Annotated in this window: 50 protein-coding genes, 1 tRNA gene and 4 pseudogenes (1 of these 55 cut by a window edge); 24 read left to right on the top strand and 31 right to left on the bottom strand. The window is 66.4% G+C overall.

Going from position 1 to position 53,780, the window contains the following annotated elements; all coding sequences use genetic code 11:
• Window positions 1-478 (top strand): metallophosphoesterase family protein (locus ACZYZ4_RS12300; RefSeq protein WP_463861215.1); only part of this gene is annotated, 478 nt, incomplete at its 5' end.
• Window positions 479-865: 387 nt separating this feature from the next.
• On the opposite strand, the pseudogene ACZYZ4_RS12295 reads toward ACZYZ4_RS12300, so the two are convergent.
• A pseudogene (locus ACZYZ4_RS12295) lies at window positions 866-1,052 on the bottom strand (ABC transporter substrate-binding protein); the annotation flags it as partial.
• Between the two features lie 7 nt (window positions 1,053-1,059).
• On the opposite strand from ACZYZ4_RS12295, the pseudogene ACZYZ4_RS12290 reads away from it, so the two are divergent.
• A pseudogene (locus ACZYZ4_RS12290) lies at window positions 1,060-1,556 on the top strand (DUF6807 family protein); the annotation flags it as partial.
• Window positions 1,557-1,656: 100 nt separating this feature from the next.
• Here the strand turns inward: ACZYZ4_RS12290 and ACZYZ4_RS12285 are convergent.
• Together ACZYZ4_RS12285 and ACZYZ4_RS12280 are read right to left on the bottom strand one after the other, a co-directional pair.
• Window positions 1,657-2,841 carry an ATP-binding protein gene (locus tag ACZYZ4_RS12285; RefSeq protein ID WP_463861213.1) on the bottom strand — a complete coding sequence of 395 codons (1,185 nt, stop codon included), beginning with the start codon at window positions 2,839-2,841 and terminating at the stop codon, window positions 1,657-1,659.
• Between the two features lie 114 nt (window positions 2,842-2,955).
• Window positions 2,956-3,229: pseudogene (locus ACZYZ4_RS12280) on the bottom strand (aldehyde dehydrogenase (NADP(+))); the annotation flags it as partial.
• A gap of 284 nt (window positions 3,230-3,513) precedes the next feature.
• On the opposite strand from ACZYZ4_RS12280, the gene ACZYZ4_RS12275 reads away from it, so the two are divergent.
• A complete protein-coding gene (locus ACZYZ4_RS12275; RefSeq protein ID WP_463861211.1) occupies window positions 3,514-4,548 on the top strand; it encodes a LacI family DNA-binding transcriptional regulator in 1,035 nt (344 codons plus the stop codon).
• A gap of 82 nt (window positions 4,549-4,630) precedes the next feature.
• On the opposite strand, the gene ACZYZ4_RS12270 is transcribed toward ACZYZ4_RS12275, so the two are convergent.
• Complete coding sequence (locus tag ACZYZ4_RS12270; RefSeq protein WP_463861210.1) at window positions 4,631-5,338, bottom strand: FadR/GntR family transcriptional regulator; 708 nt, start codon at window positions 5,336-5,338, stop codon at window positions 4,631-4,633.
• Window positions 5,339-5,434: 96 nt separating this feature from the next.
• On the opposite strand from ACZYZ4_RS12270, the gene ACZYZ4_RS12265 reads away from it, so the two are divergent.
• Window positions 5,435-6,772, top strand: a complete 1,338-nt coding sequence (locus tag ACZYZ4_RS12265; RefSeq protein ID WP_463861208.1) for an alpha-hydroxy acid oxidase — start codon at window positions 5,435-5,437, stop codon at window positions 6,770-6,772.
• Window positions 6,773-6,800: 28 nt separating this feature from the next.
• Here the strand turns inward: ACZYZ4_RS12265 and ACZYZ4_RS12260 are convergent, their stop codons facing one another.
• Together ACZYZ4_RS12260 and ACZYZ4_RS12255 are read right to left on the bottom strand one after the other, a co-directional pair.
• Window positions 6,801-7,334 carry an ArsR/SmtB family transcription factor gene (locus ACZYZ4_RS12260; protein WP_463861206.1) on the bottom strand — a complete coding sequence of 178 codons (534 nt, stop codon included), beginning with the start codon at window positions 7,332-7,334 and terminating at the stop codon, window positions 6,801-6,803.
• A gap of 79 nt (window positions 7,335-7,413) precedes the next feature.
• A complete protein-coding gene (locus tag ACZYZ4_RS12255) occupies window positions 7,414-8,625 on the bottom strand; it encodes an acetoin utilization protein AcuC (RefSeq protein WP_463861204.1) in 1,212 nt (403 codons plus the stop codon).
• 104 nt (window positions 8,626-8,729) lie between these two features.
• Here ACZYZ4_RS12255 and ACZYZ4_RS12250 point away from each other — a divergent pair, with 104 nt between their 5' ends.
• Window positions 8,730-10,163: a TrkH family potassium uptake protein gene (locus ACZYZ4_RS12250; RefSeq protein WP_463861202.1), complete on the top strand. Its 1,434-nt coding sequence runs from the start codon at window positions 8,730-8,732 to the stop codon at window positions 10,161-10,163.
• 40 nt (window positions 10,164-10,203) lie between these two features.
• Window positions 10,204-10,842, top strand: coding sequence for a potassium channel family protein (locus tag ACZYZ4_RS12245; RefSeq protein ID WP_463861224.1), 639 nt, complete (start codon window positions 10,204-10,206; stop codon window positions 10,840-10,842).
• 116 nt (window positions 10,843-10,958) lie between these two features.
• Here ACZYZ4_RS12245 and proC read toward each other — a convergent pair whose 3' ends face one another.
• The 6 genes from proC to ACZYZ4_RS12215 all read right to left on the bottom strand — a co-directional run bounded on the left by proC (window position 10,959) and on the right by ACZYZ4_RS12215 (window position 19,159).
• Complete coding sequence (proC, locus tag ACZYZ4_RS12240) at window positions 10,959-11,792, bottom strand: pyrroline-5-carboxylate reductase (protein WP_463861200.1); 834 nt, start codon at window positions 11,790-11,792, stop codon at window positions 10,959-10,961.
• A gap of 324 nt (window positions 11,793-12,116) precedes the next feature.
• Window positions 12,117-13,121 (bottom strand): Ppx/GppA phosphatase family protein, encoded by a 1,005-nt coding sequence (locus ACZYZ4_RS12235; RefSeq protein WP_463861198.1) that lies wholly within the window; start codon window positions 13,119-13,121, stop codon window positions 12,117-12,119.
• A gap of 52 nt (window positions 13,122-13,173) precedes the next feature.
• Window positions 13,174-13,626, bottom strand: a complete 453-nt coding sequence (locus ACZYZ4_RS12230; protein WP_463861196.1) for an SseB family protein — start codon at window positions 13,624-13,626, stop codon at window positions 13,174-13,176.
• 130 nt (window positions 13,627-13,756) lie between these two features.
• Window positions 13,757-16,486, bottom strand: a complete 2,730-nt coding sequence (gene topA, locus ACZYZ4_RS12225) for a type I DNA topoisomerase (RefSeq protein ID WP_463861195.1) — start codon at window positions 16,484-16,486, stop codon at window positions 13,757-13,759.
• A gap of 156 nt (window positions 16,487-16,642) precedes the next feature.
• Window positions 16,643-18,340: a DUF7059 domain-containing protein gene (locus tag ACZYZ4_RS12220; RefSeq protein WP_463861193.1), complete on the bottom strand. Its 1,698-nt coding sequence runs from the start codon at window positions 18,338-18,340 to the stop codon at window positions 16,643-16,645.
• 39 nt (window positions 18,341-18,379) lie between these two features.
• A complete protein-coding gene (locus ACZYZ4_RS12215; RefSeq protein ID WP_463861191.1) occupies window positions 18,380-19,159 on the bottom strand; it encodes a MerR family transcriptional regulator in 780 nt (259 codons plus the stop codon).
• A 137-nt stretch (window positions 19,160-19,296) separates the two neighbouring features.
• Between ACZYZ4_RS12215 and ACZYZ4_RS12210 the strand changes: the two genes are divergently transcribed.
• The 3 genes from ACZYZ4_RS12210 to ACZYZ4_RS12200 all read left to right on the top strand — a co-directional run bounded on the left by ACZYZ4_RS12210 (window position 19,297) and on the right by ACZYZ4_RS12200 (window position 21,060).
• The gene (locus ACZYZ4_RS12210) at window positions 19,297-19,734 is read left to right on the top strand and encodes a DUF6023 family protein (RefSeq protein WP_463861189.1); all 438 of its coding nucleotides are present in this window, start codon (window positions 19,297-19,299) and stop codon (window positions 19,732-19,734) included.
• Window positions 19,735-19,819: 85 nt separating this feature from the next.
• On the top strand, window positions 19,820-20,386 hold the full coding sequence (locus ACZYZ4_RS12205; RefSeq protein WP_463861187.1) for a hypothetical protein: 567 nt from the start codon (window positions 19,820-19,822) through the stop codon (window positions 20,384-20,386).
• A gap of 77 nt (window positions 20,387-20,463) precedes the next feature.
• Complete coding sequence (locus ACZYZ4_RS12200; RefSeq protein WP_463861185.1) at window positions 20,464-21,060, top strand: hypothetical protein; 597 nt, start codon at window positions 20,464-20,466, stop codon at window positions 21,058-21,060.
• Window positions 21,061-21,097: 37 nt separating this feature from the next.
• Here ACZYZ4_RS12200 and trhO read toward each other — a convergent pair whose 3' ends face one another.
• Both trhO and ACZYZ4_RS12190 read right to left on the bottom strand, forming a co-directional pair.
• The gene (trhO, locus tag ACZYZ4_RS12195) at window positions 21,098-21,991 is read right to left on the bottom strand and encodes an oxygen-dependent tRNA uridine(34) hydroxylase TrhO (protein WP_463861183.1); all 894 of its coding nucleotides are present in this window, start codon (window positions 21,989-21,991) and stop codon (window positions 21,098-21,100) included.
• 51 nt (window positions 21,992-22,042) lie between these two features.
• Window positions 22,043-22,267: a hypothetical protein gene (locus tag ACZYZ4_RS12190; protein ID WP_463861181.1), complete on the bottom strand. Its 225-nt coding sequence runs from the start codon at window positions 22,265-22,267 to the stop codon at window positions 22,043-22,045.
• 114 nt (window positions 22,268-22,381) lie between these two features.
• Between ACZYZ4_RS12190 and ACZYZ4_RS12185 the strand changes: the two genes are divergently transcribed.
• Together ACZYZ4_RS12185 and ACZYZ4_RS12180 are read left to right on the top strand one after the other, a co-directional pair.
• Window positions 22,382-23,074 carry a GNAT family N-acetyltransferase gene (locus ACZYZ4_RS12185; RefSeq protein ID WP_463861179.1) on the top strand — a complete coding sequence of 231 codons (693 nt, stop codon included), beginning with the start codon at window positions 22,382-22,384 and terminating at the stop codon, window positions 23,072-23,074.
• Between the two features lie 27 nt (window positions 23,075-23,101).
• Window positions 23,102-25,531, top strand: coding sequence for a DEAD/DEAH box helicase (locus ACZYZ4_RS12180; protein ID WP_463861177.1), 2,430 nt, complete (start codon window positions 23,102-23,104; stop codon window positions 25,529-25,531).
• On the opposite strand, the gene ACZYZ4_RS12175 is transcribed toward ACZYZ4_RS12180, so the two are convergent.
• The 8 genes from ACZYZ4_RS12175 to ACZYZ4_RS12140 form a co-directional block, all read right to left on the bottom strand.
• Entirely contained in the window at window positions 25,504-25,863 is a 360-nt protein-coding gene (locus ACZYZ4_RS12175; RefSeq protein WP_463861175.1) for an Rv3654c family TadE-like protein, read from the bottom strand. The two genes, ACZYZ4_RS12180 and ACZYZ4_RS12175, sit on opposite strands and share 28 nt — an antisense overlap.
• Window positions 25,860-26,450: a TadE family type IV pilus minor pilin gene (locus ACZYZ4_RS12170; protein ID WP_463861173.1), complete on the bottom strand. Its 591-nt coding sequence runs from the start codon at window positions 26,448-26,450 to the stop codon at window positions 25,860-25,862. Before ACZYZ4_RS12170 ends, ACZYZ4_RS12175 begins: the two co-directional genes overlap by 4 nt.
• A complete protein-coding gene (locus ACZYZ4_RS12165) occupies window positions 26,447-26,809 on the bottom strand; it encodes a DUF4244 domain-containing protein (protein WP_463861171.1) in 363 nt (120 codons plus the stop codon). Before ACZYZ4_RS12165 ends, ACZYZ4_RS12170 begins: the two co-directional genes overlap by 4 nt.
• A 139-nt stretch (window positions 26,810-26,948) precedes the next feature.
• Window positions 26,949-27,557, bottom strand: coding sequence for a type II secretion system F family protein (locus ACZYZ4_RS12160; protein WP_463861169.1), 609 nt, complete (start codon window positions 27,555-27,557; stop codon window positions 26,949-26,951).
• Complete coding sequence (locus ACZYZ4_RS12155) at window positions 27,554-28,435, bottom strand: type II secretion system F family protein (RefSeq protein WP_463861167.1); 882 nt, start codon at window positions 28,433-28,435, stop codon at window positions 27,554-27,556. Before ACZYZ4_RS12155 ends, ACZYZ4_RS12160 begins: the two co-directional genes overlap by 4 nt.
• Entirely contained in the window at window positions 28,432-29,685 is a 1,254-nt protein-coding gene (locus ACZYZ4_RS12150) for a TadA family conjugal transfer-associated ATPase (protein WP_463861165.1), read from the bottom strand. Before ACZYZ4_RS12150 ends, ACZYZ4_RS12155 begins: the two co-directional genes overlap by 4 nt.
• Entirely contained in the window at window positions 29,682-30,908 is a 1,227-nt protein-coding gene (ssd, locus tag ACZYZ4_RS12145) for a septum site-determining protein Ssd (RefSeq protein WP_463861163.1), read from the bottom strand. Before ssd ends, ACZYZ4_RS12150 begins: the two co-directional genes overlap by 4 nt.
• Window positions 30,909-31,017: 109 nt before the next feature.
• Complete coding sequence (locus tag ACZYZ4_RS12140) at window positions 31,018-31,233, bottom strand: death domain-containing protein (RefSeq protein WP_463861161.1); 216 nt, start codon at window positions 31,231-31,233, stop codon at window positions 31,018-31,020.
• A 146-nt stretch (window positions 31,234-31,379) separates the two neighbouring features.
• On the opposite strand from ACZYZ4_RS12140, the gene ACZYZ4_RS12135 reads away from it, so the two are divergent.
• On the top strand, window positions 31,380-33,092 hold the full coding sequence (locus ACZYZ4_RS12135; RefSeq protein WP_463861159.1) for a bifunctional 3'-5' exonuclease/DNA polymerase: 1,713 nt from the start codon (window positions 31,380-31,382) through the stop codon (window positions 33,090-33,092).
• A 140-nt stretch (window positions 33,093-33,232) separates the two neighbouring features.
• Entirely contained in the window at window positions 33,233-33,430 is a 198-nt protein-coding gene (locus ACZYZ4_RS12130) for a YegP family protein (RefSeq protein ID WP_463861157.1), read from the top strand.
• A 78-nt stretch (window positions 33,431-33,508) separates the two neighbouring features.
• Here ACZYZ4_RS12130 and ACZYZ4_RS12125 read toward each other — a convergent pair whose 3' ends face one another.
• From ACZYZ4_RS12125 to ACZYZ4_RS12115, 3 genes are read right to left on the bottom strand one after another with little or no spacing between them, the layout of a single operon-like run.
• Window positions 33,509-34,186: an NUDIX hydrolase gene (locus ACZYZ4_RS12125; RefSeq protein ID WP_463861156.1), complete on the bottom strand. Its 678-nt coding sequence runs from the start codon at window positions 34,184-34,186 to the stop codon at window positions 33,509-33,511.
• On the bottom strand, window positions 34,183-35,007 hold the full coding sequence (gene nth, locus ACZYZ4_RS12120; protein ID WP_463861154.1) for an endonuclease III: 825 nt from the start codon (window positions 35,005-35,007) through the stop codon (window positions 34,183-34,185). Before nth ends, ACZYZ4_RS12125 begins: the two co-directional genes overlap by 4 nt.
• Window positions 35,008-35,015: 8 nt before the next feature.
• Complete coding sequence (locus ACZYZ4_RS12115; protein ID WP_463861152.1) at window positions 35,016-36,290, bottom strand: hypothetical protein; 1,275 nt, start codon at window positions 36,288-36,290, stop codon at window positions 35,016-35,018.
• Between the two features lie 407 nt (window positions 36,291-36,697).
• Between ACZYZ4_RS12115 and acs the strand changes: the two genes are divergently transcribed.
• Both acs and ACZYZ4_RS12105 read left to right on the top strand, forming a co-directional pair.
• Window positions 36,698-38,707 (top strand): acetate--CoA ligase, encoded by a 2,010-nt coding sequence (acs, locus tag ACZYZ4_RS12110; protein ID WP_463861151.1) that lies wholly within the window; start codon window positions 36,698-36,700, stop codon window positions 38,705-38,707.
• A gap of 101 nt (window positions 38,708-38,808) precedes the next feature.
• Entirely contained in the window at window positions 38,809-39,594 is a 786-nt protein-coding gene (locus ACZYZ4_RS12105) for a DeoR/GlpR family DNA-binding transcription regulator (protein ID WP_463861148.1), read from the top strand.
• Here the strand turns inward: ACZYZ4_RS12105 and ACZYZ4_RS12100 are convergent.
• Entirely contained in the window at window positions 39,518-39,745 is a 228-nt protein-coding gene (locus tag ACZYZ4_RS12100) for a hypothetical protein (protein ID WP_463861147.1), read from the bottom strand. The genes ACZYZ4_RS12105 and ACZYZ4_RS12100 overlap by 77 nt on opposite strands.
• A 70-nt stretch (window positions 39,746-39,815) precedes the next feature.
• Between ACZYZ4_RS12100 and ACZYZ4_RS12095 the strand changes: the two are divergent.
• Together ACZYZ4_RS12095 and aroQ are read left to right on the top strand one after the other, a co-directional pair.
• Window positions 39,816-40,037, top strand: a pseudogene (locus tag ACZYZ4_RS12095) (alpha-galactosidase); the annotation flags it as partial.
• A 210-nt stretch (window positions 40,038-40,247) separates the two neighbouring features.
• On the top strand, window positions 40,248-40,727 hold the full coding sequence (aroQ, locus tag ACZYZ4_RS12090; protein ID WP_463861145.1) for a type II 3-dehydroquinate dehydratase: 480 nt from the start codon (window positions 40,248-40,250) through the stop codon (window positions 40,725-40,727).
• Window positions 40,728-40,755: 28 nt separating this feature from the next.
• Here the strand turns inward: aroQ and ACZYZ4_RS12085 are convergent, their stop codons facing one another.
• Window positions 40,756-41,940, bottom strand: a complete 1,185-nt coding sequence (locus ACZYZ4_RS12085; RefSeq protein WP_463861143.1) for a MarP family serine protease — start codon at window positions 41,938-41,940, stop codon at window positions 40,756-40,758.
• A gap of 264 nt (window positions 41,941-42,204) precedes the next feature.
• Here ACZYZ4_RS12085 and ACZYZ4_RS12080 point away from each other — a divergent pair, with 264 nt between their 5' ends.
• Window positions 42,205-42,882, top strand: coding sequence for a Crp/Fnr family transcriptional regulator (locus ACZYZ4_RS12080; protein WP_011693220.1), 678 nt, complete (start codon window positions 42,205-42,207; stop codon window positions 42,880-42,882).
• Between the two features lie 311 nt (window positions 42,883-43,193).
• Here the strand turns inward: ACZYZ4_RS12080 and ACZYZ4_RS12075 are convergent, their stop codons facing one another.
• Genes ACZYZ4_RS12075 through sp36 form a run of 3 tightly spaced genes read right to left on the bottom strand, consistent with a single transcriptional unit; the run spans window position 43,194 to window position 44,838 of the window.
• A complete protein-coding gene (locus ACZYZ4_RS12075) occupies window positions 43,194-44,105 on the bottom strand; it encodes an NUDIX hydrolase (protein WP_463861140.1) in 912 nt (303 codons plus the stop codon).
• A 17-nt stretch (window positions 44,106-44,122) separates the two neighbouring features.
• Entirely contained in the window at window positions 44,123-44,680 is a 558-nt protein-coding gene (locus tag ACZYZ4_RS12070; RefSeq protein ID WP_463861138.1) for a RidA family protein, read from the bottom strand.
• Between the two features lie 2 nt (window positions 44,681-44,682).
• Window positions 44,683-44,838 (bottom strand): Sp36 family protein, encoded by a 156-nt coding sequence (gene sp36, locus ACZYZ4_RS12065; protein WP_099093395.1) that lies wholly within the window; start codon window positions 44,836-44,838, stop codon window positions 44,683-44,685.
• A 37-nt stretch (window positions 44,839-44,875) separates the two neighbouring features.
• Between sp36 and ACZYZ4_RS12060 the strand changes: the two genes are divergently transcribed.
• The 5 genes from ACZYZ4_RS12060 to ACZYZ4_RS12040 all read left to right on the top strand — a co-directional run bounded on the left by ACZYZ4_RS12060 (window position 44,876) and on the right by ACZYZ4_RS12040 (window position 52,093).
• The gene (locus ACZYZ4_RS12060) at window positions 44,876-47,146 is read left to right on the top strand and encodes a transglycosylase domain-containing protein (protein ID WP_463861136.1); all 2,271 of its coding nucleotides are present in this window, start codon (window positions 44,876-44,878) and stop codon (window positions 47,144-47,146) included.
• A 5-nt stretch (window positions 47,147-47,151) separates the two neighbouring features.
• On the top strand, window positions 47,152-48,099 hold the full coding sequence (locus ACZYZ4_RS12055; RefSeq protein WP_463861134.1) for a metallophosphoesterase: 948 nt from the start codon (window positions 47,152-47,154) through the stop codon (window positions 48,097-48,099).
• A gap of 81 nt (window positions 48,100-48,180) precedes the next feature.
• Complete coding sequence (locus ACZYZ4_RS12050; protein ID WP_463861132.1) at window positions 48,181-50,001, top strand: ABC transporter ATP-binding protein; 1,821 nt, start codon at window positions 48,181-48,183, stop codon at window positions 49,999-50,001.
• Window positions 49,998-51,911: an ABC transporter ATP-binding protein gene (locus ACZYZ4_RS12045; protein WP_463861130.1), complete on the top strand. Its 1,914-nt coding sequence runs from the start codon at window positions 49,998-50,000 to the stop codon at window positions 51,909-51,911. Before ACZYZ4_RS12050 ends, ACZYZ4_RS12045 begins: the two co-directional genes overlap by 4 nt.
• 105 nt (window positions 51,912-52,016) lie before the next feature.
• Window positions 52,017-52,093, top strand: a tRNA-Pro gene (locus ACZYZ4_RS12040).
• A 149-nt stretch (window positions 52,094-52,242) separates the two neighbouring features.
• On the opposite strand, the gene ACZYZ4_RS12035 is transcribed toward ACZYZ4_RS12040, so the two are convergent.
• Entirely contained in the window at window positions 52,243-52,452 is a 210-nt protein-coding gene (locus tag ACZYZ4_RS12035; protein ID WP_463861129.1) for a hypothetical protein, read from the bottom strand.
• A 132-nt stretch (window positions 52,453-52,584) separates the two neighbouring features.
• Between ACZYZ4_RS12035 and ACZYZ4_RS12030 the strand changes: the two genes are divergently transcribed.
• Window positions 52,585-53,780, top strand: the 5' portion of a protein-coding gene (locus ACZYZ4_RS12030; RefSeq protein WP_463861127.1) for a helix-turn-helix domain-containing protein. The gene runs 79 nt beyond the window's last position; 1,196 of the gene's 1,275 nt are visible here — the first part of the coding sequence; its start codon is at window positions 52,585-52,587; the stop codon falls past the right edge of the window.

Here is a 53,780-nt window from a genome sequence, read left to right as displayed (position 1 = left end):
GTACAACCCCCGGGAGGCCCGGGCGTTGACGACGTGGCTGGACAACGACCTCGCTGCTGCTAAGGCGGCGGGTAAGCACCTGGCCGTCGTGTACCACGAACCGTACTTCACGTCGAACACGGAAGAACATGAGCGGGCCGCTGACCACAAGCCGTGGATCGACGTGATGTGGAAGCACCGGGTCCGTCTGACCCTGTCGGCGTCCCAACACAACTACGAAAGGTCATGTCCGGTGAACAACGCTGACCAGTGCGTCAGTGACGGGATGACAGCATTCCAGGTTTCCACGGGAGGCATCGGTCTCCGCCCCTTCACTAGCAGTCCGTCGTACATCGTGAAGCGGTTCAGCGACACCCACGGGTTCCTTCGGATGACACTCCGAGACAACGGGTCTTTCGACTGGAACTTCGTTCCAACAGCGGGGACGAGCACGGACGCAGGTACGCGTTCCGCACCGTCAGTCCGGAGTAACCGTTGATCGGCAGCCTGGCCTCCACGCCACTCTGCATGCCCAGCGGGATGGTGATCACCTGGAGCTGTGCGCCGGAGGCCTGGGCAGATGCCGTGCGCTGTCCATCGGCACTGCTCGGCGTGGCACCCTGAATACCTTCATGATTCCCCCAATGATCGGACGTGATCCCAGTGCACCACGCGAACTGGAGCCGGTCTACCCATGCCGGCCCCACAAGGACGCTCGCTAGCGCCCGCCGTCAACGTCCCGCCCTCAACGCCCGTCTTAACACCGCCGTCCCGGCCGGAACCCAAGGTTCCAACCGGGCCGGTAGCTGCCACCCGCCGTCGTGCGCTTCCTGCTGAAGCTTCCTACAGAATCTGCGTCCGGAAGAGTCCGACGGCGGTACGGGACTTAGCTGATCGCGGACTTCATCTCGTCCACGGCCTTTTTGCCGGCCTCGTCAGTGGACAGGCGGTTGAAAAAGGACCTCGGAGGTGTAGCGCTTGACGATTTCCTGGATGGCGCCGGCGCCCTTCGGCGGCGGGGCCGGAGCTTCGCCGAGTTCGCCCTTGATCAGGTCAATGAACTTGACCACCTTCGGGTAGATCTCCCCTGCCGGCAACCAGCCGGTGAGCCTGGGCAGCCCGGGTTCCAACGGCCGTGTTGGGGGCGGTTACGGCGGGTTCTTCTGGCGCCTTCCCGAATGTTCCGGGTCGCGCGTCTGGACCCCTCGGGGGCGGATGAGTCCTCCGTGCACGGGAGCGTCACGCCGTGGCTCGCCTGGTCGGGCGGGTTCACGGCGGGAACGTTCGACGGCGGGACTGACCACAGCAGCGCCGTGGGCGTTGGCGCCGTTCCCGACGACGGGGAGGCAGACGGCGCGGCCACGCTCGTGTTCGTGGCCTCGGCGGCGTCAACGGACCCGTGGTTCGTCCGCGTGGACGGATACGAGGGAGTTGGCCAGTCGCTGGCTTGGGATACGCCGGTCATTGCCGAGCCCGGCGCCCCGGTTCGCCGCAGCGTGACCGTGTTCATCGCCGACGGGATTTTGGGTACCGAAGACATCGAGGCATTGATCGAGACACAGGGGAACAACTCATGAGCCAGCCCACCACCGTCGATGACCGCTGGCCCTCTGCTACCGTGAACGGCCTCAAGCTCCCGATCACGCTGCAGCTGTAGGCTCTGCCGTTCACTCCGTCCTAGTGTCCGCGCCTGGTGATGTAGTCGGCCATTCCTGGGACCGTGAAGGCTAGATACCCACGACGGGGCGTATAGACCACGCCGGTCTGAATGAGCTGCTGGCGGGGCGTCGAGATGGCCGTTTGAACCCTGCCAAGACGTGCAGCAATTTCGCTGACTTGGGAAGGCTCATCGCGATCGTCGGCCATGGCCTTCATGAACTCGCGCTGGGCGGGAGTGGCACGCTCCCAGCGCGAGCGGTAGAGACCGGCATCGACTTCATCCCGGGCCCGGCCAACACCGATCCTGGCGTCCTCGGCATCAATCGTCCTGGAGGCCGCCACATCCCAGACGTGCTTCCCGCAGGCCTGAACAAAGTACGGGTAACCGCCCGCTGCCTCCAAGACAATTGTCAACGCGACATCCGTCCAGACCACACGCTCCCGCCTGGCCGGAGTAACCAGCGCGTCCTTGGTGTCTTCCTCCCCAAGCAAATCAAGTGTCCGGTAGAGGTACATGCGCTCGGCGTAGGTCGAGGCCCTGGAGAGGACCGCCGGCAACGATGGCAGCCCGGCCCCCAGGAAGACGAGTGGCACCGGCCGCGGATCCTGGCCCAGCTGGTGCAGGGCAACATTGAGCGCTTCCAGATCCGTTGTACTGGCTTCCTGCAGCTCATCAACGGCGAGCAGAACACCGATACCGGCAGCGCGGGCCGCCGCACCCAGAGCCTCCAGCATTTCAGCCAGGTCCGTCGAGAGCTGACCGCTGTCAGCCTTGCCCGCGGCCGCCTGGACGTCGAACCCAAATCCGTAGGTTCCGTTGGGGTCTACCTTGATCTGGAATGACCGAAATACCGCGAAAGCGTCGCGGAACGAACGCCTGACCTTCTCCGAAATAGTTGCCGTCTTACGGAGGGCGACGTAGATCTCCTTGGCCAGCTGAACTGCAAGCGGCTGGCTGCCCGTGGCCTCCAGCTTCACCACCACCCACCCAGCATCAACCGCGTTCCGGGCACACTGGTTCAACAGCACAGTCTTACCGACACCACGCAGACCCGAGATGATCCACGGCCGATCCCCCTCACCATCTGCAGCGACAGAGTTGAGCATCTCCGTGAACTCGGCAAGCACAGACGAGCGGCCGGCCAGCTCAGGCGGCACGCGACCGGCGCCGGGCCGAAACGGATTAGGGGCATTTAAGATCATAATCCAACCCTATCCATTATTATCCAATCAACAAGATAAACATGGATGATTTGCTAGATTCTTCCTTTCGCAGTCGCCCTTTGGGAACCGGCGGGCAGCCTGAGCGGCTGGCGGTTAAGGAAGCACCAGCTCGCCGTCCACGCGGGCGCGGGATGCCGAGCGGGTTACTTTCGCGCAGTACCGGGCGCAGGACCGATTCGGGAGCGTCCTGGTACGCGACGGGGCGCTGGAAGCGGCGGACCGCCGTCGCGCCGACCGGGGTGAACAGGGACATGGTGGCCGGGTACGGGCCGCCGTGCTGCTGCGCCCAGTTCACTGCGACGCCGGTGGGCCAACCGTCGAACAGGACCCGGCCGGCAAGGCCGGACAGCTGCTCCACGAGGTCCCCGATGTCCGCCCGGGTGGTGCACTGGACCGTGGCCCAGAAGTAGCTGTTCGACAACACGAGAAGGCGTTTTCTCAGTACCGCTACATGATTTCTATCAATAGACGAGCGCTCCCGTCAACCCTTACCCCCTCTAACAGAAAGCGTTTTCTGCCGGAAAGGCCCTATCGGTGGCATACGCCTCCACCGGACTCGCCGAAGGAATGGAAACCGGTTTCCCAGAGCGTTGTATGCTGTCCCACGGGCGCCGGTACTTACGGGGACCGGGACTAACGAAAGGCAGGGCCATGGCCAGGAAATCGGCAACCGGCAGGATCGGCATTGCGGACGTTGCCGTGAAGGCAGGGGTATCGCACGCCACTGTTTCGCGCGTAATGAACGGCAACTTCACAGTGGACCCAGACATAGCGGCACGGGTGCGGGCGGCCGCCGTCGAGCTCAAATACCAACCCAATCCCGTGGGTCGCAGCCTCGCGCTGGGGAAGACGGACACCATCGGCATTGTGGTGCCGGACCTCGCCAACCCCACCTTCCAGGCGATCCTGCGCGGATTGAGCCGGGCTGCGGCCGAAGATGGCTACCGCGTCCTGATTGCCGATTCCTTCGAAGTCTCCAGCGAGGAAGCCATCCTGGCCGGCGAGGCCCGCCGGCGCTGCGACGGCCTCGTGCTCTGCGCCCCGCGCATGAGCGACGCCGAGCTCGAGGAAATCGCGCCGTCGCTGCACCCGCTGGTCCTGATCAACCGGACGACGGCGGCTGCCGGAATTCCCAGCCTCGTGGTGGACTACGGCCAGGGAGTCCAGGACCTCGCCGAGTACCTGGTGGGCCTCGGCCATACGCGTCTGGCCTTCCTGGCCGGCCCGGCAGGCAGTGCCTCCAACGGCCTCCGACTCGAGGGCCTGGAAGCGTTCAAGGCCAGGCACCCGCAGGTGGATGTCACCATGCTCGACGGTGGCTCGGACTTCGATACCGGCCACGGGGCAGTGGACTCGGTCCTGGCCAGCGGCGCCACAGGCATCCTGGCCTTCAACGACCTCGTGGCCATGGGCCTGATGAGCGGACTGCACGAACGCGGCGTGGACGTTCCGGGCGACATTTCGGTCACCGGCTTCGACGACATCCCCTTCGCCCGCTACACCACGCCCACACTGACCACCGCGGCGGTCCCCATTGCCGAACTCGGCGGCCAGGCCTGGCACGAACTGCGGGCACTCATCCGCAAGGAAGACCACAACGCCCCGGGCGGCCGGTACCAGCCTCGCCTGGAAATCCGGGCCAGCAGCGGCCCCGCCAAGGCGCCACGCTCTGCGGCCCACGGCTGACCCGCCCCGATCCCCCGCGACATGACATTTCGCGGCAGTGTTATTCGCGAACACTGCCGCGAAATGCCATGTCGAATCGCTGTCAGTCCGCCGCCGGGCGCCCAACCCCGGCCTCGCGGTAGTACCCCTCGATGTGGGCAGCCACCAGCGTGGCCGCCCGCGCGCCGTCATCGTTCCTGATGGCGGCCAGAATGTCACGGTGCTCTGCCTGAAGGCGCGCCGCCGTGGCATCCCAGTCCGGGAGATTGGCTGTAAACCGGGCGGTGTACCCCTGGATGGATTCCCGCAGCGAGCCCATCATGGCACTGACCACGGCATTGCCGGCGGCGTCCGCGAGGGCCAGATGGAACCGGATGTCCAACGCCAGGAAGTCATCCGCTGTCCGGGCTACGCGTTCGACGGCGTCCATCTCACCCAGGAGCGTGGTCGCCTGTTCCAGCTCCGGCGCGTCGGGCTTTGCCCGCGCAGCCGCCCAGGTCTCCAGCAGGATGCGCGTTTCCACGATGTCGGACACGGGCAGATGCTGAGTGGCAACGTGGAGCCGAAGGGCCGAGCCGAGCGCCGCCGTCGGATCTGAAATCACCACCGTCCCTGCTTCCGGGCCGGAACCAACCCCGGCCCGGACCACCCCCATGGCCTCCAGGATGCGGATCGCCTCGCGCACCGAGGTTCTCGAAACCGCAAGCTGCTCAGCGAGTGTCCGTTCGGCGGGCAGCCGTCCGCCCACGCTCAGCTGGCCGTCGGAGAGCTGCTTTTCGATCCACGTCAGGACAAGCTGGTGCGTACGCATATGGCCATCATAGTTAATGTGGTTGGACCACATGGCCTAGAGTGTGGTTAGACCACAGCCGGACCCCCTGCGCCAGGCTCACCAACGGAGGAAGCCATGACCCCCACCATCCAGCCGAACAATCCCGAGGTCACGCCGGCCCCGGATGCCACGGGGACCCCGGTCTCCACGGCCACCGCGCCGAAGCCGGCCGCCGCCGGAGTCCCGGCCGCGTTGAAGCGCCGCATCCCCAAGTACGCGGACCTGGCCCCGCTGATGCAGTTCAAGAAGCCCGCATTCAGCAAGGAGGCCCGGCTGGAGCGGGCCAGCACTATCTGGGACCTGCGGGACATGGCCAAGCGCCGTACCCCGCAGGCACCCTTCGACTACACCGACGGCGCCGCCGAAGCGGAAATCACCCTGCGCCGCGCCCGCGAAGCCTTCCTGGACATCGAGTTCCGGCCCGGCATCCTGCGCAACGTCTCCAGCATCGACCTCAGCACTAACATCCTGGGCAAGTCTTCCCGGCTGCCCGTGGGCATCGCCCCCACCGGCTTCACCCGCATGATGCAGTCCGAGGGCGAGTACGCCGGCTCGCAGGCAGCCGAAGCCGCCGGCATTCCGTACACCCTTTCGACCATGGGCACCGCCTCCGTCGAGGACGTGGCCGCCGGCGCCCCGAACGGCCGCAACTGGTTCCAGTTGTACCTGTGGACGGACCGCGACCGGTCGCTGGAACTGATCGAGCGCGCGGCCAGGGCCGGCAACGATACCCTCATGGTCACCGTGGACACGGCAGTCGCCGGCGCCCGCCTGCGCGACGTCCGCAACGGCATGACCATCCCGCCGGCACTGACCATCAAGACCGTCCTGGATGCGTCATACCGACCGGCCTGGTGGTTCAACTTCCTCACGCACGAGCCGCTGACCTTCGCCTCGCTATCGCGCTACACCGGAACGGTGGCCGACCTCATCAACTCGATGTTCGACCCCACGCTGACGTTTGGGGACCTGGACTGGCTGCGCGAAACCTGGAAGGGCAAGCTCGTGGTCAAGGGCATCCAGACCGTTGAGGACGCCCGCAAGGTGGTGGACCATGGCGCCGACGGCGTGGTGCTCTCCAACCATGGCGGCCGCCAGCTGGACCGCGCGCCGATCCCGTTCCACCTGCTGCCGGGAGTCAAGGAAGCCTTCGGCAAGGACAACTCGGACGCGGCCATCATGCTGGACACCGGCATCATGAGCGGCGCGGACATCATCGCAGCCCTGGCCCTGGGCGCCGACTTCACGCTCATCGGCCGCGCATACCTGTACGGCCTGATGGCCGGCGGCCGGGCGGGCGTGGACCGCACCCTGCAGATCCTCGAGCAGGACATGGCCCGCACCATGGCGCTGCTCGGCGTCAGCAAGATCTCCGAACTGACCCCGGACCACGTGCGCCTGCTGAACAAATAAGTCGCGCTTCCGCCCCGAGTTTTGTGGGCTACTTTTTGCGGCCGAACTTGGGGAGGTTCGCCAGCAGGTCCGCGGCCTTCGTGGCGGCGCGGCCCACAGTACGGCCGATCTGCTGCGGCACGGTGTCGTCGCTGAGCGGGGCTGAGGTTCCGCCCGGAATCACGACGGCGGGGCTCAGTTCGGCGCCCGGGCGCTTGAGGACCGCAGCGGTGGCTTCGTTGTCCGGCAGCGTCGTAGCCACGGCTTGCTCGGTGCCGGCTTCCGCCGCAGCACGGGGTGACTTGGCGGCGGCGGCCGCCGGGCCGACGTCGAACGTCTCCAGCCAGCTGACGATCCCCTCAAGCGGTTTGGGATTAAGCGCGTAATAGCGCTTCTGGCCCTGGGCCCGCATGCTGACCAGCTGCGCCTCGCGGAGGACTTTCAGGTGCTTGGAAATGGTGGGCTGGCTTGCGGAGAGTTCTTCCACCAGCTCGCCCACTGCCTTGTCCCCGGCGCGCAGGGATACCAAAATGTCGCGCCGGGTTGCTTCCGCAATGACGGCAAATACATCGTCTGTCACCATGCCTCCCACCCTAGCGACATATACGCCGCCAGGCATCAACTATTTCGCCCGTGACCGGACGCCGCGGGTTGAAGAAGGATCAGTCGAACCAGGGATCAAGGCCGTGCAGCGGGAAAACGGCCTTGCGGGTGGCCATGACGGTGCGGTCCACGGCGTCGTTGGGGTCAAAACCCACTTCCCAGGACCGCCACCAGAGCTCCACGTCGTCGCCCATCAGGCCCGGGGTGTCCATGCCGAACTTGTCCTTAACATATGTGCGCCAATCCTCGGGCACCGAGGTCCGGAGCGGAACGGGGCGCCCGGCGGCGATGGCGATCATGTGGCTCCAGGAGCGGGGCACAACGTCGGTGACGCTGTAGCCGCCGCCGCCCGTGGCGATCCAGCGGCCCTCGCAGTGCCTGGCAGCGAGGTTCCCGACGGCGGTGGCCGCCTCGCGCTGGCCGTCTACACTGATGTTCAGATGGGCCAGCGGGTCAAAGCGGTGCGAGTCGCAGCCGTGCTGGCTGACGATGACTTCCGGCTGGAAAGCGCCCACGAGCTGCGGGACCACGGCGTGGAAAGCACGCAGCCAGCCGGCATCGCCGGTGCCCGACGGCAGGGCAACGTTGACGGCGCTGCCCTCGGCCTGCGGACCGCCGATCTCGTTCGCGAAGCCGGTCCCGGGGAAAAGCGTAAGTCCGCTTTCATGCAGGGAAATAGTCAGGACCCGGGGGTCGTCCCAGAAGATGCTTTCCGTCCCGTCGCCGTGGTGCGCATCGACGTCGATGTACACCACGCGGCGGATGCCGCCGTCGAGCAGCCTCTGGACGGCCAGCGCCGAGTCGTTGTAGATGCAGAATCCGCTGGCGCGGTCACGGGCCGCGTGGTGCAGGCCCCCGCCGAAGTTCACGGCGTGGAGCGCGGATCCGTCCAGGATGGCGGACGCGGCGAGCAGCGATCCGCCCGCCAGCCTCGCGGCAGCCTCGTGCATGCCCGCGAAAGCCGGATCGTCGTCGGTGCCCAGTCCGCGGGCCTCATCCGGCGAGGTCGGGTCGTCGCTGACCCGGCGGACCGCTGCCACAAACTCGGGCGAGTGCACGGTTTCCAGTTCGGCATCGGAGGCAACCTCCGGGGCCGCCACGGACACATGCGCGAGATCCAGCAGGCCCAGGCTAGTGGCCAGGCGCGCCGTCAGGTCCAGCCGTGCGGGAGCCATCGGGTGGCCCGGGCCAAAATTGTAGGCCGTCATGGCCGAATTCCACACCACCATCGTCGGCGGCGCGGGCTGGCTGAGACCGGGCAGGAATGTCATCAATGACAGGCTACCGGAGGACACCACTGCCCCAGCCCGGCCATTACGCGGGCATTAGTGGTTTACTACTGGAGGAAACAGTTTCAACCGAGGAAAAGCCCCCTATGACGCAACGCCAGTCGAGGCCCCGGAACCCGGCCAGCTGGCACCCTGCCGCACCGGAGCGCGAAGGCCTCTGGATCTTCACCCGCGTACGCGACTTCGTTGACGATATTGCCAATACGTCGCCCGCCCGGCTTGCCCTGAGCGCTTTCGCGGCGGTCTGTCTGGTCTTCACTTTCCTGCTCTCGCTGCCCATCTCCTCCGCCACCGGTACGGCCACTCCGATACACCAGGCACTGTTCACGGCGGTGTCCGCTGTCTGTGTGACCGGCCTGACGGTTGTTTCGACGGCGGTGCACTGGTCCTTCTTCGGCCAGTTGGTCATCCTGATCGGCATCTTTGTGGGCGGTTTGGGAACGCTGACGCTCGCGTCGCTGCTGGCCCTCATGGTGAGCAAGAAGCTTGGCGTCCGCGGCAAGCTCATCGCGCAGGAGGCCATGAACAACGCCGGCCGGCTCGGTGAAGTGGGTACGCTGCTGCGAATCGTCATTGTCACCTCCGTGGTGATCGAGGGCGTTCTGGCATTGGCCCTGATCCCCCGGTTTATGACGTTGGGCGAGCCCTTCTGGCAGTCGGTGTGGCATGGAGTCTTCTACTCAATTTCCTCGTTCAACAACGCCGGCTTCACGCCTCATTCCGACGGAATTGTTCCCTACGAGACCGACCTGTGGATCCTCATCCCGCTGATGCTCGGTGTGTTCCTCGGCAGCCTGGGCTTTCCCGTTGTTATGGTCCTACAGCAGAACGGGCTCAACTGGAAGAACTGGAATCTCCATACGAAGCTGACCATCCACGTGTCCTTCATCCTGCTGTCCGCGGGCACGGTCCTATGGGGGCTGATGGAATGGGACAACGCCCGGACCATCGGGCACATGGACTTCGGGGACAAGATCACGCACTCGCTCTTCGCGTCCGTCATGACGAGGTCCGGCGGTTTCAACCTGGTGGACCAGAACCAGATGGAATCCACCACCATGCTGCTCACTGACGCCCTGATGTTCGCCGGCGGCGGTTCGGCCTCGACGGCGGGCGGCATCAAGGTGACCACCATCGCCGTTATGTTCCTCGCCATCGTTGCGGAGGCCCGCGGCGACTTCGACGTGAAGGTGTACGGCCGGACCATCCCGCAGGGGACCATGCGGGTGGCCATCTCCGTGATCGTGGCCGGCGCCACACTGGTCTCCGTCTCAGCGTTCCTGCTGCTGCAGATCAGCGGCGCATCCCTGGACCGGGTGCTGTTCGAAACCATCTCCGCCTTCGCCACCGTGGGGCTGAGCACCAACCTCAGCGCCGAGCTGCCGCCGTCGGGCGTTTATGTCCTCACCGCCCTGATGTTCGCGGGCCGCGTCGGCACCGTCACCCTCGCCGCTGCGCTGGCACTGCGCCAACGCAGCCAGCTGTACCACTACCCGGAAGAGAGGCCCATCATTGGCTAATTCCTCAGGAGCGCCCAACCGCCCCGCCCACAACGCACCCGTGCTGGTGATCGGCCTGGGCCGCTTCGGCTCGTCCACCGCCGAGCAACTCGTGAAACAGGGACGCGAGGTGCTGGCGATCGAGCGCGACCGGGCCCTGGTCCAGCAGTGGGCGCCGCTCCTCACCCATGTGGTGGAGGCCGACGCCACCAACATCGATGCGCTGCGCCAGCTCGGCGCACAGGAATTCAGCTCCGCCGTGGTGGGCGTGGGAACGTCCATCGAGTCCTCCGTGCTGATCACGGTGAACCTGGTGGACCTGGGCATCGAGCACCTCTGGGTCAAGGCCATCACGCCGTCGCACGGCAAGATCCTCACCCGGATCGGTGCGAACCACGTGATCTACCCCGAGGCCGACGCCGGCGTCCGCGCCGCGCACCTGGTCTCCGGCCGCATGCTGGACTTCATCGAGTTCGACGACGACTTCGCCATTGTGAAAATGTACCCACCACGCGAGACGGTGGGCTTCACACTGGATGAGTCCAAGGTGCGCTCCAAATACGGCGTGACGATTGTGGGCGTGAAGTCGCCCGGCGAGGACTTCACCTACGCCCGCCCTGAAACCAAGGTGTCCGCCCGCGACATGCTGATCGTGTCCGGTCACGTGGACCTGCTGGAACGGTTCGCCGCCCGGCCGTAGTCCCCACCCGCACCCTAACCTCGCAAGTCCCCACCGGCTCCCAGCCTGCGCAAGCTCAGGCAGGGTCCCTCGCCGGCGTGGTCCCAGGCCAGGGAACCCTGCGGTCGTGCCCCCAGTCAGCCGAGCTGCTTGGTGATCTCTGCGGAGCGGTCCGCTGCGGCGCGGGCGCCGGCGGCGATGATGGCCGGAATGCCCCGGTCGTCGAAGGTGGCGATGGCCCGTTCGGTGGTGCCGTTGGGGCTGGTCACTCCCTTGCGCAGGGCCGAGGGGTCGGCGCCCGGCTCGGCCAGCATAAAGCCTGCGCCTGCGACTGTCTCCCGGGCCAGGAGCAGCGACAGCTCGGGATCAAGGCCCAGCTCGACGCCCGCCGCTGCCATGGCCTCGGCCAGGTAGAACGCGTAGGCGGGACCCGAGCCGCTGATGGCAGACACCGCATCCACCTGCTCCTCGGGCACCTCCACCACGGTGCCCGCGGCACGCAGGATGTCCTTGACGGTCTTGAGCTGTTCCGGCGTGCAGTTGGTACCGGGTGAAACTGAGACGACGCCGCGGCCCAGCTTGGCAGGGGTGTTCGGCATGGTGCGGATCACCGGCTGTCCGGGAGGCAGGGCAGCTTCCAGTTGCGCCAGCGATACGGCTGCCGCAACGCTGACAACGATGGTGCTCAGGGACAGGGAGCCGCTGATCTCGCGTGCCAGATCGACGACGCCGACCGGCTTGACGCCAAGAATCACAACAGCGGATCCCTTGGCCGCCTGCTTATTGTTGTCCGGTTCCTCTTCGCCGGCGACGGCCGTAATGCCGTGGTGGCGCAACGCCAGCTCCTCGGCGCGTTCAGCACGCCTGACTGTAGCTATGACGTCGGCGGGGTCGGTTCCCGCGCCCAGGAGGCCGGAAAGGATGGCTTCGTTCATGGATCCACAGCCAAGGAAGGCGATTCGGTTACTCATGGTTCCATCATTGCAGTTCGCGTGGGCGGCTGCAGAAATGGAACGAATCGGAAAATAGCAGGAACCCGCCGAAACTGATTCACAGCGGATTCCCATGTTCGCTGCAGCTTGCACACAACTTCGCGGCCTAACGTAGTTATTACCTCATTGAGGGTGCGAGTGATGCGGCAAGCATGGGGATGTTTGCCCGAGGCGCCGGTGGTTTGCAGCAGGTTTCCCCCCATTTTCCTGTTGCGGACGCCGGCGCTTTCGCGTCAACGCTGCTTTAGGCGGGCCTCACGCTGCTTCAGGCGGGCCTCAGGCAAACGGGCCGCGGGCGGGGCCTCAGGCGGGGGACGCCTCAATCGCCTGACGTGCCGGGGCCAGCTCCCCGATATGGGGGGCCGGATCCAGCGGACCGGCGAAGACCAGCTGGTCGAGCCGGCGCAGGATCAGCCCCTCACGCAGCGCCCAGGGACAGATTCTGATCTTCTTGAACTTGAACATTTCCAAGGCGGCCTCGGCAACCAACGCCCCGGCGAGGAGCTGGTGCGCGCGGGCCTCTGACACGCCCGGCAGAAAGAGCCGGTCCTCGGACTTCATGGCAGAAATGCGCTGCGCCCACACACCCAGATCCGTGGCGTTAAGTGTGCGCTTCACGTAGGGGCCTGCGGCGCTTGGGGCTGCCCCGGCGACCCTGGCGAGCGACCGGAACGTCTTGGAGGTGCCGGCCACAACGTTGGCGCGGCCCAGGCCGTCGAACTGCCTCACCGCGGGGGCAAGCGTAGCCCGGATGTAGCGGCGCAGCTCCTTGACGCTCTTCGCCGAGGGCGGGTCCTCAGCCAGCCAGTCCCGGGTGAGGCGGCTGGCGCCCAGCGGCACCGAGGTGGCCACTTCGGGCAGTTCGTCCTGGCCAAAGGCCATCTCGAAGGAGCCGCCGCCGATGTCCAGGTTCAGGATGGGTCCGGCACCCCAGCCGTACCAGCGGCGGACGGCGAAGAATGTCATGGAGGCTTCTTCGCTGCCGGTCAGTTCCTGCAGGGTGACAGTGGTTTCGTGCTTGACCCGGGCCAGCACCGCAGGGCCGTTGGTGGCTTCCCGGATGGCCGACGTACAGAACGCCAGCAGGTCGTCCGCCTTATGCCTGGCTGCAAACTCCCAGGCTTCAAGGACGAATTCGGTCAGCTCATGCTGGCCCGCGTCCGTGATGTTACCGTCGGCATCCAGGTATTGGACCAGGGATAAGGGCCGTTTGTGCGAGGCGAAAGGCACCGGACGCGCGCCAGGGTGGGCATCCACCAGAAGAAGGTGGACAGTGTTTGACCCGATATCGAGGACGCCTAGCCGCATCCTGCCATTATTCCCCCGCCCGGGCCCTCACTCACAACCTGCACAAAAGATGTCAGTTTGCGGAGGCGTCCTCGGGTGCGCCGTCCGGAAGGTCATCGGCGCGCTTGAAGTCACGCTTGATGTTGGCGACGCCCTCCGGGTTTATCTCGAAACCGTAGGCGGCGCCGGGGTTGATCACCATGCCCAGCTCCTCGCCAATGTTGGCGATGATGGCTGCCCCCTGGGTCCCCAGGACGTTCGGGGCCGCCTCAAGGTACTGCTCGTCAACCCGGCTGGGGTGCGAGAAGACCGCAAGGACGGGCTCGCCGTCGGCGTTCGCCAATACCAGCGGCTCCACCTGGGAATCCTCCCCCTCGATCCCGTCGGTGCTGATGACGTAGACCTCGCTGTTGAGGAAGGACAGGATGACATCCACCGGGCTGCCCTCGGGCTGGCCACCCAGGGCGAGCTTCTCCTCGAGGTCGTTGAGCGGCGTGAGATCGGCTGTGCCGGGCTGTTCAGTCATGTATCTACTCGACCACGTTGTGCCCGGCACCGCAAACAGAGTCGCTGCCAGAATGCGAAAATCGCCGGAACGGTGCGGGGTCGCCGGTACGTACCGGCGAGCCTGCACCGTTCCGGCGACTTCGGCTCCGTTACTTCTTGGCCGGAGCCTTCTTCTTAGCCGGGGCCTTGCGGGCCGTTGTGGTGCGCTTGACCGGGCCCTTGGCCCGCTTCTCGGCGAGGAGTTCAACGGCCTGTTCCCGGGTCAGTTCCTCCAGGGACGTGGACCGCGGGACGGTGATGTTGGTGATGCCGTCGGTGATGTACGGGCCGAAACGGCCTTCCTTCACCACGATGTTCTTCTCGGAAACGGGGTCCGGTCCGAACTCGGCCAGCGGAGCCACCGCGGCACGGGCGCCACGCTGCTTGGGCTGGGAGTAGATCTCCAGCGCCTGCTCCAGCGTGATGGTGAAGATTTCCTCTTCGGTGCCGATGGAGCGGGAGTCCGTGCCCTTCTTCAGGTACGGGCCGAAGCGGCCGTTCTGCACCGTGATGAGGTTGCCTTCGGCGTCCTCGCCCAGGGCGCGGGGCAGGCTCATCAGCTGCAGCGCTTCGTCCAGGGTCACGGAATCCACGGTCATGGAGGCGAACAGCGAACCGGTGCGCGGCTTGGCCCTGACAGGCTTCTTCGGCGGCTTCGGCTTGCCGTTCTTGTAGTACTCAACGGGCTGGTTGGCCAGCTGTTCCTCGGTCATCTCCGGGATGACCTCGGTGACATAGGCGCCGTAGCGGCCGTTCTTCGCGACGACGGTGTGCCCGGTGTGCGGGTCGTCGCCCAGTACACGTTCCTCCGGCGCAGCCGTTTCCATCAGTTCGATGGCCTTCGCGGCTGTCAGCTCGTCCGGGGCCAGGTCCTCGGGGACATTGGCGCGGGAGTTCTCCACGATCTCGCCGGTTTTGGCGTCCACCGTGGGGATGGAGCTTTCCAGATAGGGCCCGAACTTGCCCACGCGGAGTGTGATGCCCTCGGTGATGGGCACGGAGTTGATCTCGCGGGCATCGATCTCGCCCAGGTTGTTCACGATGCTGAGCAGGCCCGGATCGGAGTCTTCACCGTAGTAGAAGTGCTTGAGCCAGGCGGACCCAACGGCCTGGCCGTTGGCGATCTTGTCCAGGTCGCCTTCCATGTCTGCCGTGAACTCGTAGTCCACGTAATCCGTGAAATGCTGCTCGAGCAGGCGGATCACAGAGAAGGCGATCCAGCTGGGCACCAGCGCGGAACCCTGCTTCCGGACGTAGCCGCGGTCCTGGATGGTGGAAATGGTGGAGGCGTAGGTCGACGGACGGCCGATACCCTTCTTCTCCAGCTCGGCCGTCAGCGATGCTTCGGTGAAGCGCGGCGGCGGCGAGGTCTCGTGGCCCACGGCCAGAATGTCCGACGCCGTGAGAGCATCGTCCTTGGCCACGTTCGGCAGCCGTCGGGCTTCGTCGGAGTCGTCGTCCCCGCGGCTTTCGTCCTTGCCTTCTTCATAAGCGGCCAGGAAGCCCGGGAAGGTGATGACGGTGCCGGAGGCCGAGAATTCAGCGTCCCGGCCATCGGTAGCCACGGCACCCAGGCGGATGGTCGCCGTCGAACCCTTGGCGTCACCCATCTGGGAGGCGACGGTGCGCTTCCAGATCAGCTCGTACAGGCGGAACTCGTCGCCGGAGAGCTGCTTGGCAACCTGGGCGGGGGTGCGGAAGGAGTCACCGGCGGGGCGGATGGCCTCGTGGGCTTCCTGCGCGTTCGCAGCCTTGCTCGTGTAGACGCGGGGCGACGCCGGGATGTACTCCGGACCGTACAGCTCGGAGGCCTGGCGGCGGGCGGCCGTAACGGCTTCGTCGCTCAGCGCCGAGGAGTCGGTACGCATGTAGGTGATGTAGCCGTTTTCGTACAACCGCTGGGCCACCTGCATGGTGCTCTTGGAGGAGAAGCGGAGCTTGCGGCCGGCCTCCTGCTGCAGCGTTGACGTGGTGAACGGCGCGGCCGGACGGCGGGTGTACGGCTTGGTGTCCACGGACCGGACGCGGAAATCGGCGTCCTGCAGGCCTGCGGCCAGCGACGTGGCGAGTTCCTCGTTGAGGTGCGCCGCATTGCGCGAGGTCAGTTCGCCGTTGTCGTTGAAGTCGCGGCCGCTGGCCACCTTGGCTCCATCAACCGCAGCGAGCTTCGCCTTGAACGAACCGGCGCCGGCGCCGAACTGGCCCGTGAGGTCCCAGTAGGAGGCGGCCTTGAAGGCCATGCGTTCGCGTTCACGGTCCACCACCATGCGGGTGACCACGGACTGCACGCGGCCGGCGGACAGGCCGCGGGCCACCTTGCGCCACAGCACCGGGGAAATCTCGTAGCCGTAGAGCCGGTCCAGGACGCGGCGGGTTTCCTGCGCGTCCACCAGGGCCGTATCAACATCGCGCAGGTTGTCCATGGCGCGGTGGATGGCTTCCTTGGTGATTTCGCCGAACGTCATCCGGTACACGGGAACCTTGGGCTTGAGCACTTCCAGCAGGTGCCACGCGATGGCCTCGCCCTCGCGGTCCCCATCGGTTGCGAGATAGAGGGCGTCGGCATCCTTGAGCGCGGCCTTCAGCTCGGTGACCTTTTTCCGCTTGTCCGCGGACACCACGTAATAAGGTTTGAAGTCGTTTTCGATGTCGACGGCGAACTTGCCCACCGAGGTTTTCTTCAGTTCTGCGGGGAGCTCAGACGGCTGCGGCAGGTCGCGGATGTGACCAATGGAGGCCTCTACGATGAAGCCTTCGCCGAGGTACTTGGCGATGGTCTTGCTCTTGGCCGGAGACTCCACAATCACGAGTTTCTTGCCTGTTTTGGCCTTGCTTGGCACGGTGCTCCTACAGAAAAGGGTTGCGTGGGCAGATGAGCCCATATTGGCCTAGTTCACCATATTTTGGACAATCGTGCGCATTCATGTGGAAAACCCGTTGACTCATCAGGCACGTCCGGGACCCCGATTTGGGGTGTTCCGGAGCCCGCCAAACCACTATTCAGCAGGCTCGGAAGGAACCAGGAACCCGTCGCTGACCAGGTTCGCGACGTCGGCGAGCAGCCTTGCCCGGAACGCATCGCCGTCGAACCCGTCCTCCCCGGCGAGACTCCCGCCGAGCAGCGCCGCGAGGGCACCGATGATCTGACCGACGGAGAGGTCGCCGTCGCAGGCGGAGACAAATCCGGCGAGTTCGGTGCTGAGCAGATTGGTCCGGCGCAGTCCCGCACCCTGGCGCAGCAGGATCACGCCGGGGTGCTCGGCGCCGGGGCGCTGATGGCGTTCCTCGGTGACATCGTCCGCCACGAGCAGGTGCGCGTCCGCCAGGCTGTTGACGGCCAGCCAATCGGAACGCTCGACGGCGGCGCCCAGGTGAGGCCCGATGGGCTGCTCAATGGGGTGCGTGATTTCCTCGAAACGGCTGATGGAGGTGGTCGTGGATTCCGCCGGCGGCCGGCGCAGCCAGATCATCCCGAAGCCGATCCCCGCCACGTTCCGGGACGCGAAGTCGGCCAGATAGGCGGCGTAGGCGTCCCGGTAATGCTTCCGGTCGCGGGATTCGGACGCGTCCTGCAGCCACGTTTCGGCGTACTGCTCCGGGCCCACCTGCTCGCGCTGGATGAACCAGGCATCCGCGCCCGGACCGATCCAGCTCTTGGGCCGCTCGTGCCACTCGGTCCCGGCGGGAATTTCCCAGTTGCCCAGCAGCTGCGCGGTGCCGCCGGGGGCCAGGGCACCGGGCAGCGCCACCACGAGCGAGGCCACAATGTCATCGCCGGGCAGGCCGCCGTCACGGTAGGTGAACTGACCGGACGCTTGCTCGCCCACGGTCCGCGGCGTGATGACAAACGGCGGGTTCGACACCACCAGCTCGAATTCCTCCCCGGCGACGGGCTCCAGGAGCGACCCTAGCCGAAGGCTGACCCGGTCCTCCAACCTGTCCGGGTCCAGGTGCAAGGCCTCGGCATTGAGGAGAAGGTTAAACCGGGTGAAGGCCAGCGCCCGCTCCGAGATGTCCGTTGCCGTCACATGCTCGGCATGGTGCAGGAGGTGGAAGGACTGGATGCCGCAGCCCGTGCCCAGGTCCAGGGCCCTGGCGACGTGGCGGCGGACGGTGGTCTGCACCAGCGTGGTGGACGCCTGCCCGATCCCGAGCACGTGGTCGTGCCGCAGCATGCCAGCCTGCTGATGCGCCGCGAGATCGCTGGCCACCCAGAGTTCGGCGCCGCCGCTGCCGACAACGACTTCCCCTTCGGTCCCTTCCCAGCCGTACGGCCGCAGATCCGCTTTTGCCTGCAGCAGGTCCTGCGCCGACTGATCAGCGCCGGGCACGGGCTCGAGCAGCCCCAGCTCCACCAGGCCGCCGGCCCGGATCCCGGGCAGGGCGGCGTCGAGCGTTGCGCGTTTCTGCGGTTCCGCCAGCAGCCAGAGACGTACGACGGCGGCGAGCGCCGCCGTCGTACTCTCAACGTTCGCAGGCTCACCCTCTGTGGCGCTTTCGGTGGCGAGCAGCGCCGGGATGATCTGGTCCCGGTTCAGCGCGCGGTATGCTGACTCGCCCAGGAGCCCGGCGACGCCGTCGAGCGTGTAATCCACCCGGCGCAGGTCCGCGGCAAGCGCCGTCAGCAGCCCGGGGAGGTCGCTGCGCGGGGCATCGGGGGTGTTGCCGGCCAGGAAAAGCGTGGAATCAGTCACCGCCCAAGTCTATTGGCGGGCCGACCTCCAACTGACGGGCTACAGGTTCTCCGCCGCGTAGATCTTCAGGGCATCCCGGACGAAGCCGGCACCCTCCACGCCGCCGTAGTTCTTGGCGAAACGGGGGTCCGCAACGTACATTTCACCGAGCCCGGTGACGTATGCCCTAACTTCGATCTTGCCTGCATCACCCATGCCGCGGGCGTCCGACGCCGGGGTGCCCGGGATGCCGGTCAGCCATTCGACGTGCCGCCTGGCGATGTCCTGGGCCTCCGCGCTGTCCGGTGCGATACCCGCCGTGGCGGCGGCGATCCAGTCCTCGCCCAGCCGCTGTGAGCGCTGCTTCCACGCCGCCTTCTCGTCGGTGCTCACGCCGCGCCACCACGAATCCCCCTTCGCGTAGGCGTCGTTGCCCCAGCGTTCCTCCACTTCGTCCTTGTACTGCGTGTGGTCGAAACCGTTGAACATGTCTCCTGCCATGATTTCGCCACCTCCTTTCACTGCTTCGATGGTTTGTGTGACCGACGCGATCTGCCGCGCCAGCCTGTCCTGTTCCTTTTTGAGCCATTCGAGATGCCCGGTGAGCGCCTTGGCGGCGTCCGTTTCGTCGTCGAGCACCTGGCTGATCACCGGCAGGCCCAGGCCCAGCCCGCGCAGGAGCAGGATGCGCTGGAGCTGCACCAGCGCCGCCTGGTTGTAGTAGCGGTAACCGGTGTGGCCGGTGCGGCTGGGCGTGAGCAGGCCGATCTCGTCATAGTGCCGCAGCGTCCTGCTGGTGGTTCCTGTGATCCGGGCTATGCCCTGGATGGACCAGTCCATGTGTTCCTCCCTTTTTATGTTCGCGGGATGGTCCGGGCGTTCTGGTCCGGCTGATGGTTCAACGATAAATGTTGACGTAGCGTCAAGGTCAAGGGCCCGAATCACGGCGCGCAGATGGGGCCGGGTAAGTTGGAAGCATGGTTCCATTTCCTTCCTCCATGCCGCGCGCCCTCTCCGCCGCGGCCGCAGCAGCTGTCCTCCTGGGCGTCTCCGGCTGCGCGCAGCAGCTTTCGGTGGAGAACGCCGATGTGCCGGCCTGGAAAGCCACGGCGATGCCGTCGGCCAGCGGCATTGTCGCCGAGGATGCCGGCAAGATCCTCAACGCCCAGCCCGTTGAGCGTACGGAGAACGTGCCGGGAGGCAAGTACACGCTGACACTTGTCTGCGAAGGCGGCGGCAAGGCCTTCCTCGCAGTGCGGTCCGGCGGCAAGGAACTCGCCGACCTCGGGGCGGCCTGCTACGGCGCGCGGGAGTCCGTCAAAATCACACTGCCGGAATCCGGACGGCTGGAGTTCAGCGCCTCCAGCGTTGACGCGCCGCTGATCTACGCCTACCAGCTGGTAACCGCGGGTTAGTTGCGGCTACCAGCCGGTAGGCTCAGGGAATGGCATTTCTTGGGGAAGTTCCGTTGCTCGCCGATCCATGCCGCTGAGAGCTTCCGTGCGGACGCTTTCCGGGCGCGGCACTGCGGCGGCCGCCTGCATGCTGGTGGCAGTTTGCGGGCTGAGTGCGTGCGAGTACGCGGATGCCGAACCCCTGCCGGGCGAGATCTCCACAGCGCTGCAGTCGGTTCCTGGCGATGGACCAGCCGGCCCCAGCGCGCAGGAGCAGGTCCGCCAGCTTGAACTGATCGCCGAGGTGGAAGCGCAGCTCGGACCGGAAACGGACCGCCGGGTGGCGTCGATGCTGGGCGGCATCGGAAACACCGGCTCGAGCCTGATGGGATTGGTGCCGGACCACGGCTCCTATCTCATCCGGGCAGCCTGCAGCCCCGGCCCCGCGGCGAAGCTCACCGTTTCGCAGGGCAGCGTCCAGCTCCTTGACCTTGAGGTACCCTGCGGCGATCCCTTCGAATCCACCCTGCAGCTGACTGCCGGACGGGTGACGGCTACGCTGTCGCCCACCAGCCGCGGAGAATTCTCGGTCGCCGCCCTTCGCATCGAGACGGCTCCCGCCGAACCGCCGGCCAGTCCAACCCCCGCTGCCCCGGCAAGCAGCAGCCCCTAACCCCGTCCCCTAGCCAGTCTCCCCCTCACTTCCTCGAGGCTCTGGATTGGGGTCCGTGCCGGGCATAGAGTCGGAGTATGCCCGCAACGCAGGGGGCGCCGCCGCCCCGCAGGGCGGTACTTCGTCCGGGCGCTTGCCCGTCCCGGTCAGTCTCCGTGCGCACCCGGGTGAGGGCCGCCGTCGTAGTCTGGACGGCGGGCGCCCTGGTGGCCGGATCTGCGCTCGCCGGATGTGAATACACATACGACGAAGGGTGGCGGCCCGCCGAGAACGCCTCGGGCGCGCCGGCAGTGACCGAGCCTGGGCCACGCGCTGAACTGTGGCGGAACGATCCCGTCCGCGAGGCCGAAATGGAGGCCTGGTTGACAGAGTCCCTAGTGGGGCCCGGCTTGCAGGTGGTGCACAGGACCTTCGGCCTGTTGCGTGCGGAGGAAATCCGTACGGACGCCACGGCGCCCCTCCCCGCCGGAACCTACGTCCTGGTGCTGGTGTGCCGGAGCCAACGGCGCGTCGATTTCAAAGTCCGCAATGACGAATTCACCATGGTGGACCTCAGCCTGCGCTGCGGATCCCGGCGCGAAAGCGTGATCTACCTGTCCAAGGAAACAGTGTTGCGATTCCAGGTTGAAGCGCAGTCGCCCGCCAATTTCGCCCACCGGCTGGCCCGGCTCTGAACTTTTCTGCCTGCCGGCTCTAAACCGGCAGCACCTTTCAGGCCACGCAGCCTTCGGGACAGCGCAGCGTCTCCGGGCTGGCGGCACACTCGGCGCAGTACAGCGTCAGCGTGCGGCAACTCGGATTGGAGCAGTTCTCGAACTTGCTGGTGGGCGCGGCACAGCGGACGCACTCACCGATCGTTTTGGCATCCTCACTGAATTCCAGGTGCATGCGCTTGTCGAACACGTAGAGCGAGCCTTCCCAAAGGCCCTGGTCCTTGAACGTTTCGCCATAGCGGACGATGCCGCCGTCGAGCTGGTACACCTGCTTGAAACCGCGATTCACCATCAGGCTGGAGAGCACCTCGCAGCGGATGCCGCCGGTGCAGTACGTGACCACCGGTTTGTCTTTGAGTGCGTCGTACTTGCCGGAGTCGAGCTCCTTGATGAAATCGTGGGTAGTGGCCACGTCGGGGACGATAGCGTCCTTGAACTTGCCGATCTGGGCTTCGAAGGCGTTGCGGCCGTCGAAGAACACCACGTCCTCGCCGGCCTGCTTCGTGGACGCCACCAGTTCGTGCAGTTCTTCGGGCTTGAGGTGAGTGCCGCCGCCCACCACGCCGCGCTCATCCACCTTGAGTTCGCCGGGCGCGCCGAAGGAGACGATCTCGTCCCGGACCTTGACGCTCAGCCGCGGGAAGTCCTCCGCGCCGCCGTCGGACCACTTCACGTCGATGCCGTGGAAGCCCTTGTATTCGCGCGTGGTCTTGACGTATTGCTTGACCGCGCCGATCTCGCCGCCCACCGTGGCGTTGATGCCGTCCTTGGAAATGAGGATGCGTCCGGTCAGCCCGAGTTTTTCGCACAGGGCACGCTGCCAGAGGCGCACCGCGTCGGGATCCGCGATGGGTGTAAAGCCGTAAAAGAGCACAATTCGGTTCAAAGCCACGTATTTAAGGGTACTGGGTTGCCGGGCACCGGGCCCGCCGGCAGCCCAGGTCTAACGTTGCCCCGCCGCGATGGCGGCGTCGCGCCTGTTCAGGGCGGTTTCAGCGGCCCTGTATCCCAGGACGACTACGGCGAAGGGCACCACGGTGGCCGTAACGGCGGCCGCGAAAGTACCGGCGCCATTGTTGAGGCCGAGGGCCGCTGCGCCGTCACCGACGATCAGGGCGCCGGCCACCAGCGGGACGAGCCCGCAAGCAAGCCAGACCCAGTAACCCACACCCGCTGCCGTCTCCCAATGCCGTCAGTCTTGTCTGGTCACGATTGCATAAGCAAGTCACATCGGCGCACCCTACCCCTGTTGCTTGTGTCGGGGCTGGAATACCCTCATGACATGAGTCCGGACGCCTTGGTTGAAGACATCACACGCCTTCTTGAAGTCTGGGTAGCTGGCTGGGCCGGCTGCCGGGGCTACCAGACATCAGTTGAGGGCCGCTTCCCCGCTGCACTGCGGGCCGATACCACCGGGGAGTGGGAATACTTCGCCCATGACCCCTCCGATGACGAGTTCGCTGCCCTGGCTGCGAAGACCGCCGAGGCTCCGGCCAGGGTCCTGACCATCCTCACCAATGACGTTGCCCGCTTCACGGCGCTGGCCCAAAAACACGGACTGAACGTCACGTCCGCATCGCAGGCCATGATGATTGTGGACATGGCCACCCAGGACACGGAGGATCCGTGGCTCTCCGACGATGACCTTAACCTGGTCACGTCCGAACTCGACGGCGTCCACCACGCGGTGGTCCGCTCGGGTGACACGGTGGCGGCCAGCGGCAGGGTTTTTGTGGTGGGCGAGACAGCGGTGTTCGACAAGATTGTCGTCCAACCCGCGTTCCAGCGCCGCGGTCTGGGCAGCTTCATCATGAAGGCCCTCGCGGCGCAGGCGATCGGACCGGATGTGGAGAACGGCCTGCTGCTGGCCTCCATCGACGGCCAGAAGCTGTATTCCCATCTGGGCTGGTCCACTGTTTGCCGCGTGCTTTTGTTGTCCACATCCGATGAGGGTGCCGACCTTTCCGTGGGGTAATTTTTCCACGGGTGAAAGAATGTTGGGGTGAACCCCCATGACTCCCTGATTCCTTTGCTGGGCCGAGGCCCGGACCCGGAACAGCTGCGTCATGTCCGCACCATCCCTGCCCGGCGGGCGGTCCACGAACCGTGGCCAGCGTGGGCACACCCGGATCTCGTGGCAGCATATGGATCCCTCGGCATCCACGAGCCCTACCGGCACCAGATCCAGGCCGCCAACCTGGCCCACGGTGGCGAGCACGTGGTCATCGCCACCGGCACCGCCTCCGGCAAGTCCCTGGCCTACCAACTGCCTGCGCTTGACGCCATCCACCGCTCCGAGCTGCGCGTCCTGTCTGAACCGGGAAAGATTCACGACGACGGCGCCGTGACGCTTTATCTCTCCCCCACGAAGGCGCTCGCTGCCGACCAGCTCGCCGCCATCCGTTCCTTGAAACTGCCCACCGTGCGGGCCGAGACGTACGACGGCGATACCGACCCCGCGTCCCGCCGGTGGATCCGCGACCACGCCAATTTCATCCTCGCCAATCCCGACATGCTCCACTTCGGCATCCTTCCCAATCACGCCTCGTGGGCCAGCTTTTTCCGGCGGCTGCGGTACGTGATTGTCGATGAGGCCCACAGCTACCGTGGGGTGTTCGGCTCGCACGTGGCCAACCTGATGCGCCGGCTGCGCCGCATCTGCGCGTACTACGGTGCCGGGACCACCCACCCCGGTCCGGTGTTCATCGCCGCCTCGGCCACGGCTTCCGAGCCAGACACATCGTTCGGACGCCTGATCGGAGCGCCGGTCCGGGCCGTTGCCGAGGACTGCTCGCCGCACGGTTCCACCACCGTTGCTTTCTGGGAACCGGCACTCACCGAGCTCAAAGGCGAAAACGGGGCCAAGGAACGCCGCACAGCCGTTGCTGAAACGGCCGACCTGCTGGCGAACCTGGTTTCGTCCCGGATCCGGACCATCGCCTTCATCAAGTCCCGCCGCGGTGCGGAGACTATCGCTTCGATCACCAAGCGCCTTCTGGACGAAGTGGATCCCAGCCTTCCACAACGTGTGGCCGCCTACCGTTCCGGATACCTTCCGGAAGAACGCAGGGCCCTGGAAAAGGCCCTCCGCTCCGGCGAACTGCTGGGTGTCTCCAGCACGTCCGCCCTTGAACTGGGGATCGACATTTCCGGGCTGGATGCCGTCCTGGTTGCGGGCTGGCCAGGCACCAGGGCGTCGTTGTTCCAGCAGATCGGCCGGGCAGGGCGCGCGGGCCAGGATGCCATCGCCGCGTTTGTGGCCAGCGATGATCCGCTCGACACCTACCTGGTGAACCATCCCGAGGCGATTTTCGACGTGTCGGTGGAGGCCACCGTCTTTGATCCCTCCAATCCGTACGTGCTGGGGCCGCATCTCTGTGCCGCCGCCGCGGAGCTTCCGCTGGGCGTGGCTGAGCTGGGCTTGTTCGGCGGCACGGCAGAGAAGCTGTTGGGCCAACTCGTGGCGCAGGGCTATCTCCGCCGCCGGCCGGCGGGCTGGTTCTGGACCCACTCCCAGAGCGCTGCAGCCATGGTGAACCTTCGTTCCGACGGAGGCGGACCGGTGAGCATCGTCGACGCCGACACCGGCTCCCTTCTCGGGACCATGGACTCGCCCCAGACGCACTACCAGGCGCACACAGGGGCCATCTACGTACACCAGGGCGACAGCTATGTGGTGGAGGACCTGAACGAAGACGACCACTGTGTGGTGGTGCGACGCGCCAACCCCGACTACTACACAACGGCCCGGGACGTGACCCAGATCGAAGTGCTCGAAACACTCCGGACTGAGCTCTGGGGCGATATTGCCGTGCACTTCGGCGATGTGAAAGTGACAACGCAGGTGGTTTCCTTTCAGCGCAAGGCCTTAATATCGAATGAAATCCTGGGTGAGGAGCCGCTGGAGCTGGGCGCCCGGGATCTGTTCACGAAGGCCGTCTGGTTTGTGGTGGAGAACCGTTCGCTGACGGGCGCCGGGCTCATCGAGGCGCAGTTCCCGGGCGCCCTGCACGCCGCCGAGCACGCAGCGATCGGATTGCTGCCGCTGGTGGCCTCCAGTGACCGTTGGGACATCGGAGGGGTGTCCACCGCCGTCCACGCCGACACCGGCGTGCCCACCATCTTTGTGTATGACGGACACCCTGGCGGTGCGGGCTTTGCCGAGCGCGGCTTCGACAAGGCAAAGGTGTGGCTCTCCGCGACGCGCGACGCCATCAAGGCGTGTGAGTGCGAGTCGGGCTGCCCGTCCTGCGTCCAGTCCCCCAAGTGCGGGAACAAGAACAATCCACTGGACAAGGCTGCCGCCGTCACGCTCATCGACGTCCTCCTCAAAGACGCGCGTGAAATGCCTCCCCGCGGTGCGGAGTTCCTGGCCAGCACGGAGCCGTTCAGCACCACGGCCGCTCAGGGCGGCGGTCCGGCCCGCGCCTGAGCGGTGGCGGCGCCAACCAGTGTCCGTGCATTCAGCTCCGTTCGGACCATGACGGTCTGGCCGGCCCCTTCCGTGCAGCTCACGAGCGCTGCGGCATGGCGGGCCGCCACCTCGGCGGCCACCGTGCACGGGTCTCCGGACGTGATCCCGCGCAGGGCGTCGGCCGCGGCAAGGGCAGCGAGGTCCGCCGCTGCCGCTGCCCTGCTGGCCATCACCGCGGACTGCGCGAACAACAGCATCAGTGCCATCGCCATGATGACAACCAATGCCAGTCCCGCAGCCAGGACTGTTCCCGAACCGCGCTCCGGGTTGTCCCCGAATTGCCTGTTCACGCCGACGCCTCCGTCGGGACCCGGACGTGTGCCGCCCCTTCATCCGCAGAATGTCCCAGCCTGAATGAGTCATCGTGTATCGTGGCCGGCATTGGCGGTTCGAATGGCAGAGGATCGCCAATGGCAGCCGGCGTTTCGCTCCGCGTGGTGGCCTTGGCTGTCAGCGTCCAGGGCACTGTTGCCCCCAGCGGTCCGCCCACACCGTCAGCCACCGTGACGCTGAGCCACTCGCCCTCGGCCGCAACGGACGCCGTTGCCGACGTCCCCGCCAAGGTCCTGACGATCCCCTGCACTGCCGCCGGATCCTCGCCGCGGGCCAGCGCCCTGGCGCCGGCCCGCGCCGCCTCCTCGAGCCTTAGCTGGGTTACGCCCGCGGAGGCTCCGGCCAAAAGCAGTGCGAGGAGCAAAAGTACCGCCGGCAGCGCTACCGCGAACTCCGCCGTCACGGCGCCGTAGGCATTCCCCGGCCCACGGCGCCAGTGACGGACCCCGGCCACCGGTCCCAGCACCGCGCGGCTGTCCCCGACCTGGTCCCAGCCTTTGCAACGGTCATTGGCCCGTCGCAGCGCTGCCGGCGCCAGAATCATGGCAAGGCCAGCGCCGTGCGGATGAGGTTCAACAGGAATCCGCGTACTTCGTCACTGCGGAGAATGAAGACGAGAAGTCCTGCGAAGCCCACAGCGGCCAGGGTGGCAATTGCATATTCTGCCGTTGCCATTCCGGCCTCTGAACCTGAGAGCCTGCGGCGGCGCTTCTTCCGCTCGCTGGCACCGGGGTATAGCTCCACAACGTTGGTCCCGCGCTCCGCAGCCCGCTGGGGTTGCCCTGCCCTGCCAGCCGGTCCTGAGTTAGCGACTGCTCCCGAGCCCCCTGGCGCGGTGCCCATAGCTCCGGCGCTGACCTCCGGTGCAGGGGCGGCGGAAAGGCTGTTTTGGATGATGGTCATGGTGACGTTTCCCTTCTGTGCTCCGGCCGAGTTGCCGGCAGATTCGACTCTTCCCGGCTCCGCAGGTCTCGGTAAGGGCCAACATCCTGTAAGTGGATAAGCGCGGCTTTGAGCGGATTGTGGAGGAATGGACGGGGAATCAGGACCCGGACGGCACCAGTGCCAGCAGGACCGGGATTACGCCCAGGCAGATGAAGGCCGGGAGCGAGCACAGGCCCAGCGGAATGACCAGCTTCACGCCGAGGGAGGCCGCCCGTTTCTCCGCAGCGCGGAATCTTTCCCGGCGGAGGCTGGCGGCCTGCGCGTAAAGGATGGCCGACGACGGCGCTCCGGTCAGGGCGGCGAATCCCAGTGCGTCACGCAGTTCCAGGATTTCGGGAAGCCGGACTTCGGAACTGCGCCAGGCTGTTTCCCAGTCGGCTCCGATGGCGAGCGCAGACACCACCGGACCCAGCGCCTTGCCGTAGTCCGTGGAGGCCGAGGCCGCGACGAGCTCCAGGGACCGGCCAATGCCTGACCCTGCGTCCAGCATCGCGGCCACGAGCTCAAGCATCATGGCCGTGTCACGCAATCCGTGAAGACGGCCGTCTTCAGTGAGTGCTTTATGGTCCCCACGCGATCCGGCGCCCTCCTCCCCTCGCAGTCTGAGGAGTCGCTTTCGGACCCGGCTTGGCTGCGAAAGGGCAAGCCAAGCGGCAGCAGCCAGAACAACTGCCAAGGCAAGCCCCGGCGCAAGAATGTCCGTCATGGCACACCGGCCCCGGCGGCAGCACGGACCAGGCGGGCGGACCAGATCCTCCCTGCGATGGTGAGGCCCACTCCCGCTGCGAGCGCCGCCATTCCCAGCGGGGTCCCGATCAGGATCGCCAGGGGATCCACGCCCAACGCTATTCCCAGGCCCAGTCCCATCAGTGGGAGCCACGTCAAGAGACTGACTGTTGCCTTGGGTCCGGCGAGGGCTGTCTGCCGTGCGGCCTCGGCATCGTCTTCCACTTCCAGTTGTGCCGCAAACCGCGCCAGGACATCAGCCAGCGGACAGCCGCTGGCTTCGGCAATGTCAAAGCAGGCGGCCAGCTCACACCAGATCCGTAACTCCCTGCTGTCGGCGCGCGGAATCTCCGCTTGTGCGGCCTTCCTGATCGCCTCAGACACCGGTGCGCCGCGGAACGCTGCTGCCCGAACGGCGCCAAGCATCACCAGGGAACCTGCGCTGAGGCTCGGACCGCTGCGCCCGGCCGCTGGCCCACGGGATGGTTCCGCCCTTCCTGTGTGGTCCTGCGGCGCGCGTGAGCCTGCGTCCGTCTGTGCGGAACCTGGCTCCGGACGGCCGCCGTGGACCAGCCACAGTTCGTCCCACAGCCGTGCGGGAGTGCGGCCGCCCTTCAGCAGCGCAGCAAGCTGCTGCACCACAAGGGTCAGGGACAGGTCACTCCGTTCCGGTCCGGCACGATGCACGTTGCGCCATGAGCCGGTCCTTCTGGCGCCACCGGACCCGGGGCGAACGCGACGGGCGAGGCCTGGTCCCGCACTCCCCACGGCGCGCCGGAAGCGGCCTGCTGCGCCGCCGGGCGGTCTGAAGAGCAGCACGACCGCCAGCCCGAGGACCACGGCCAGAAGAAGTGTCATGCGGCGGCACCCGCCTCGGGGGACAGTCCCAGCCGCGAGCTCAGCGCCTCCCAGGCAGGACCGGTGCCGAGCTGGCCTCGCCTGGTCTCCAACGCCGGAACCACGGTAAGCCCGCCGGGACCGTCCTGCACCACGCCTACGCAGGCAACATGCCGCCCGTGGCTGGACCGCTCCACGTGGACCACAACGTCCAAGGCGCTGGCTGCCTGCAGCCGTACCGCGTCCTGGCCCATGCCGGCCAGTGCGCCCAAGGCTGTCAGACGGGCCGGGACAGCGGTGGCAGCGTTTGCATGGATGGTCCCTCCCCCGCCGGTGTGGCCTGTGTTCATGGCGGTCAGGAGCTCCCGCACCTCGGCACCGCGGCACTCCCCCACCACCAGCCGGTCCGGCCGCATCCGCAGCGCCTGCCGGACGAGTTCGCCCAGGTCTACTTCGCCGCCGCCTTCGAGGTTTCCGTGACGGGACTCGAGCGACAGAATGTGCGGATGGACGGGGTTCAATTCGGATGCGTCCTCGATCAGGACCAGCCGTTCTGCCGGGGAACACAGCCCGAGCAGGGTGGAGAGCAGAGTGGTCTTTCCGGAACCTGTGGCTCCGCTGATCAGGAAACTCAGCCGCTGATCGACAACGCGTTCAAGAACGTCGTGGACCACGTCTCCGAACATGCCGCCGGCACGGAGTTCGTCCATGGAGAAGACCTGCTCCCGCCGGATCCGGACGCTCAGCAGAGTGCCGGCTGTCGAAATCGGCGGCAGGACGGCGTGGACGCGGTAGCCGCCGTCGAGCCTGACATCAACGCACGGGGACCCGTCGTCCAGCCGCCTGCCGCCGGCGGCCACAAGCCGCGATGCCAAGGCCCGCACCTGTGCCTCCCCGGAAAACGAAACCCCTGTCGGTTCGATGCCCTGACCCCGGTCGATCCACACCGAGTCCGGGGCGTTGACGAAGATGTCGGTGATGTGGACGTCCCGCGTTAGTTCCTGGAGCGGGCCGAGCCCGTTCAGCTCGGCGCTAATCCGTTCCACGGCGGCGAGAGAGCCGGCAGTCCCCAGCAGCCGTCCGGTGGCCTGGACCGCGGCGGCGACCCGGGACGGGGTGACAGGTCCGGCGTCGGACATGACCGATTCACGCACCGTTTCCAACAGCGCCGAATCCAAGAAGCGCGGATCCAATACCCGGGCCTGCCGCCGGCGTGCCCCCGTCCGCTGGTCCGGGGGCGACGGCGGCGGGACTGGCTGCCGCCCGCTCACGGCAGGTCTCCGACGGGGATGTCGCCGTCCAGCAGATCGAGCACCGAGGCGGCGAAATGCCTGACGCTCCGCCGTTTGCCCACGTCAAGGAGCCGTCCGTTCTCCCCGGCAGCCGTAACGCCGCGCAGCTCCGGAACCCGGCCCTGTACGGGCAGCCCGACGGCATCCGCAATCAGTCCGCCGTCCAGCGCGGCACCGGCCTTGCCGCGGACCAATATGGCCGCCTCAACCGGCGGAAGCTCGTGAAGCAGCCGGGCCGTGGCCACCGCGGCCTTGAGCTGCGCCGGCACAAGTACCAGGATGCGGTCGCAGTCCCAAGCAAACATGCGCACGGGCTCGGCGCCCCGACCGATGTCCACCACCACCAGTTCATAACCCCGCCGGGCCGCATCCAGCACGCCACCGGTGGTGGCGGCATCCACCGGTGCCTGACGGTCGCGGCTGCCGGGCCAGGACAGGAAGGAAAACCCGCCGGCGACCGGGAGCGAGTCGGCCAGCTGCTCGGGATCGATGCTTCCGCTCGCGTCGGACAGGTCGGGCCAGCGCAGCCCCGGCGTCTCCTCGGCCGCCAGCGCCAGTTCCAGGCCACCACCCCATGGGTCCCCATCAACCAGCAATACGCGCACACCCAGCCCGGCCGCCGCCTGGGCGATCCAGATTGCCGCGGTGGTGGCGCCGGCACCGCCGCAGCCGCCTGTTATGCCGAGTACCAGCCCTCCCGCTTCGGGCGACCGCGACCGGCTCAGGTACTCCGCCAGCCAGGCCGAGGCATCCGGAAGCACCGCCACCCGCTCCGCTCCGAGGGCTGTGGCCAGGTGCCAGAGACTGTCCCCCTCCCCGTTCAGGCCCACCAACACGGCAGGGGACCGTCGCCGCGGCGGTAGCTCACGGACATCGCTCCCCACCAACACTGCGGCCGCGGCGTCCCAGTACTTGGCGGCATCAGCCACGTCCGCCACCACTCGCAGCTGGCCGCCAGCGGCAGCCACGATCCGTTCCACTTCGCCCTGCAGAAAGTCGTAGCCGGTGACCAGGAGAACCTCGGCACCAGCGGGGTCGGGCAGCCAGGCTCCCGCAGCCCGTCCCGAGGCAGGCGCACGGTACGTGGAACCTCGGGACCGGGAACCACCCGAGTCAGATCCGTGGGGAGGGGCGGGCCGGGCGCGGGACAGCTGGGTGGAAGGCCGCTCGGAAGGGGGTGGAGATAGCTGGTGCCTGCTCATGCAGCAACTCTCCACCGTACTCAAGGGCGAGAAACAGGGGCATGCCACCGTATGTGGACAACTCCCCCGAACGAGCGGCCCGAACGACGTGGCCGAAAAACCGGACCGGTTACTGCTTCCCGTATTTGCGGTGGACGGCCTGCTTGCTGACCCCAAGGCAGAGGGCTATTGCTTCCCAAGACAGACCGGACTGCCTCGCCTTGCGGACCAGGGCCGCTTCGGTTCGGCCAACTTCCTTCTGCAGGGCCGCCACTGCGTACAGCGCTTCAGCGGGGCCTTTCCCGTCCATTGATGCGACCAGCATTTTCATCCGCTCTACCTCCATTCGTCAACTTTAGTTGACGCGTAATGGTCCGTCAACATATGTTGACGGAGCCTAACACCCTGGCGCTTTCGTAACAGCCCACGCCACGGCGCACGCCCCACCCGCCCGGTCCACTCGCGCCCCCGCCACAGGGCAGAATTGGACCTATGTATCTGCTGCTCGCCGCCCACGCCCACGGCGCAGCCCTCCAGCAGGTCACCCAGGCCGGCGATCCGCACCCCGACCGCCCCGAACCGCGCCTCATCAGCGCAAGCGAGCTGGCCGGCGTCGTACGCCACCTGGAAAACCGGCCCCGCGAGGCGCCGCCCCGCTGGATCTGGCACCGGACCCAGGACTGGTACCCCGCGCTGCTGGCGGCGGGCGTGGAAGTGGACCGCTGCTATGACCTCAGCCTGTGCGGCAATATCCTGGCGTACTCGCAGTTCACCGCCCACACGGAGTACGCCCGGAACGCCGAAAAGGAATCGTTGGACGATTCTCAGGAGCCGCCCCGCACCCTCCAGCCGCCGCCCCCGCCGGCGGACCAAGGCGCGCTCTTTGACGACGCCCGCCACCGGACACCGCGTCACACCCTGGCGGAGCTCCGCGCAGAGTATGCCGCGCAGCAGGCAGCCCTGGCCTCGGCAGCTCCGGAGGAAAACAAGCGGAAGCGGCTCCAGCTGCTGCTGGCCGCCGAATCCGCCGGCGCCATGATCGCCGCGGAGATGCAGCACACCGGCGTCCCCTGGCGGGAGGACCTGCATGAGCAGATTCTGGCCGACCACCTCGGGCCGCGCCCGCCGTCCGGTCACCGCCCCGCGAAGCTGGAGGCCCTGAACACCGAACTGCGGGGACTGCTCGACTCGCCCGGGCTGAACCCGGACTCGCCGCAGGAGCTGATGCGCGCCCTTCACCGCAACGGCATAGAGGTGAAAAGCACACGGCAGTGGGAGCTGATGGAGTCCAGCCATCCTGCCATTGAACCGCTCCTCGCCTACAAGAAACTGTCCCGCCTGCACACCGCCAACGGCTGGGCCTGGCTTGACGCATGGGTGGCCAACGGCCGTTTCCAGCCCGAGTATGTGGTGGGCGGCGTGGTGTCCGGCCGCTGGGCGTCGCGGGGCGGCGGGGCCCTGCAGATCCCGCGCCAGATCCGCGGCGCGGTCCATGCCGATCCCGGCCACAAGCTCATCGTCGCGGACGCCTCCCAGCTGGAACCCCGTGTGCTGGTGGCGCTGGCGCAGGACTCCAAAATGGCTGAAGCGGCGCGCGACAAGGACCTGTACGCCGGCATCGCAGCCCAGGGTTTCGGCGGCGACCGCGCCAAGGCGAAGATCGCCCTCCTGGGCGCCATCTACGGCGCCACCACGGGCGAATCCGGGCGCCTGATGCCGCAGTTGGCACGGACCTACCCGCGCGCCGTCGGCTTTGTGGAGCAGGCGGCGCGAGACGGCGAGGCCGGCGGCACCGTGACCACCCGGCTTGGCCGGAGCAGCCCGCCGCCGTCGGAAGGGTGGTTCCGGAGCCAGCAGTCGGCCACCGCCGAGGAGCAGCGCCGAGCAGAATCAATTGCCCGTTCCCGCGGCCGCTTCACCCGCAACTTTGTGGTGCAGGGATCCGCCGCTGACTGGGCGGCGTGCTGGCTGGCGGAATTACGACGGCGGCTGCGGGCCTTGCGTGCCGACGGTTCCGTTCAGGCGGAGCTGGTGTTCTTCCTGCATGACGAGGTGATGGTCCACGCCCCCGAGGCCGGCGTCCAGGCCTGCATCCGGGCCATCGAGGAAGCTGCCGCCGCCGCGAAGGAACTTCTGTTCGGTCCCATCCCGGTGGAATTCCCCGTCAGCGTGGCCGTGGTGGATTCCTACGACAACGCAAAGTAGCAGAGGCCCCCGGGTAGCCAGAAGAAACCTACCCGGGAGTAGCTAGTCGAACCTCTGTGACCATGGTTACATCAGAGCAGCGACTGAAGCAGACGGTCCAGCTATTTATGCAAAGACGCATAGCAGGGGAGGTCCGGTATATGGCGGGCAGGTTTGAAATACATCGGGTAGGTGACGAGTGCTATCGGCTCAGGCTCACCGACTCAAACGGGAATACTGTGGCGGTTTCGCCCGACTTTAAGCACCTCGGCGCATTGAAGGACGGCATCAATGCCCTGCGTGAAAACGCGGCCACCGGCATTGTGGTTGATCTTCGGCAGCAGCCGCTCGCCAGCTAAGCCGGCACACACACACGGTGCACGCCCGGCGGGCTCTGGCCCGCCGGGCGTGCACCGACACTACGGACCACACCGAGGCTAGAAGACAACCTCGTGCAGCCGGGTCCGGTCCCACGGCACGGCCCAACTCAGCTGCTCAAAAAGCCCATCCAGGATGATCCCGGTGAAGCCCCAGACCAGCACACCGCTGACCGCGAAGGCGGGGCTGCTGAAGGTCCTGCCGTCGCGGCTGACCGTGGCGGTTACCCGGTTGGCCGGGTCCAGCAGGTCCCGGACCGGGATCCGAAAAACCTGGGCGGATTCGGCGTAGTCCACCACGCGCACCGGCGACGGCGACGCCCACCACCCGAGCACCGGCGTCACCAGGAAGTTGCTGCGGGCCAGCCCAAGCTCCTGCAGCGCGCCCAGGACCTCCACACCGGCGGAGTCCAGCCCGGTCTCCTCTTCGGCTTCGCGCAGGGCCGCGGCAACCGGGGTCTCGTCCCCGTCGATGGAGCCACCGGGAAAGGCGACCTGGCCGGGGTGGGAACCCAGGGTGTGCGCGCGCTCCAGCAGCAGGACGTCAAGATCCGATGCGGCGAGGGGTTTGCCGGAGGCGGCCGGAACGTCGTCCAGCACACCAAAAAGCATCAGGACTGCGGCCTTCCGGGCGATGGTTTCGTCCACGGTCAGGGCTGCCCAAGCAGTGTTCGGCGCCGTGACGTCGCCGTCGTCCGATCTGCGCACCAGGTCGATCAGGTCCTGGCGTGCGCTCACGGGAGCCGCCTCTGCGATTCCATCCGGATTTCAGCGGCGCGGTGGGTCTCGGCGAGCAACCGTTCCAAGAGAATCTCGCTCCCGGGCGCCAACTCGTACTTTAGGAGCTTGGCGGCTTTGACGGGATCGGTCTCGCCCGACCCGTAGCTGGGGCACCAGTTCGCTACCGGACACGCGCCGCAGGCGGGCTTCCGTGAGTGGCACACCCGCCGCCCGTGGAACACCACCCGGTGCGAGAGCATGGTCCAGTCCTTGGGCTCAAACAGTTCAGCGACGTCGAATTCGATCTGCACCGGATCCTCGGACGTGGTCCAGCCGAGGCGCCGTGCGAGCCGGCCGAAGTGCGTATCCACGGTGATTCCGGGGACGCCGAAGGCATTGCCCAACACCACGTTGGCGGTTTTACGCCCTACTCCCGGCAGCGTGACTAGGTCCTCCAGCCGGCCGGGGACCACGCCGTCGTACTCGTCCACCAGGCGCGTGCTCAGCGCCATCACGTTCTTCGTTTTGGCCCGGAAAAAGCCGGTGGGCTGCAGGATCGCTTCCAGCTCGGCGGGATCGGCCTCTGACATGGCGCGGGCGTCCGGGTAGCGCGCGAACAGGATCTTGGTGACCTGGTTGACCAGCACGTCGGTGGTCTGGGCCGACAGGACCGTGGCCACGACCAGTTCGAACGGGTTCCGGAAATCCAGCTCCGCATGGGCGTACGGGTACTTCTCCGCCAGGGCCTTGTTGATCCGTCGCGCCCGGCGCTTCAACGCCAGCAAAGACTCCGGGGCTGGTGCGTCCGGGCCGGATCCGGGTCTACGGGCCGGGGCCACGGGGCCGGCTAGCCGCGCTCGATGTTGCTGAGGTCGCGCAGCACGCCCACGCGTCCGTCGGTGTGCTGGACCAGGAATTCGTGGCCGCGGTCTTCCAGGGCCAGCACCCAGCCGCCCGGTTCAATCACAAAGGCTGGGGCGCCGGTCTGGGGGTCCACCGCGGTCCGGTGCTGGGCCACGGCAAACCAAAACGCCTCATGCGCCGGCTCTTCGTACGATTCTTCCGGCCTGGATGCCGGATCCACAGTGGCGCCGATGGGCTCCACGCTGCGCACCTGCTGATGCACGGCCGTGGCCGCAGGTTCCTGGGCAGACTGGCGCGCCGCGGCAGGGACGCCGGAGCCGGCGTCGTGTTTTGCTTCCTCAGGACCAGCGGCGGCAGACGCTACCGCAGCGGCCGGTGCAGCGGCAGGTGCAGCCGAGGCCGACGTAGGGGTGTCACCCATCGTGGCCCCCGCAACGACGGGCGCCCCGGAGGCGCTCGTCGTTGAAGGGGAAGGCACGACGTCGGCCGTCTGGGTTGCGGGGCTCGGGTCACCGGCAGCGGACCACTCGCTGACCTCGGGGGCGGAGGAGACGGCAGCCGAAGCGGCGGGGGTGGCGGCACGCGCAGAGGTTGCCGCGGCGGCAGAAGTGGCTGCAGGCGCGGAAGCCGCCGGGACAGGCGCGGCCGCAGGCTTGGGTTCCTTCGGCGTGTGCGCCTTGGGCAGCGGAACAGCCGAGTCGCGCGCCATCACGTGTGCCGGGGTTTCGCCGCGCCCCAGGAAGTCGCCGGCGAAGTACGGGATGAACCGGCTCAGCACGGTCCCCGCGAACAGCACGACGGAACCGACCAGGCCCACCAACAGGCTGGGCACATAGGCCGCGGCCGCGGAAACGAAGAAGAACGCCAGGGCAAAGGAAGCCACCACAGAAGCGAACTGGTCAACGGACAGCGAGCCGATGCGGACCTTCGTCGCGGGAGCTAGCCGGCGGGCAGCAAAGAGTGCCGCGACAATCAGCGGCAACACAATGCCGAGGCCCAGGAAGAACAGGCTGCCTGCATTCCAGAGATTAAACCGGCCGAAGAAGATGGGCAGCAGCGAGGCCACCAGCAGAATGAGGGTGGCGGCGAAAACCGTCAGGTCCCGCAGTGTGAACGGACCCAGCACGGCCTGATTGGTGGTGCCTGGCTTGGCGCCGGCCGGCTTCCGCACGCCCTTCGCCGAGCCCTCCCCTGGGGTGGTGCCAGGCCCTGCCTCGGTTGCACGGCCAAATTTCTGGCCGAAGCCTTGCTGGTTCATTCTGTACTCCTTAGCGTGGCGGCACCGGGACGGTTCCGTCCCGAAACTGTGCCGTCCGAAACGGCGGCAGCGGCCAGGCCCGGCAGTGATACACCGGATCCGACAGCTCCGTAGAAAGTCACAATTCAATCTCAGCCTAGCCAACCGGATGGCCGATCACTAGCTGATCCGCAGCGGCGGGACGCCAGTGAGCAGGGTCCTTTAACCATTCACCGCTAAATAAATGCCGTTCGCGGGCGCCTTTGTGACAGCGACCACATCGCAGCCCCGGCACGTATTAGGCTTGATTCCGGAACAGCTCTTTGCGGAATGTCCGTGATCGGCGGCTGCCCAATGCCGCGCAGACCGGCGGAGGACTGCCGGGCGACGGCAGCCGCTGAAAAGACCGATGAATGATGAGGTTCACCATGTCTCAGGACACTCCCAGCTCCACGGCCACCGCCCCCGCAGCTTCGGTGCAAAGCGATCAGCAGGGCGACGCCTTTGAAAACCTGCTGCACGAAAACCGCACTTTCGCCCCCAGCCCCGAATTCGCTGCCGACGCCGTTGTCACCGCCGCCGATTATGCAGAGGCCGACGCCGGCCGCCCGGCTTTCTGGGCGAAGCAGGCCCGCGAACTGCTCACCTGGAGCAAAGACTTCGACCAGGCACTGGACTGGTCCAACCCGCCGTTCGCCAAATGGTTCGTGGGCGGCGAAGTCAACGCCGCGTACAACGCCCTGGACCGGCACGTGGAGAACGGCCTCGGGGACCGGGTGGCCATCTACTTCGAGGGCGAACCAGGCGACACCCGCACCTACACGTACGCCCAGCTCACCGAAGAGGTGAAGAAGGCCGCGAACGCCTTCGAGTCCCTCGGCGTTACCAAGGGTGACCGGGTGGCCGTCTACCTGCCCATGATCCCCGAGGCCGTCATCACGCTGCTGGCCTGCGCCCGCATCGGCGCCGTGCACTCCGTGGTGTTCGGTGGGTTCTCGGCCGACGCCCTGCGCTCCCGGATCGAGGATGCCGAAGCCAAGCTCGTGGTCACCGCGGACGGCACCTACCGCCGCGGGAAGCCCAGCGCGCTGAAAACGGCCGTGGACGACGCCCTGGCCGCAGAGGGGCACACGGTCCAGAACGTTGTGGTGGTCAAGCGCAACGGCCAGAACGTGGACTGGCACGAGGGCCGGGACCAGTGGTGGGCGGACACCGTGGAGCTGGCCTCCGTCGAGCACAAGGCCGTAGGCCATGACTCCGAGCACCCGCTGTTCATCCTGTACACCTCCGGTACCACGGGCAAGCCCAAGGGCATCCTGCACACCACCGGCGGCTACCTCACCCAAGGCGCCTACACCCACAAGGCCGTCTTCGACCTGCACCCCGAAACGGATGTCTACTGGTGCACGGCCGACGTCGGCTGGGTCACCGGCCACACCTACGTCGCCTACGCGCCGCTCATCAACGGCGCCACCCAGGTCATGTACGAAGGCACCCCGGACTCCCCGCACCAGGGCCGCTGGTGGGAAATCATCGAAAAATACAAGGTCTCCATCCTCTACACCGCCCCCACGGCCATCCGGACGTTCATGAAGTGGGGCCGGGACATCCCGGACAAGTACGATCTGACCTCCCTCCGGGTCCTCGGCTCCGTGGGCGAATCCATCAACCCGGAAGCCTGGATGTGGTACCGGGACGTCATCGGCTCCAACAAAGCACCCATCGTTGACACCTGGTGGCAGACCGAAACCGGCGCCCAGATGATCGCCCCGCTGCCCGGCGTCACCGCCACCAAGCCCGGCTCGGCCCAGGTCCCGCTGCCCGGCATCGCGGTGGACGTCGTCGATGAGCAGGGCCAATCCGTACCGGATGGCCACGGCGGCTTCCTGGTGATCCGCGAGCCCTGGCCCGCCATGCTCCGCGGCATCTGGGGCGACCCCGAGCGGTTCAAGGAGACCTACTGGTCCCGCTTCGAAGGCATGTACTTCGCCGGCGACGGCGCCAAGAAGGACGAGGACGGCGACGTGTGGCTCCTTGGCCGCGTGGATGACGTTATGAACGTCTCCGGACACCGGCTCTCCACCACCGAGATCGAGTCCGCCCTGGTATCCCACCCCTCCGTGGCTGAAGCCGCCGTTGTGGGCGCCGCGGACGAGACGACCGGCCAGGCCATCGTCGCGTTCGTGATCCTGCGCGGCGACGCCGTGGACTCGGGCGACGCCACCATCGCCGAACTCCGCAACCACGTGGGCAAGGAGATCGGGCCCATCGCCAAGCCCAAAACCATCCTCGTGGTCCCGGAACTGCCCAAAACCCGCTCGGGCAAGATCGTCCGCCGCCTGCTCAAGGACATCGCCGAAGGCCGCGAATCCGGAGACGCCACCACCCTGGCCGACACCACCGTCATGGCCCAGATCGCGGCGTCACTCCGTAAATAAAGCGGAAAGGCGGGGCAGCCATCCGGAAGGCCCCCACCCGTCAGCGACGGCACCCCTAGACTGGGAGCAGCCCTGTCGCCTGACTGAAGGATCCTGCCTCGATGCTCCCCGCTGCACGTCACCAGGCCATTGTGGATGCTGTCCAGCGCGAGCGCGTTGTGCGGGTTTCGGACCTTGCCCAGCAGTTGGGCGTATCGCTGATGACGGTGCGCAGGGACATCGAACTGCTGGAGGACGGCGGCCGGCTGGAGCGCATCCATGGCGGTGCCAAAGTCCCGGGCGATGTGAGCACCCACGAACCGGGCTTCGAGCTCAAGTCCACCCAGCTGACCGGGGAGAAACGGGCCATCGCGCTGGAGGCCGCCGGCCTGGTGCATGAAGGCATGGCCGTCGGGCTCAGCGCCGGGACCACCACCTGGGCCCTTGCCAAGGAGCTTGTCAACGGTCCGCGGATCACGGTGGTCACCAATTCCGTGCGCATCGCGGACCTGTTCCACCACGCCGCGTCCGGCGGCTCGGCCCGCTTCGCGTCAACCGTGATCCTGATCGGCGGCGAGCGGACGCCGTCGGACGCTTTGGTGGGACCCATCGCGACGGCTGCGTTGAAGCAGCTGCACCTGGACGTGCTCTTCCTGGGTGTGCACGGCATGGACGCCGACGCCGGCTTCACAACACCCAACCTGTTGGAGGCCGAGACGGACCGGGCGTTCGTCGCCGCCGCCCGCAAAACCGTGGTCCTGGCCGATCACACCAAGTGGGGACTGCTGGGCATCAGCACCATCGCCCCGTTGGACGCGGCCGATGAGGTTATCAGCGACGCCGGGCTGGGCCCCGAAGCGCAGCGCATCCTCGGCGAGCGCGTGGGCAAGATCCGGATCGCGGGCTAGCGAACCAACAGCCCTTGGTGCAAGGGCAGCCGCAGGACTGGCGGACATGGAGCTTCGTGGAGAACATCCGCTGCTGCGGCGCGGCCTTGCGCCGCGCCCCCAGGATGCCTTCGACGGCGGCCTCGGCCATTTCCCGGACCGGCTGTTCCACGGTGGTCAGCGCAGGCCAGGTGTACTCCGCTTCGGCTGAGCCGTCGAAATGTCAGCGCAATGTCTGCCGGCAGCGCTGGACCGGGCTGGTGGTCCCGCCGGAGCTCGTGGGCGGTCACGTCGGCCCCACCACCTCGCACTCCACGGCCCGCACGCACGATCTGTCCTTCCGCGCCATCACGGCATTGTTCGGCCACTTCGGCATGGAGTGGGACGTCCGCGGGGTCCAGGGCGCAGAGCGCGAGGAGCTCAAACGCTTCATCGCCTTCTACAAGGAGCACCGCGGCCTGATCCAACGGGCGTTTCCTGGCCGAAGTGGGCCTGCCCATGCCCATCCTCAACCCGGAACACGCCCTGGTCCTGAGGTTCACGGTGCTCTAGGGTCCCTTACGACGGATCCTGCACCATCATTCACCTGCCGCAGTCCACGGCCCCGGAAATCCGGCCAAGTGGAATCGCCCGGGTCGAATGATGGTGCAGAATCCGACAGGTAGATTGGAGCCATGACTGACGTTTCCTCCCCTGACTCCGCATCTGCGTCCGCTGCCGGGCGCGGCACCATCCTCGTGATCAACGGCCCCAACCTCAATCTGCTGGGCACCCGCGAACCGGAGAAGTACGGCACCTCCACCCTCGCGGACGTGGAGCAGCTGGCAACCACCGTGGCGCAGGCCCACGGTTTCACGGTGGAATGCGTCCAGTCGAACCATGAGGGTGTGCTTCTGGACGTCATCCACGCAGCCCGCGGCACCGCAGTCGGGATTGTGCTGAACGCCGGCGCCTTCACCCACACCTCTGTGGCCCTGCGCGACGCCCTGGCAGCGGTGCAGCTGCCCGCCGTCGAGGTCCACATCACCAACGTGCACCAGCGTGAGGAATTCCGGCACCACTCGTTCCTGTCCCCGGTCTGCGCCGCGGTGATCGTGGGAGCGGGCGTGTTCGGCTACAAGCTCGCCATCGACTACCTAGCCGAAACGCTGTAGCCCGCCCCGAGTGACTCCGGCCGCCCGGCTACTTCTGGATGCACTGCCCGGAGGAGACGGGAGCGCTGAGGCTTGCGGCCTGAGACGCGACCGGGAACAGGTCATCCATGGTGATGGCGAACCCCATTTCGGTGTCCGAGGTTGCCTTGGCAAAAATGACGCCGGCCACCAGGCCCTCCATGGTCAGCAGCGGGCCGCCCGAGTTCCCGGGCTGGACGTCGCCGGCCAGGCGGTAGATCTCTTCCGGGGACGGGTTTTCGCCATAGATATCGGGGACCAGAACCGAAGTGATGTCCTGGACTGTGGCGGGGTTGGACTTGAATGGGCCACCGTGTGGATACCCCGCGAAGGCGGCCGGGCTGCCGTTCGGCAGGTCGGACGTCAGCGTGAGCGGTTCGGAAAGAAGCCCGTCCACGGCCAGGATGGCGAGGTCGTGCCTGGTGTCGAAGTACACCACGCGCCCGGGCAGCGCGCCGCCGTCGGGAATTTCAACCACCGGCTGCGACACGCCCGCCACAACATGGGCATTGGTCACAACTCGGCCCTGGGAAACCACAAAGCCGGTGCCGGTCTGGTTCTGGCCGCATTGGTAGGCGGTTCCGGCTATTTTCAGGACTGACTGCGCGGCCCGGTTCAGCGCCGGCGTATCGGTGCTGGCATTGGGCACCGCCACTGGCTGCCCCTGGTCCAGGCCTTCAAGCAACGTGGGGATTCCGTTGCCGATCACCGTGGACCGCAGCTGCGCCATGGTGGTCTTCAACGGGACAGGCGTCAGCCCATCGATGTACCGGATGACTTTGGACTCGGCCAGTTGCTGGGACACAAACGGAACGCCCAGGGCGCTGACGCTGAAGGCGAGCATGGACATCACCAGCGCCGAAACCACCACATTGACGGCCCCGCCCACCAGCCGATCCACGGCACGCAGCGGTTTGATCAGCACGGCGCCGCGGATTTTCCGCCCGATCATGGTCCCGATGCCATGGCCAAGGGCCATCAGTACGACGGCGGCGGCCACGATGGCGGTCAGCCTCCAGCCTGAGTCATCCACGAAGTCGCTGACTATTGGAACGGCAAAGAATGCAGCCACGGCGCCCGCGGCGAAGCCGGCGATCCCGCCGAGGGTTACCAGGAAGCCGTTGCGCAGGCCATAGATCAGGTAAGACAGCAGGGCAAGAATCAGGGCCAGGTCCAGAACAGTCAAACCAAACACTGACGCTCCTCTAGTACGGTTGAGACCCAATTCTAGTGGCGCAGGCTGACATTGTTCTGTGGGCGCCAGTCTCCCACCCATTCGGGCCAGGTTCGCATCAGGTTCGGTCATCAAAATCACACCCCGTGCCCGGCCCGGCACCGGATGGTGCCCGTATTACACACTGTCAGCGACGTTTCCGCTGCCAAGTACGTCACAGAACCTTAAAAATTCTGAAACAATGGCAAAAGCGCCACAGCCGACACTTTTTATTCAGGAGATTTCATGGACATCGAGGTACTGCGCCGAGCACCCCTATTTGCCACGCTCGACGACGAAGCATTCCGACTGCTGACGGACGAGCTGACCGAGGTGGATCTCTCCCGCGGTGCATCGGTATTCCGCGAGGGCGACCAGGGCGACCAGCTCTACTTCATCGTCTCCGGCAAGGTGAAGCTGGGCCGCACGTCCCCCGATGGCAGGGAGTCCCTGCTCGCCATCCTGGGGCCGGGTGAACTGTTCGGCGAAATGGCACTCTTTGATCCCAGCCCCCGCACGGCCACGGCAACGGCTGTCTCCGAAACCCGCCTGGCTGGCCTGAAGAACGAAAGCCTCAATGCCCTGCTGCGGACGCGCCCCGAGGTTTCGGCGCAGCTGCTGCAGGCCCTGGCCCGTCGCCTGCGCCGCACCAACGATTCGCTCTCGGACCTGGTGTTCTCCGACGTCCCCGGCCGCGTGGCCAAGGCCCTGCTGGACCTGGCCGACCGCTTCGGCCGCCCGGCCACGGACGGCGTCCTGGTAGCCCACGAGCTCACCCAGGAAGAGCTGGCCCAGCTGGTGGGCGCCTCCCGCGAGACGGTCAACAAGGCCCTGGCAGAGTTCGTCCAGCGCGGCTGGCTCCGCCTCGAAGCCCGTGCCGTAGTGATCCTGGACATGCAGCGCCTCCGCCAGCGCTCCCGCTAGTCCCAGTTGCGTCCGGCCCGAGGCCGGCGTCCTCCGCGTGCTGCTCCTTCGTCGCTCTGACGCACGCTTCCGGATGCCGGACCTCGGGCCTTTTGCGTTAGGGCAGCGGACTGCGTGGCGGACACGAGCTGGGCGGCGGTCTTTCGCCTAGGAGCGCATCGCGGCTCATCGGGAACTGGAGGTCGCCCAGCGACCAAAGGTTTCCCTATGCGCCGTAGGCGTCGTCCCGAGGGCCCCGACGCGAGCTTGCGAGCGTTGGGAAGGGACCTACGCGCTAAGCGACGGCGAAAGGGCGTTGGACAGCGGACAGACTAGCGCTCGCGCTGGGGGTCGCCGGCTACGGTTTTGGCGGCCTCGACTTCGAGCAAAAGCGTGCCCTCTTCTTCGACGAGCCGTGCCTGATACACGTGGGGTTTGCGCTTGTAGCTGAGGTAGGCGATGCAGCCGTTCGCGGCGGCCATCTTCTCCATCATGATCTCCGAGCCCGGCACCAGGAGCTGGCCGAGGCTGAGGCCCATGGTGCTCTCCTGGCCCACTTCATCGCCCAGGGCAGTGGTGCTGCGCGTTGCGATGGTCTGGGTTGCGCACACCCAGCGGCCCCAGACGCCTTTGCCCTCCAGCAGGCTGGGCTGCTGGTTCATGGGGACGGTGGCCGCGAAATAGCGGGTGTCGAAACGGCGGTGCGCGAAGTCCGGGCTGCGCCAGTTGACGAGCGGCTTCAGCAGGTCCGTCCGCAGCGAGAGTCCCCGCTTCGCGAGCAGCTCCGTGAAGGTCTTCTCCTGGTCGGCGACGGCCACGCGCGCACGCATCCAGTCGTGCGTTGACGTCCCTTCCACCGTGGTGGACATGTCCGGCCCGGCCAGGAGCACGCCGGTTTCCTCAAACAGTTCGCGGATGGCGCCAACCACGTGGCGGCGCGCCAGCCCGACGTCGTCCGTCCCCATCTGCTCAGCCCAATGCTGGGGTGAGGGGCCCAGCCAGCCGACGGCGTCGTCGTCGGACGCCTCCAGGGAACCTCCGGGGAACGCGAGGACGCCCAGCGGCGAGGAGCCGGGCCGGTATCCCAGCCACGTCTCCAGGCCGGTGGGCGAGTCCCGCAGAAGCACCACGGACGATGCGTAGCTGGCGGCACGCGGGGTCCGCTCGCCGTGTTCGAGCCAGCTTTGGGCAGCCCCTTCAAGATCCGGAGGAAGGGCAAACAAGCGTCGGGCGAGCTGAGGCAATTGAGTGAACCGGGTCCTTAGCTGAATTCAGCGATCAGTTCGACTTCTACGGGAGAGTCGAGCGGAAGAACCGACACGCCGACGGCGGAGCGGGCGTGCCTGCCTGCGTCACCAAAGACTTGGCCGAGGAGCTCGGACGCACCGTTGATGACGCCAGGCTGTCCGGTGAAGGCCGGATCGGAGGACACGAAGCCCACCACCTTGACGATGCGGGTGATGCGGTCCAGATCGCCGATGACGCTCTTGATGGCCGCCAGCGCGTTGATGGCGCAGACAGCCGCGTAGGCCTTGGCGTCCGCCGGCGACACGGTGGGCTCGTCGGAGGCTCCCTCTGTGCCGGTGGAGACCTTGCCGGTTGCTTCGAGTTTGCCGTTAATAAACGGCAGCTGGCCGGAGGTGTAAACATGGCTGCCGGTGATGACGGCCGGCACGTAGGCGGCTACGGGAGCGGCCACCTCGGGAAGGGTCAGGCCCAGCTCGGCGAGGCGCTGCTCGACGGCGGAAACCGGGGCTGAATCAGACGCGTTTTCCGGCGTGGATACAGGGCCGGACGTGGTCTCTGCGGGGGTGCTCATTGCTACTGCTTCTCCCTCTTGAGGTAGGCAACCAGACCGTTGCCGTCCGGTCCGGTGATTACCTGGACGAGCTCCCAGCCGTCCTCTCCCCACTGGTCCAGAATCTGCTTCGTGGCGTGAATAATGAGCGGAATCGTCGCGTACTCCCATTTGGTCATGAGCTAAAGACTAGTCGTTGCCGGTAAAGTGGAAAACATGGTGACTCGTAAGAACCCCATTTTCGACACGGCCACTACCCTCGGAAAGATTTTTGGTTTCCTTGGTGTGAGCGCGATTTGTGGTGTCCTGGTGGCGGGCCTGCTTGTCCCGGCCGCGGCCGTTTCCGGCAGCACGGCAAGCGGTTCGATCGAGTTCTTCGATACGCTCCCGGCAGAGCTGCAGGTTGACCCGCCCAGCCAGTCCACCCGGATCCTCGCCGCGGACGGCAGCCTGATCGCGAACCTCTACGAGGAAAACCGGACCAAGGTTGCCCTCGACCAGATCTCGCCGTTCATGAAGGAAGCCATCCTCGCTGTCGAGGACAGCCGGTTCTACGAGCATGGTGGTGTGGACACCACCGGCATCCTCCGCGCCATGGTTAGCACGGCCCGTGGCAACAAACAGGGTGCCTCAACCATCACCCAGCAGTACGTGAACAACGTGCTCAACGCCAACCTCGCTGCCGAGGGAAACACTGACGACATCAAGCTCAACGGTGTTAACAAGGGCGTGGGAGACAAGCTTCGCGAAATGAAGCTCGCGATCGCCCTGGAGAAGGAGTTCTCCAAGGAGCAGATCCTCGAGGGTTACCTCAACATCGTTTTCTTCAACCGCGACGCTTACGGCATCGAGGCCGCGTCCAAATTCTTCTTCAGCACCACGGCCAAGGATCTGACCCTCCCGCAGGCAGCACTCCTGGCTGGCCTCGTGAACAGCCCGTCGGCGTTTGACCCCATCACCAACCCGGACAACGCCAAACAGCGCCGCGACCTGGTGCTGGGGCTCATGCTGGACCAGGGAAAGATCACCCAGGCCGATCACGACGCCGCCGTGGCCACCCCGGTGGAGCCGAAGATCACGGAATCGCGCCAGGGCTGTGCGTATGCCACCACGGCACCATACTTCTGCAACTACGTGCTGCACCTGCTGCTGAACAACCCGGCCTACGGTGCGGACGCGAAAGAGCGCGAACAGAAGATCTTCCGCGGCGGCCTCACCATCACCACCACACTGGACGTCAACGCGCAGAACATTGCCCAGGCTGAGTCGGATGCGGCCGCGGGCGTCAACCCTGACAACTGGGGCGCGTCCATCGTCTCCGTGCAGCCCAACACCGGCAAGATCCTGAACATGGCGCAAAACACTTCGTTCCTGCCCACCGAAGGCAAGTTCAACCAGACGCAGAACTTCAACGTGGACAAGCTGGACAAGGACGGCAACGACCTCAACGGCCTGGGCGGATTCCAGCCCGGTTCCACCATGAAGCCCTTCACGTTCGCCCAATGGCTGAACGAGGGCAAGTCCATGAACACCAACATCAACGCCGCCACGCGCAGGTACGCACCGACCTTCCCGTGGCGAAACACGTGCCCTGCGCCCACCGACGGCTTTTACGACGCCAGGATTGCCGGCAGCTTCGACCTGCAGAACTCCGACGAAGGTTACTACCGGAACATGACGGTCCTGTACGGCCTGATGAACTCAATCAACACGGCCACCTTCGCCTCGGCGGCACAGGTTGACCTCTGCGGCATCCAGAAGATCGTGGATGCTGTAGGGATCCATGGCGGCCTTCCGGACCCGGATGGAACTCCGAATCCCCAAGTCCCTATGACGAGGCTTGGCAACCTGATCGGCTCTATCCAGACGGCCCCGCTCACCATGGCCGCGGCGTTTGCCACGTTCGCCAACGACGGCAAGTACTGCGAACCCATCGCCATCACATCCGTGACGGACCAGACCGGCGCCCAGCTTCCCGCCCAGTCCTCCAACTGCAAGGACGCCGTCAAACCCGAGGTGGCCCGCGGCGTTGCCTACGCCATGCAGCAAGTCCTGAACGCCGGTTCCGGAGCCCTCATCCAGCCGCGGCTCTCCACGAAGACCCATTTCCCGGTGGCTGCCAAAACCGGCACCAACGACACCAACGGCTCCACCTGGGTGGTCGGTTACACCACCGGCGTAGCCACCGCTGCATGGTTCGGCGACCCGCTGGGTGACCAAAAGCGCCTCGGCCGTAACTTGACGATCAACGGAAAGTTCTACGAGGCGATCGACGGCTACATGATCGCCGGTCCCATGTTCACCAAGTACATGGCCCAGGTCGCTCCGGCGTACGGCACCAATCCGTTCACGGCACCGCCCACCAGCATGGTGAACGGAACGCCGGCCCGGACCACTCCGTCCACGCCGTCAACGCAGGCCACCGCGCCTGCCCCGGCGCCGTCTGCTCCGCCGGCTTCACCCGGCAACAGCGAGAAGAAGGACTAGCCTCCATGGCAGTCAGCCCTGCATTGGCCAGCCGCGTCCGGAACATCGGGCGCGGCTTTGCCGTCACAGCTGGCGCGGGCACCGCAGCGGGTCTCGCCGCCTTCGGATACGGGCTGTGGGAGAAGAACCAGTTTGTCCTTCGCGAGGAGACGCTGCCCATCCTGCCCGCAGGCCACGCCCCCTTCCGCGTCCTGCACCTCAGCGACATCCACTTCGTCCCGGGCCAGGACACCAAGGCGCGCTGGCTTGAGTCGCTGGCGTCGCTGGAGCCGGACCTGGTGGTCAACACCGGGGACAACCTCAGCCATGTCAAGGCGGTGGAGCCCCTGCTCAAGGCACTGCGCCCGCTCCTGGAGTTTCCCGGCGTTTTCGTCCCGGGGTCCAACGACTACTACGGCCCGAGCTTCAAGAACCCCGGTTCCTACCTGCTGGGCCCGTCCAAGACCAAGCCCGAACCAATCGAACTGGACTGGCCGCGGCTGCGGTCGGGCTTCGGCATGGGCGGCTGGGTGGACCTCACAAACCGGCACCAGTCGGTGGTGCTGAAGGGGATCCGGTTCGACTTCTCCGGCGTGGACGACCCGCACTTGAACCGGGAGCGCTACGCGGGCTGGCCCCGCGGCACCCGTGACCAGGACAAGAACGCGCACCTCCGCGTTGCGGTCATCCACGCCCCCTACCAGCGGGTCCTGGACCACTTCACACAGGACGGCGCGGACCTGCTGCTGGCGGGCCACACCCACGGCGGCCAGCTCTGCATCCCCGGCTACGGCGCCCTGGTGGCCAACTGCGACCTCCCCACGTGGCGGGCCAAAGGACTCAACAACTGGGAAAGTAAGGGGCGTACGACGCCGGTCAACGTCTCGGGCGGCATCGGCACCTCCCGGTTCGCTCCCATCCGCATCGCCTGCAAACCCGAGGCTGTCCTGCTGACGCTCACCTCCCCCGAATAAGAACGTGTGAAACGGCTCACGCCATGGCATAGGGTAGTTGCTAAGGGAAACTACATTCGATTTAGAGCTTGAGAAGCGGGCATGGCCAAGCAGACCTCATTTTTCAGATCCATCAGCCGTCTTTATCCTCATGTGAGGCCGATCATCCCCCGGCTGGTGATGGGGCTACTCTGCGCACTCCTGGCCAGCCTCGTGGCGCTGACCATCCCGCAGGTGCTCCGGGTCCTCGTAAATGAGTCCCTCACACCCGGTGGCGCGTCGGACGCCGTCTGGACTGCCGCCGTCGTAATCCTGGTCCTGGGCATCGCCGAGGCGGGCCTCGTGGCCCTCCGCCGGCAATTTGTGATCAACCCGGCCACCACCGTGGAAACCCGGATGCGGGTCTCGCTGTACGGGCACCTGCAGGACCTGACCGTGTCCTTCCACGACCGCTGGGGGTCCGGCCAACTGTTGTCGCGCGCCATGACGGACCTGAACTTTCTCCGCCGCTGGATGGCGTTCGGTGCCATCATGCTGGTGGTCACCACGCTCACGGTGGTCATCGGCATTGTGGTTATGTTCTCCATGAGCTGGCAGCTGGCCCTGATCTTCCTGGCCGCCGCGGCGCCCATCATGGCCTACGGTTTCCGGTTCCGGACCCGCTTCAGCAAGGTGGCGCGGCGCAGCCAGGACCAGGCCGGCGACCTCGCCACCACGGTGGAGGAATCCGTCCACGGCATCCGCGTCCTGAAGGCCTTCGGCCGCAGCCGCGAGGCACTGGAAAACTTCAACGAGCAGGCCGAGGAACTCCGCCAGACCGAGATCGTGAAGGCGAAGCACCAGGCCACTTTCACCATGGTGGTTACCCTCCTGCCGGAACTAGCGCTCGGCGCCGGGCTGGTGGTGGGCGTGGTGCTCTGCGCCAGCGGCCAGCTGAGCATCGGCGCCCTGGTGGCGTTCTTCGCCACCGCAGCCGTCATCGCGACCCCGGTGGAATTCTCCGGCATGCTGCTGGCCATGGCACTCACCGCCAAATCCGCCGTCGACCGCCACTTCGAGGTCATGGATTCGGTCAACACCATCACCAGTCCCCCGGAACCCCGTACCCCCACGAAACTGCAAGGCGCGCTCAGCTTCAACAACGCCACGTTCGCGTTCGAGGACGCACCGGACAAACCCATCCTCAAAGAGATCAACCTGGACGTCCGGCCGGGCGAAACCATGGCGCTCGTGGGCATCACGGGCAGTGGCAAGAGCGCGCTGATCCAGCTGGTCCCCCGCCTGTACGACGTCACCGACGGCTCCATCACCATCGACGGCGTGGACCTGCGCGAGTTCAACGTCGACGGGCTCCGGCGCGTGGTGGGCGTCGCGTTCGAGGACACCACGCTATTCTCCAATTCCGTCCGCGACAATGTGCTCCTCGGGGCGCCGGACCGGACCGAGGAAGCCCTGGGCGAAGCCCTCGATGTGGCACAGGCGCACTTCGCGTACTCGCTGCCGGAGGGCGTGGACACACTCATCGGAGAGGAGGGCCTGAGCCTCTCCGGCGGGCAGCGGCAGCGGATTGCCCTGGCCCGGGCCATCGCCGCGCGGCCCCGGGTCCTGGTGCTGGACGACCCGCTGTCCGCCCTGGACGTGCACACCGAGGAGCTCGTGGAAACACGTCTCCGCGCGGTCCTGAAGGACACCACCACGCTGATCGTCGCGCACCGCCCGTCCACCGTGGCGCTGGCCGACCGGGTGGCGCTGCTCGAGGGCGGCCGGATCGCCGCCGTCGGAACCCACACCGAACTGCTGGCCCAGAACCCCCATTACCGCTACGTCATCGCCAGCCTGGACCAGGAACCACTGGACCTGGATTCGGAACTGTCGGAGCTTGAGGAAGAGGCAGACGCAGAGTCAAAGGACAGCATCCGATGAGCAACGCAACCTTCGGCACCGCCAATGAGGACAATACGCACCTCAGCAAGTCGGACAGCAAAACCGTACGACGGCGGTCGCTCGCCCTTTTGGCCACCCTGATCCGTCCGGTGCGGCTCAGGTTCTGGCTGACCATCGCCACCGTGGTCCTGTCCCAGGCCGCGCGTGTGGCCGGGCCGGCACTGATCGCGTTCGGCATCGACCACGCGCTTCCGGCGCTGCAGGCGGGCGACAACCTCCCGCTGGTGCTCACCGGCGTCGCCTACCTGCTCGCGGCGATCGCGACGGCGGGACTCACCGCCCTCTACGTCACCTCCACCGCGCGGCTCAGCCAGTCGATGCTGCTGGACCTGCGTGTCCGGGTCTTCCGGCACACCCAGCGCCTGAGCCTGGAGTTCCACGAGAAGTACACGTCCGGCCGGATCATTGCCCGGCAGACCTCGGACCTGGAAGCGCTGCGGGAACTCCTCGACTCCGGCGTCAGCTCCCTGGCCTCGGGCCTGCTGTTTATGGTCTTCACGGCTGTCACGGTGTTTGCCCTGGACTGGCGCAGCGGGCTGATCATGCTGGCCGCGGGCGTTCCCATGTACTTCCTGTCGCGCTGGTACCAGAAGCACTCCCAGATCGCGTTCCGCGAATCGCGCGTGGTCTCGGCCCGGCTGATTGTGCACTTTGTGGAGACCATGACCGGGATCCGCGCCGTGAAGGCCTTCCGCAAGGAAACCGAGAACGCCGGGAAGTACGGCCAACTGTCCGAGGACTACCGGCTGGTCACCGTGCGCTCCATCAACCTCAACGGCATTTTCCAGCCCGGCCTGGTGCTGATCGGCAACGTCTGCGTGGCCGTGGTGCTCCTGGTCGGCGGGTTCCGGGTCCTTGGCGGGGACCTCGCCGTGGGCGTGCTGCTGGCTCTGATCCTTTCCACCAAGCGCTTCTTCCAGCCGGTGGACCAGATGGCCATGTTCTACAACTCCTTCCAGAGCGCCCAGGCGGCTCTGGAGAAGGTGTCCGGGTTGCTGGAGGAGGTTCCCACGGTCCGCCCGCCCAAGAACCCTGTGGCGCTGCGCGATGCCCGGGGCACGATCGATTTCAAGGGTGTGGAGTTCCGCTACGGCGAGGGCCCGGTGGTCATCCCCACCATGGACCTGCACATCCCCGCCGGCCAGTCCGTTGCCCTGGTGGGGCAAACGGGCGCCGGGAAATCCACGCTAGCCAAGCTGATCGCCCGCTTCTATGACGTCTCCTCCGGCTCCCTGACGCTGGACGGAGTGGACCTGCGCAGCCTGACCACCACGGACCTGCGCCGGAACATCGTGATGGTCACCCAGGAGGCGTTCCTGTTCAGCGGTTCCGTGGCGGACAACATCGCCCTGGGCCGGCCGGAGGCAACCCGTTCGGAAATCGAGGATGCTGCGCGGGCCGTGGGCGCCCACGAGTTCATCACCGAACTCCCCGAGGGCTATGACACCGATGTCAACAAGCGCGGCGGCCGGGTGTCCTCCGGGCAACGGCAGCTGATCAGCTTCGCCCGGGCGTTCCTGGCCCGGCCGGCCGTCCTGATCCTGGACGAGGCCACCTCATCGTTGGATATCCCCTCTGAGCGGCTCGTCCAGACCGGCCTGGCGCGCCTTCTTCGGGCAACGTCCGACGCCGGCACTTCAGCAGGTGCGCCGGGCTCTGCTGGTACGGGTTCGTCTGGCGCAGGATCCGCCGCGGAGGGCTCTGCAGCTGCGGGCGGCGGCCGGACGGCGCTGATCATCGCGCACCGCCTCTCCACCGTCGAAACTGCCGACCGCGTCCTGGTGGTCCACGACGGCCGCGTGGTCGAGGACGGCACCCCCGCAGAACTCATCGGCGGTGGCGGACGCTTCGCAGACCTCCACGGCGCCTGGAAGGACTCCCTGGTCTAACCTGCACGGTCGGGCCTTCCCAGCGTTTGGGTTCCCCCCCGCGGCCGCGATTTCGCATCCGGGCCCGGCGTCGGCTATCCTTGTAAAGTTGCTTTTGCAGCGGATCGGGATGTGGCGCAGCTTGGTAGCGCGCGTCGTTCGGGACGACGAGGTCGCAGGTTCAAATCCTGTCATCCCGACCAATTGAAAGAGGGTCTCCCCCAGGGGAGGCCCTCTTTTGTATCTCCCGGCTGTCAAGTAGCCGGACAGAGAATGATCAAGTGCCCGGACAAAGAAATAGCCCCGGGGCATGATGACCATGCCCCGGGGCCGCGCCTCCTGAGAGGATTCCTTACATCGGGTCGGGCCAGTTGCCCACGTTGGTGGTGTAGGTCTTGTCCTTGTCCTTGACGGGCTTGGACATGGGATCGGGCCAGTTGCCAACGGCTACGGACACGCCGGTGGTGTCGGCGATGGAACCTGCCGACAGGACAGCCGGAGCCGCCGCGGAAAATGCCAAGGCCGCAGCGAGTACGCCAGCGGCCGCAATCTTCTTCAACATATAAGTTCCTCAATACGAGTCGGATTCGTTACAAAGTCAGCACTGTCCTTGTTGACATACATTGTAAAATGTTTTCCACAGGGACTGTCAAGCATTGAGTATAAAGACTGTCCAGAATTAGGAGGAAATCCCGTGGGCAACGGATTCGGGGAGAAGCTCCGTGCGGAGCGTCTCGAACGCGGGCTGACACAGGCTGAACTGGGCAAGGACCTGTATTCCCCCAGTTATATCTCCCTCCTCGAAACCGGCCGCCGTGAGCCGACGGCCGAAGTGATCGAGGAGCTCGCCCGCAGGCTGGAGCTGGCGCCCAAGGCGCTGGAAGCCTGGAGCCAGCCCATCACAGTCAGCGACGCCGAGTACGTCCTGGCCGGCCTCTACGCACGCCAGGCCTGGGACCTCAGGGACTATCCGCTGGCCGCCACCCACGCAGCCACCGCGGCCCAGATAGCCCTCGAGGGCAAGAACACCAGCGCGTGGTGGAACATGACCTACATGCAGGCCGAATGCCTGATCAAACAGGGCAACTGGCAGGAATGCCAAAAGATCATGCAGCACCTCCTGGAGCACCCGATGGCCACGGAATCTGCCGGCCTCGCCGTCCGTGCCCGTCAGATGCTCGCCGCTATCTGCCAGGGGCAAGGCCAGCTGAGCACTGCCGTGGAGCATGCACTGGCTGCCGTACAACTCTGCGGCCAGCTGCCCAACGGATCCACCCTGATCATCGGCGCCTACCGCGCCCTGATCGGGGCGCTGGCGGAGAGCGGCCGCCTGGACGAGGCCTGGAAATACTGCCAGGCCATGAATGACCAGATGGACGAGCACTCCATGTCCCAGCTCGCCGGCGAGGTTGCCTGGGTGATCGGCAACGTGGCCTTTATGCGGCACGATTACCCGGAGGGCATCAAGTACCACGAGCGCGCCGCCCGGATGCTGTCGCCCGCCAATGACATCGATCTGTGGGCCCGTTTCAACAAGGCCTCGGCCGCCGTCCGGCTGTCCTCCGGAATCGTAGAACCGGAAACACTTTCCAGCATCGAGCGCGCCGAGCTGGCGCTGTCCATTGTCGGCGGCAACAAGAGCGACCAGCTGGAAGTTGCGTTTATCCGCGCCCGCTGGCTGTATCTCACCGGCGACATCGTGGCTGCCATCAACAAGCTCCGGGAGATCCACGCGGACTCCGGCGAGCTGGCCAAGCACACGGCAGGGGAAGTTTCACTCCTGCTGGGCAAGTCGCTGAAAGCTGCCGGCGAGTCCGACGAAGCCCTGGTCTACCTCGAAGAAGCGCAGAAGGCCTTCAGTGCCGCGGGAGCCTCGGACCGCGTCCAGCA

It is taken from the genome of Pseudarthrobacter adonitolis (genome assembly GCF_055412845.1).
Note: the sequence above shows the minus strand (reverse complement) of the source record. Positions and strands in the feature narration are given on the sequence as shown.

Bases quoted from the DNA above. Each gene is read 5' to 3' on its own strand.
- ACZYZ4_RS12285 (WP_463861213.1), bottom strand. From the start codon at position 2,841: ATGATCTTAAATGCCCCTAATCCGTTTCGGCCCGGCGCCGGTCGCGTG.
- ACZYZ4_RS12275 (WP_463861211.1), top strand. From the start codon at position 3,514: ATGGCCAGGAAATCGGCAACCGGCAGGATCGGCATTGCGGACGTTGCC.
- ACZYZ4_RS12270 (WP_463861210.1), bottom strand. From the start codon at position 5,338: ATGCGTACGCACCAGCTTGTCCTGACGTGGATCGAAAAGCAGCTCTCC.
- ACZYZ4_RS12265 (WP_463861208.1), top strand. From the start codon at position 5,435: ATGACCCCCACCATCCAGCCGAACAATCCCGAGGTCACGCCGGCCCCG.
- ACZYZ4_RS12260 (WP_463861206.1), bottom strand. From the start codon at position 7,334: ATGGTGACAGACGATGTATTTGCCGTCATTGCGGAAGCAACCCGGCGC.
- ACZYZ4_RS12255 (WP_463861204.1), bottom strand. From the start codon at position 8,625: ATGACATTCCTGCCCGGTCTCAGCCAGCCCGCGCCGCCGACGATGGTG.
- ACZYZ4_RS12250 (WP_463861202.1), top strand. From the start codon at position 8,730: ATGACGCAACGCCAGTCGAGGCCCCGGAACCCGGCCAGCTGGCACCCT.
- proC (WP_463861200.1), bottom strand. From the start codon at position 11,792: ATGAGTAACCGAATCGCCTTCCTTGGCTGTGGATCCATGAACGAAGCC.
- ACZYZ4_RS12235 (WP_463861198.1), bottom strand. From the start codon at position 13,121: ATGCGGCTAGGCGTCCTCGATATCGGGTCAAACACTGTCCACCTTCTT.
- ACZYZ4_RS12230 (WP_463861196.1), bottom strand. From the start codon at position 13,626: ATGACTGAACAGCCCGGCACAGCCGATCTCACGCCGCTCAACGACCTC.
- ACZYZ4_RS12215 (WP_463861191.1), bottom strand. From the start codon at position 19,159: ATGGACTGGTCCATCCAGGGCATAGCCCGGATCACAGGAACCACCAGC.
- ACZYZ4_RS12210 (WP_463861189.1), top strand. From the start codon at position 19,297: ATGGTTCCATTTCCTTCCTCCATGCCGCGCGCCCTCTCCGCCGCGGCC.
- ACZYZ4_RS12200 (WP_463861185.1), top strand. From the start codon at position 20,464: ATGCCCGCAACGCAGGGGGCGCCGCCGCCCCGCAGGGCGGTACTTCGT.
- ACZYZ4_RS12185 (WP_463861179.1), top strand. From the start codon at position 22,382: ATGAGTCCGGACGCCTTGGTTGAAGACATCACACGCCTTCTTGAAGTC.
- ACZYZ4_RS12170 (WP_463861173.1), bottom strand. From the start codon at position 26,450: ATGATTCTGGCGCCGGCAGCGCTGCGACGGGCCAATGACCGTTGCAAA.
- ACZYZ4_RS12165 (WP_463861171.1), bottom strand. From the start codon at position 26,809: ATGACCATCATCCAAAACAGCCTTTCCGCCGCCCCTGCACCGGAGGTC.
- ACZYZ4_RS12160 (WP_463861169.1), bottom strand. From the start codon at position 27,557: ATGACGGACATTCTTGCGCCGGGGCTTGCCTTGGCAGTTGTTCTGGCT.
- ACZYZ4_RS12155 (WP_463861167.1), bottom strand. From the start codon at position 28,435: ATGACACTTCTTCTGGCCGTGGTCCTCGGGCTGGCGGTCGTGCTGCTC.
- ssd (WP_463861163.1), bottom strand. From the start codon at position 30,908: ATGAGCAGGCACCAGCTATCTCCACCCCCTTCCGAGCGGCCTTCCACC.
- ACZYZ4_RS12140 (WP_463861161.1), bottom strand. From the start codon at position 31,233: ATGGAGGTAGAGCGGATGAAAATGCTGGTCGCATCAATGGACGGGAAA.
- ACZYZ4_RS12135 (WP_463861159.1), top strand. From the start codon at position 31,380: ATGTATCTGCTGCTCGCCGCCCACGCCCACGGCGCAGCCCTCCAGCAG.
- ACZYZ4_RS12130 (WP_463861157.1), top strand. From the start codon at position 33,233: ATGGCGGGCAGGTTTGAAATACATCGGGTAGGTGACGAGTGCTATCGG.
- ACZYZ4_RS12115 (WP_463861152.1), bottom strand. From the start codon at position 36,290: ATGAACCAGCAAGGCTTCGGCCAGAAATTTGGCCGTGCAACCGAGGCA.
- acs (WP_463861151.1), top strand. From the start codon at position 36,698: ATGTCTCAGGACACTCCCAGCTCCACGGCCACCGCCCCCGCAGCTTCG.
- ACZYZ4_RS12105 (WP_463861148.1), top strand. From the start codon at position 38,809: ATGCTCCCCGCTGCACGTCACCAGGCCATTGTGGATGCTGTCCAGCGC.
- aroQ (WP_463861145.1), top strand. From the start codon at position 40,248: ATGACTGACGTTTCCTCCCCTGACTCCGCATCTGCGTCCGCTGCCGGG.
- ACZYZ4_RS12080 (WP_011693220.1), top strand. From the start codon at position 42,205: ATGGACATCGAGGTACTGCGCCGAGCACCCCTATTTGCCACGCTCGAC.
- ACZYZ4_RS12070 (WP_463861138.1), bottom strand. From the start codon at position 44,680: ATGAGCACCCCCGCAGAGACCACGTCCGGCCCTGTATCCACGCCGGAA.
- sp36 (WP_099093395.1), bottom strand. From the start codon at position 44,838: ATGACCAAATGGGAGTACGCGACGATTCCGCTCATTATTCACGCCACG.
- ACZYZ4_RS12060 (WP_463861136.1), top strand. From the start codon at position 44,876: ATGGTGACTCGTAAGAACCCCATTTTCGACACGGCCACTACCCTCGGA.
- ACZYZ4_RS12055 (WP_463861134.1), top strand. From the start codon at position 47,152: ATGGCAGTCAGCCCTGCATTGGCCAGCCGCGTCCGGAACATCGGGCGC.
- ACZYZ4_RS12050 (WP_463861132.1), top strand. From the start codon at position 48,181: ATGGCCAAGCAGACCTCATTTTTCAGATCCATCAGCCGTCTTTATCCT.
- ACZYZ4_RS12045 (WP_463861130.1), top strand. From the start codon at position 49,998: ATGAGCAACGCAACCTTCGGCACCGCCAATGAGGACAATACGCACCTC.
- ACZYZ4_RS12035 (WP_463861129.1), bottom strand. From the start codon at position 52,452: ATGTTGAAGAAGATTGCGGCCGCTGGCGTACTCGCTGCGGCCTTGGCA.